Here is a 50,487-nt window from a genome sequence, read left to right as displayed (position 1 = left end):
TGACCAACAGCTAAATCATTAACTGTATCATCTGTAGCAACTGGTACATAATCAATTGTTACCGTAGCTTCATTAGAAATATTACCGTCATTATCAGCAACAGTGTATTTTATTGGTGTAGGATCTTTGTGGAATGATGGCAATGGTGTGAACGTAATCGCCCCCGTAGTTCCATCAACAGACCAAGTCCCTTCTCCTGGAACTGTGACTCTTGTTATATCTCCTTTACCGTCAGTATTATCATTTGTAGCTCCTGCTGGAACTACTAAGCTTACTCTTGTAGCATCTATCGTTCCATCTGCATCTGCATCAAGTCCTGATCCATTTTCAACTAGTGGATTTACTGTCACTACTGAATTTGCTGGATTCCCTGAACTTAAGTCGTTCTCCGCAGTTGGTGGTACTTTTTCATACGTAATAGTTACAGTTGCTTGATTTGAAATATCTCCCTTACTATCTTTTACTGTGTATTTTATAGGTGTTGGGTTAGCTGTAAATATTGCTGCGCAATTAGGTCCCACTGCAGAGCAAGGAGTAACAGTTAATACTCCAGTCGCATCTAGTGACCATACACCTTCATTAGGGACTGTGAAACCAACAACATTACCTCCTACTGTAACAGGTAAAACTGCATTAGCTGGTGTAATCAAGTTAATAGTTGACGGGTTTATTGGTCCATCTTCTGGATCTCCATCTGTTCCATATCCATTATCTGCTAATATAGAAACAGTAACTGGACCAGCTTGTTGATCTAATTTATCATCATTAGCAACTACTGGGAAATTATTTACCGTTACTGACTCATTTAAATCATCTCCTACTGTTGAAGTATCAGGTTGATCTCCTTTAGCAGCTGTAGTAATATTATTTATAGTAGTACCTGCTGTTCCTGCGTTAACTTCTGCAGTAATTTCTAAAGAAACTACAGCATCTTTTAACATAGTTCCAATAGTCCAAATACCTGTACCACTATTATAAGTGCTACCTCCATTGTCTGACATATAAGTCAATCCAGTAGGCATTTTATCAATCAAGCTTACGGTTGTAGCTTTGTCTGGTCCGTTGTTAGTTACACTAAGTGTAAACTTAATTATTGCTCCTTCTACTGGCTCCTTGATATCTACGATTTTTGTAGTAACAAGGTCAGCATTACATGCAATAACCGTGTAAGGCACTTCTAATACCGGAGATACACATCCTGTAACAGTATTTTCAATTCTTACGTAAAGAATACCTGGACCTGCAGCAAATAATTCTGTAGACTTCCACAACCCATTTGTATTAGGTTTATTTGCTGGAGTTGTTAAAGCAGCATTTTTATATAATTTAAATATTTCGTTTGTTGCTAAAGCGTTACTAAAGTCAATAGTCAAATATTCATTTGTACAAACATTTAATGAACTAGCACTAATTACTGGTACATCTGCTGATGGAAGCACAGTTACGTCAACTATATCCGTTGAACTACATCCTCCTTCTCTTGTGATTGTTACTGTATAACTAATCACTGTAGGTACTGTAATATTAGCGCCTGCATAGGTAAAGTTTGGATTAGCAACCGTTAGGTTATCTAGGTAAGCTGTAGTAGCAGGAGTTGCTCCAGTCCACGAGTATGTATAAGCTGCATTTGGCGTTCCACCAATTTTTGCTGTAGTGTAAAGTTCACAAACTGGAACATCACCACCACCAATACCTGCAAGTACAGATGGAGATCCCATTGCTACACTCGCTGGTAAACAAATACATGGATTTTCATCAACATTAAGAACCAATAAAATATTACATACTTGACTAGGTGTTGCATTAAATGAGAACTCTTCAACAATACTTGAATTTGCTGGAATAGGAGTATTAAATGACTGACTTCCTAATAGAAGATCTACCCCTGCATCAAAGACACTATTTGTATTAGTATCGTAATATGCGCTCACTGTTGATGGTGGCGTAATTTCAATTGCTGATGTATTTGTCAATGTGAAATTAGCAGTTACCGTTTCGCCTGAAACGACAACACTAGATATAGCTGAGTTCATTGAAATCTCAACTGCTGCTTTTTTAATATCTAAGCTCTCTCTTGAACTTCCAGTCGATATTAAAGTTGGTCCACAAGGTTCAGTACCACAAATAACTCCTGCATTATTCTCAACATATGTTAAGTAACTTACCTCTGCATCATCTGCACAGTATCCTCCTTGAGGAATAATATCAAATATAAATTCTGTTTCATCTTCATCCTTCAATCCTGCAGGATATTTAATAACAACTTCGTTTGAAGTAGCACTTACAAATGTCACTGCATTTACACCAGTGCTCAAGAAAGTACCATCAACATAGGTTACCCCTACAGGAAGTTCTACTCTACCGTAATCATTGTTTCCTGTTTCTGCTAGTGGACTAGTTGGAAATGCAGAAATAGTAGTATTTATCTTTATCGACTCTTGCGCTGAGCAACCATCAATGTGCGCTCCATTAGGATTTGCAAAATCAGGTAATGAGATAATCGATAAGGCATCATAAGTAGGTTCTAAACCGGTAACTTTAATACCATTTGAAATTGCTCTACTTCCGTTTCCTATACTTGGCTCACCACAACTTTTATCCCCAAGAACAGTAAAACTTATTGGAGAATTAGAAACATAAGTACATGTAGTTGAAAGATTGTATCTAACAATAACTTTACGATCGTTTATAGATGGCCCTACAGCTCCTGTACCAGGAATACCTCCATAAATAGGAGTTAACGCACTATGTGTAATTGGTATTACATAAGTATCTGAACCCGATGTTGAAAGAGTAGCTGTAATATCTTCCCATAAACCTGTTGTTGCTGGATATTGTGTTTCAATTTTATTTACAATAACAGCTCCTGTTCCGTTAAATAATTTAAATAATGCTTGTGGATTTACAATTGTACCTACTTGGGCACTACTGTATTCTACTTCTACATCAAAACTAGCACATAGCGCTACAGGCACTATTGGTTGCTCTGTTATAGATTGTTGAACTTGTCCTTCGGCTGGTTGTATAGTTATTGAGGCACTATCATCATAACATATATCTGTAACAGCAGCATAGTCTGTAGGATAGGCATCACAATTCCAACCTAAACTAAAGGTAACTGGAATATCAGTACAACTATCGTACGTAGCTTTTACTCTAATATTTTTAGTAGCTGCAGCGTTGATTGATCCTATCTCAATGTAACTATCATCTCCTACTTTAACAATATTTAAAGGAGTGTTAGGATCTGTAATATCTACTGCACTAGTAATATATGCGTTTGCCGTTGCTGGCATTTTAATCCAGTTGAAACCAACATTTCCACCCGCGGCACTATTGTTTACCACTCTAAGGTCTAATTCCGCCTCTGGACCGTAACCAATAACGATCGCACTAATAGGTTGAAAAATATAAGACGGCTTAGTATATGTCAATCTAGCTGAAGGTGTTCTTGTAAGCAATTGATCCGCTAGAGGAACCTCTGTATAAGCTAAATGCTGCACAATAGATGTTGACGTTATCGTAGGTAAAGGTGCTCCCTCAACCTGATCTTTTAACTCACAACTACCTTTTACTAGAACTTGCATTCTATAAGACGCATTTGATGTTTGATCATGATCTCTATAGCCACCCGCTCTATTAGGAGTAATGGTATATTTATTATCTGTAGCTGTACCCAGTGCTGGAGAAATATTTAACGCTCCACCACTTAAGGTATAATAGGCTATACCACCATTAACTCCAGAGTTATTGTATTGTCTAATATCTAAAACAGAAACACCATCAGGTATAATAATTTCTGTAGATTGTATCTGTGTAACTGGTCTGTACTCACCAGTATGCATGTGAGTAGAATTAGATAAAACGTAATCATTTACTAAATTTGTCCAAATCGTTTCACAATACTTAAATGTGCTGTTAGCAACACCATAAGAAAGATTAAATGGACGCAAATAGGCTACTTGATCACCCCAGTCAAAACAACTAATTCTTTCATTAGCTATTCCATCATTATCGTTATCATTGTCAATAGCACCTGCATTAGCACCTGCCGGCAAAGTTTCTCTAACATAATACCTACCTCTAAAACCAGACAGAATATGATAATCATAATTAGTATAAGTGTCTGTAGTAAATTGATATTTAAATTTAACTAAGAACGTATCCTCATCTTCTATTAAACCACCCACTAAAGCATCTGAAAGAGCAGATGACATATCATAATCTAAACTATGATTATTACCGCTTGAAGTAACTGACGGTGCAGAAAGTGGTAACTCTAAAGTTACTGATCCATTCTTTTTAGTAATTACAATCGTACCTGACACAAATTTAATATCATTTGCACCAGCAGTCGTACCATCAGTAATATAATCTTGAATAAAGTGTAAGTTATTTGACGACAAGTTATTCATTTCTCCTGTTGTCTCAACTACCATTTCATCACCAGCTAAATATTTATCTAATTCATATTTAGGTGTACCCGGATTACCAACTAATTCAGTAAGATCAACTTTATCTGTCATATTATTGTTAGTCCAACCCGCAGTAACTCTGTAGGCGTCTAAACTTTTAATATTTGGTCCTGCACATGGTGTATTACATGAGTGCTCAATAATAGGCTCAAAGTCACCACAATGAATATCCCTACTTAAAGCTACTCCACCCGTGGCATTAAACAATGTCAAATTTGATTGGTACGAAATATTGATTGTGTTATTCACACCACCAAGTTCTAATTCAGCACAGTTCATAACTAAAGGGAATCTCGCAAAATAATCAGCGAAATCTCTAATTAAATAACCATTTGCAAGATTAGTCGTAGTATACGTGATCACATTTGTACCAGTACCAGCAGCACCTACAGTATAAGATCCATCTACTTGAGAAAAACCATCAGTTGGAATTAAATCAACTCCCCTTGGCACTGTGATAGAAACCGTGAACTGGCTATCTGCATTGTTGTTTAACATTGCATGATCATTGTGCTGAAAAATTGAGTACACATAAGGTCGTATAGCAACTTCAAAAGGAACTAGCTCTTCTATATCTGTATCTTGTTCTGTAATAGTAGGAACTGTATAATCTCTAATAAAGTTCAAGTACCCTAGATCTGTACCTACAGTAGGTCGCGCTACTGCACATTGATCTTTTGTAAGTACATCTACATATAAATGCTCCCACTGTGAATAATCAAATCTACCAATACCACAATCTGTTCTCGGATCGTTTTCATAGTCAAATTCTATTACAACCGAAGCACCTGCAGGAAGGTCATCAAAAAAGCCATCAAAATCTGAATCGGTTAGACCACCTGCTCCATCAATATCTGAAGTATATTTATCAGGCGACAAAACAAAGGTATTAGTCCCTTGAAATGTATTACGGTCTGATTCCCATTCATCAGGTGTGAATGCCACTTGCGTGGTACCATCTCCTAATGTAAAATTACTGTATGACCTTACATTATATTTAGTAGGACCCCAGTGTGGATTGTTTCCATAAGTTGTAGTACCAACAAGACCATTAACCCCTAATCCTACATTAATTAAAATATCTTTCCCAAAAGCTGCTGGACCTGTTCCAGTATTTGTAATCCTAATTTTTTTATGGTTTAATCCTGTAATGTTATTTTGATTTTGCTCAACAGCAAGAACTAGTTGTGGCGCATTTGCACCAAACAGCACACCACCCTGAGCAATCTTAGATGATTGACAAGTCCACTCTACTTTATGAGTAATTGCAACATCATCACAATCTGTAACAGAAAAATCTTCGGTAAACACCAAAGACTCACCTGGTCCAAAAACACCATCACCATTTTCTCCTGCCCCACCAGTTCCACCAGCACCACCAGTAAATAAAGGACCTGATAAATTAATAACATATATTTTAGTAATTACCCCATTAGCATCAGTACTACTACTGTTTTCTACTAAGGTGTTAGTACCTGCACTATTTGTATATTTAAGAGTATGATTTGTAATACTAGATCCCACAACAACTGTATGAGTTACTTGAGCTACTCCTGCATTACCACCATTTACATCTGTTACTGTTCTAGTATGACTACCACCTACAATACCATTAACTGAAGTAATAGATTGTATAGATAGTGAAGCTGCTAATAACTGATAGTTTCCTATTAGAGGATTTATATCTGCAGCAGTTTGTCTACCAGGGAACAACGACTTAACATATGTTATCGTAGCATTATCCTTAAAGCTATTTTTATTTTCTTTAAAAGTTACCGCATCACAATCTGCAGTTCTTTGATAAGAGAAAGTAACAAAATCACCACCTGCCCACAAGTCGATTTCATTACCATTATTATATATGGAGAAAACAGGAGCATTTAAATCACTTATATCTGCTTCTGCAAGCTGATAAGTTCCTGTCGCTAAACCTAGATTATTATTATTTACAGTTATACCTGCCGTTCCAGCTGTATATAAAATACCAGGAGGCAACTGCATTTTGACTCTCATCGAATGCAATTGTTGAGGAGATGCTTTAATAGATGTAATAGTAACAGTATTAGTAGTTCCTAATGCACTAAGTGCTAAAACATCATTTTGTTGACCTGCTACATAATTTAATCTTAGATCTCCATTATCAGCATTTGCACCACCAGCTCCAAATTGCGCATTTGCCATTGTTGAAAACAACAATAGAAAAATGGTCAATAACACGAAGGTGAAATGAGATAATTTTAGATTTAAAAAAGTAACGTTTGTGTAGTTTTTTTTCATATTTACTAGCTTTAATATTTGGGGCAGTTTATATCACTCGTAAAATTAAGCTTTTTTTAAGAACTTATTAACAATAAATAAAAAATTATCAATAAATAACCCAAAACACCTATTAATTTCACATATACAAGCTTAATACCGACTATTACGCACTAAAATTAACTTAATCACATTAAAAGATAACAAATTAATAATGTTAGATTTGACATTTCAAGCTAAATTTGGCATATTAAGACGGGTTAACCTACTAAAAATGTTAATATTTATTAAAAATGTTAATAAAATTAAAACATGGTTTAGCCCTAAAATCAATCACAAAACACCTTCAAATCGACCTTATATTTTAATAACTTTGCCCCCATATAAAAAACAAATAAAATGCATTTTATCTCTCCTGAATTAGAAGACTATATCGAGCAGCACTCTGAAAAAGAACCTGCTTTGTTGGCCGCTTTAAACAAAGAAACTTATCAGAAAATTTTATTACCACGTATGTTGAGTGGTCACTTTCAAGGGAGAGTATTAAGCATGCTAGCTAAGTTGATACGCCCGGTGAATATTCTAGAGATAGGAACTTACACCGGATACTCTGCGCTATGTTTATGTGAAGGAATGCAAGACAGTGGGACATTACACACTATTGATATTAAGGAAGAGTTGATTGATTTTCAGCGCAAACACTTTGACAAGTCGCAATGGGGAGCACAAATCGTTCAGCACCTAGGTGAGGCGACAGCAATAATCCCAACATTAGATGTGAAATTTGATTTGGTTTTTATAGATGCTGACAAAGAAAACTACATTAACTACTTTGAACTTATTGTTCCTAGAATGAACAAAGGTGGTATCATACTTTCTGATAATGTGTTGTGGAGTGGTAAAGTTCTTGAGCCCTTGAACCCTAAGGATGTTAGTACCAGAATACTTCTTGAATACAACGCACTCTTAAAAAATGATCCTCGCGTAGAAACTGTTTTGCTACCCATAAGAGATGGGTTAACTGTAAGCAGAGTTCTTTAAAAAATTACTCTGTTATGAACTTGGCATTTTAGCCCTGATCGAAATGAAAATCCTTGTGCTTGAAAATGGACTTTTTTCTAAACAAAAAAGAGCGACCAGCGGAAGCTCCTTTATTGTTATTGAAAAAACTATTTTCAAGTATAAGATTGTAATGTAGTGCAGGAATAGCTCCTAAGCCTCCCCTTCAATTGGATCCACGGCAATAATAGGGAAATATTTATGCTGGTACACTCGGAATATTCTATAGGCGGCATATCCTGAAATCGCTCCAAAGGTATAGCCCGTCAAGATATCAATAGGATAATGCAATCCTAAATAGATACGACTGTAAGCAAATATCAATGGCCACAAAAACAATAAGTACACGTTTTTAAAATAGCGCTTTACATTGTGATAAATAAACATGGTTGATGCCATACTCGTTGCTGCATGCCCTGAGAAAAAACTATACGAACTCCTGATTTGAACTAATCGAATGATGTCCTTAATCTCAGGATTATTGCATGGTCTAAGACGCTGAAAATTATTTTTAAATAAATTAGTCACTTGGTCTGAAAACGCAATTAACAATCCCAAACCCAATAAGAAAAACAACGTTTGTCGCGTTCCTATTTTTTTCATGATTACATACAGTAGCAGTAAAAATAATGGCGTCCAGTTCAATTGATTGGTAATTAACAACCACATCCCGTCATAGGTTTTAGAACCTAGTCCGTTTAAATAAACCAGTAGCTCAGTATCTAAAGTCAGTAATTTATCTAACATTACATACTGCGTTTTATAGGACCGGTCGCTTCTTCAATATCTTCTTTGACTTTGTTTGCTTGCACAATAGAATCTCCTAAAAGATCTTGCTTCACCTTAGTGATTTCGTTATTAAAACTCCCAGTCATGTCTGAAAGGGATTTAGCATCTAAACCGTTTGCCTCCACTCCTTTTTGAATTTCGCTTTTAATATCATTTGTAGCATGCTTTAACTGTGCCATAGCTTTACCCATAGTACGTGCCATTTCTGGAACTTTATCAGCTCCAAAAAGCATTAAAACAATAAACATAATAAAAACTAGCTCTCCACCTCCTATGCCAAACATATTTTTTGATTTTTTATTACTGCAAAGATATTAAATTTACATTCCTTGCTCTTTAAATTATTCATAAAAAAAAGACTCTTTGCAGAGTCTTTCCTTTTATATAACTATTCTTTAATCAAACTTAGATTTAGTTTCCTCTTTAGGCCAAGTGTTATTAGTCACATCAATATCAGCTGTTTCTAATTTTGGATCTATTTGGATTTTCTTAATTGCTTTTTCAGTAGCATATACTTTCTTAGCAGTTTCATTAGCTTTTCGCCAAATTTGTGCAGGATACTTAAAGTTCTCTGTTGTACCATCTTCATAAGTAAGCTCAACTAATATAGGCATAATCATTCCACCTGGTTTATTGAACTCTACCTCGTAGAAATACTTAGGTGATTTCAAACTCCCTTTTTCTTCAGCGGTAAGTGTACTTACATAATCAGAAAGTAATTTTACTTCTTCGATTTTTAATGCTTTTTTATCTTTCGAATTCAACTCTGCATTGTCCCCTTCTACCAAGTATACAAATGGGCCTGACTCTACGCCAAAACGACCTCTTCTTACCTTAGCATTTTTTAAGGCTGCAGTAGGAGTTTCGGTAACATAATATTGTTTTACATTACTAATCCCGATATCTACAAAATCAGTTGAATAGAACCAACCTCTAAAGAACCAATCTAAATCTACTCCAGAAGCATCTTCCATTGTTCTAAAGAAATCTTCAGGCGTAGGGTGTTTGAATTTCCAACGGTTTGCATATGTTTTAAATGCATAGTCAAACAATTCTCTTCCCATGATAGTCTCTCTTAAAATATTAAGACCTGTTGCCGGTTTTCCGTAAGCATTGTTTCCAAACTGGATAATCCCTTCAGAGTTTGACATGATAGGTTCTAAGTATTTTTGATCACCACTCATATAAGGTACAATGTTTTTTGCTGGTCCTCTACGAGAAGGGAAGTTTGTTCCCAATTCATCTTCAGCCATGAATTCCATAAACGAATTCAAACCTTCATCCATCCAAGTCCATTGACGTTCATCAGAGTTTACAATCATAGGGAAAAAGTTGTGCCCTACTTCATGAATCACCACACCAATCATTCCGTTTTTAATTTGCTCGCTAGTTACTCCGTTTTCGTCAGGACGACCAAAGTTCCAACAAATCATTGGGTACTCCATTCCTTGATCAGCTGCAGATACTGAAACTGCTTTTGGATAAGGATAATCAAATGTGTGTGATGAATAACTTTTTAATGTATGTGCCACCATCATCGTAGATGTTTCTCCCCATAAAGGATTTGCCTCTTTAGGATATACCGAAGCTGCCATAACAACTTTGTCATTCAATTTTACAGCCATCGCATCATAGATGAATTTTCTAGAAGTTGCGATACCAAAATCTCTAACATTTTTTGCACTAAATTTCCAAGTTTTCTTCTTAGTAGCGAATCCTTTTTCTGCTGCTTCAGCTTCTTCTTGAGTTACAATAACTACTGGTTTATCAAAAGATTTTTGAGCTTGCTCGTATCTTTTAACTTGTGCCGCCGTAAAAACTTCTGCTCTATTTGTAAGTTCTCCAGTTGCCTCCATAACGTGGTCAGCCGGAACAGTAATATTTACATCAAAATTTCCAAAAGGTAAAGCAAATTCTCCACCTCCCCAAAATTGCATATTTTGCCATCCTTCTACATCATTGTACACTGCCATACGAGGGTAGAATTGTGCAATAACATATAATTTATTTCCTTCCTTTTCAAATAACTCATAACCTGAACGACCACCTTCTAACTGATAGTTGTTAATATTGTACCACCATTTAATAGAGAACGTCATGCTTGTTCCCGGCTTCATCGGTGTAACTAGATTGATACGCATCATAGTATGATTGATCGTATAAGATAAAGGAGCTCCCTTTGCATCTTTTACATATTCAATATTGAATCCGCGTTCTAAATCTTGTTTTAAAAATTTGTTTGTAAAATTGTTTGCAGGAAAAGTTTGTTCAAGTCTGTCACTTTCTGCTAATGGTGTTTCAGAATCTTTTGCTGCTTGGTTTTGATCTAACTGTACCCATAAATACTCTAAAACATCAGGAGAATTATTAGTATAAGTAATGGTCTCAGCTCCCATTAATTTTGAATTCTTATCATCAAGCTCAACATCCATTTTATAATCGGCTTGTTGTTGATAGTAAGCTGGTCCTGGCGCACCAGATGCAGTACGAAACATATTAGGAGTTGCTAATAAGTCATACATTTGACTGAACTTATTAGTGTCGTACCTTCCTACTTGTTTAGTGGTTACTGTTGTTGCTTTCTCCTGTGCAAATACAAGTACAGGAAAAAGAACTAAGAGTGTAATTTTTCTCATGGTTAGAATTGAAGTTATTTAAGATTGTGAAAATAACATATTTTAACAAATCTTAAACAACCATTTAAAACTTTAACACATGATTTGTTGCAGATTCTGTAAATAAGAAGCTCTCTTTATCACCAAAGCCCGTAAAATGTGTAATGTTTTGCTGCTCTTGGTCCCAATCAATCAAAACCGCATTGTAGGTGTCTAATGTTTTTACTTTTGAAATGCCACGTACATTTAGATAACATATAATTACATCGCTCTCCATTTCCTTACTCAAATAGTTCATGGTAACAGCTGTTCCATTTACTTTAATTTTAAATTTCTCTGCTAGATATTTTTGCATTAGAACAACATCTTCAGCAGTTTCCTTTGCCGTACCTAAATGGGTTGCTTTTTTATATTTTTTCTCTAAAGCTTTATTCAAATCATCGACAAATATTCTAGTCGTTATTTGGAGCATTTTTTTCTCTGGTGCATAATTGATTTGGTAAATTCCCATGTAAAATTTATGCGCACTAAATGAGGTCAATGCAAACAAAAAGAAAGTCGTTAAGATGCAAATGGTTATTTTTTTCATTTTCCAAAAGTAGTTATTCTTTTGAATTCTGAGTTTTTAGACACTAGAAAATCGAGCAATAAAAATTTATCCGCTGGTTTAAGATACTCTCTTGAAGTAGCATCATCGCTTACAAAAAGCAAAAACAAATCAATTTCATCGGCTTTAAGATCTAGGTCTCTTTCGAAAAAAATAGGATCAAAATTAGCTTTTACATAAGCAGAAAAAGCAACATCATTCATGACCTTATCATCTACATTTGACTGCTTCTTGAATATCTTTTTTACTTCTTTAAAAACGCGTACAAAATCAAACCCATCAGTGATGCGGCCATCTCTTGTCATGACCTGATTTTTAGGAGCTGACTGCGCGTCGTCAAAATATTTTTTATCTACATAGCCTTGCGTATTCTGATTTACAGATTGCACTTTTAATCCATTTGAAACCACAACCTCACTTAACTCATTATTAAATACCTCTAACTTTATTTGAAACAACCGCTCTTGCAAATTAGCATTAGTAAGAACAACTTTCTTAGGTTGAAAACTCATACTTGAAACAATAAGCACATCATCTAGCTGCGCCATAATATCAAAGAAACCTTTAGAATCAATTAACGATCTTGTAGCAGCAGTCACATTAATAACATACCCCCCATCTAAGTTTACAATATCATTTTTAACCTGGCCGTGCAACTCCATACGCCCGTTCACTTGCGCAAAACCAAGTTGGCAACTGAACACTAAAATCATAACTTTAATTAACGTTCTCATCTGTATTTATTTTTTTATATTTTTCTGCTAGAATAACTATTAGAAATTTGATTAATGTCTTGTTTTTTGAATCAATGGCTGCAACAAACTCATCGTCTTCTACACAATAGTATTGAAAACCGCTGATATAGTCGGTTGCTATTTTTAGTTTATCCGTGTAAAAATCGTCTTCAAAAATATAGATTAAACGATCGTAGGCTGCCTGCTTTTTCTCGATAACCACCACTTTTTTAAGCATGGTTTTTCGACCAGACATAGCGTTCAGCAAACCATCGATTCCTCCTCCAGAAGTGGCGGTATACAATTTTCTCTCAGCTTGTGTGTACTTTTTTTGACCCACCGGAATAATACCCAAACTCTCTGCGGTAATGCTTGATTCTTTAATAACCACTTCGTCTAATGCAATACTATTGTACTTTGCTTCAACAAGTATTGAACCTGATAAAAAATCCTCTTTACTGATGTATTTACGTAAAGTTACGAGATTTACCGCAGTAAACACTAGCAAATCGCCTTCTTTTACCGCAATATTAAATTGCCCCACCTCATTTGAAGTGGTGCTTAAATTCAATGTTTGATTAACTATATTGACTTGTCCTATATAGTCACTATCAACCATGATACGTCCTCTCAATGTTCTAGAACCGTCTCCTTGACTATACATTGATTGACAGAGCAATAATATAAAAAGTAATAACGTATTATTTATCCTCACAAGAAATATTTTGTTTGTATTTGTTTGCCAAGTCTATGATCATAAATCGCAGCATTGCCGTCTCTCCTTTTTCTAATTCTTTAGCAAATGTATTGTTTTCAATAACATAAACCTTGAATCCCGAAACATACTCTGCGCAAATCCCCAATTGAGCAGTAAAGAAACTGTCATTATAATAACTACTTAACTTCTCAATATTACTACCTTTTTTCTCCGCTACTATTTGCTTTTTCACGCGCTTAGTGCGGCCGTTTATTTTATTTATCAAAGGGTCTAAAGGCATTGATCCACCTATTAAACCAAGTAACACAATAGGTTTGAAATCTCCTGTAGTTTGCAACCGTCTTTCTGCTTGGGTATATTTTATTTGATCTTTTGAAACAATTCCAAGTGACACCTCATCTATCACATTATGATTTGTAACCACAACCCTCATTTAACACAGTAGCTTTTGAAGTCATTTTTATCGAAATAAAATCAGAAGCGTCAAATTTATCTGGCACTTTGTAATCATAATCTTGAATATTACCACCACTGAAAACAACCAAATCTCCTGATTGAGCAGCTATAGCAAAAACTCCTTGGTTATCACAATACGTATTTTACCTTTGTGTGACATTAACGATTCTTACTGCTTGTTTATAACCATTATCTACCACAACAACACCTTTAAGCATCGTTCTCTGCTTTACTTGACTCAAGGTGATGTGCGAAATAAGCAAAACTAAAATGGTTATATTATTTGGTTTGACCCGCAATAATTACTTTATATTTAGTTGCTAATTCACTTAATAAAAACTCGATTGTTACACGATTTTTTCCTTCTAATATCTTTGTAAATCTATCATTATCAACGGCATAATATTCAAATCCTTTAACGTAATCAGCAGGGATTTGAAGCTTATTTTTTATATAACTCTCACTAAACATTCTTTCAAGCTGCCTTCTAAAAACTTCTTTTTTCTCGTTAACCAGCTCTTTCTTCAACATCGCTGTTCGACCAGAAAACATATTAAATATAGGATCTGCAGATACAGAACCTCCCGCCATTCCACTTCCGTCTGCACTAGCACTCGGGTTCAAAGCAGAAGCACCCTCTAGCCTACGCTCTGCTACAGAATACTTTCTTTGTCCAGCAGAAACAAGACCTAAATCTACCGCATTAATATGGTCGTATCTTTTAATCACCACTTCGTTAAGTTCATTCATAATAGGATACAGGCGTTGTTCTAATTGTCCGTTTCTAAAAAGTGTATCTGTAAGTAATACTCGAATAGACTTATACTGCATACCTGCAAATAGAATCGTTTCACCCATCTTTGCCGCAACTGTAAAACTACCATCGTTTGCCGTTATTGCAGCCGCTTCTGTCTGCACATTTATAACATATATCCCCGCGACTCCTGAGTAACCATCAATCACAGTACCTTTTATAACACCATTATCTACACTCTGCCCAAAGGAAGTTATCGTTAATAAAAGAAAAAACACAACACTTAACTTAACCATACTTCTTATTGAAATTATTTAACATTTGCAGTAAAAGTATCCTATTGTATTCTAAATTAATTACTAAAGGCTTGGTAAAATAATGTTAATAAAAAAATATTCGCTTTTCAATTTAAGGTTTGATTACCTACCTTTAGACATATTAAATTACAAATGAAATGAAAAACATAATTATTGCGAGTACCTCAACCATTCATGGCGGTAGCTACTTAGAATATCTATTAGATGAATTAAAAGTGCATTTTAGAAACTGTGAGACTATTCTATTCATTCCTTACGCTAGACCTAGTGGCATCACGCACGATGAATACACTGCCAAAGCAGCTCAGGCTTTTGCCAAGATAAATATTGCAGTAAAAGGAATACATGAATTTGAAGATGCCGAAGCAGCTATAAAAGATGCCGAAGCAATCTTCACAGGAGGAGGAAACACGTTTTTATTAGTGACACAATTGTACCAGAATAAAATAATGAGTACACTAGCAAATGCTATAAAAAATGGAACACCTTATTTAGGAACAAGTGCAGGAAGTGTAATATGTGGATTAAGCATGCAAAATACAAATGACATGCCTATTATTTACCCTCCAAGCTTTCAAACATTAGCGGTAATTCCTTTTAATATTAACGCCCATTATCTTGATCCTGACACGAACTCTAAACACATGGGAGAGACGCGTGAAACGAGATTAAAAGAGTTTCATTCGTTTAATAATATTCCGGTATTGGGACTTAGAGAAGGTAGCTGGCTTGAAGTAAGAGACAACACGATTACTATAAAAGGAGGATTGCAAGCGAGGCTGTTTATTGCAAACGAAGCGCCTCTCGAAATCGAAGACAATACAGACATTAGTGACTTAAAATAAAAAAAGCCGAAACAAATAAATGTTTCGGCTTTTTTTTAAAGAGCGAAAGACGAGGCTCGAACTCGCGACAACCAGCTTGGAAGGCTGGAGCTCTACCAACTGAGCTACTTTCGCATTAACTGGGTGCAAATATAAAAAATAATTTTATTTTAAAGCAAATATTTTTGACAAAAAATAAAGTAAAAATTACACAACACCTTCTATAAATAAGGAATCCGAAACATTTCTGTTTCGGATTCTAGAGCGAAAGACGAGGCTCGAACTCGCGACAACCAGCTTGGAAGGCTGGAGCTCTACCAACTGAGCTACTTTCGCATTACTGTGGTGCAAATATAGAGAATAAAAACAGTTCAAAACAAGTTTTATTTGAAAAAAAATGACTTAAAATCCACATTAATTTCTAACCATTTTAAAACTAATTCATTACGGAGATTCTTTTTTTTATATTTTCTAATCAATCTACAGCAACAACTACCATTTAACCGCCATTAGCAAGTATACGCTAGTTAATAATAAATGAAGATGCGGTCCATGCGCCTTTTCGACAGTATCTAAATATTATAAACATAAAAAAGCCAGTCATTATTTAACAATGACTGGCTTTTACTATTCTTGAACAATAAGATGTATTAAGAGACTAATTTAGAGCTTACCCTATATCCATTAGAAGGATAATATATAAACAAGCATGACTTGTCTTTTATTGTTTGAATGATATCGTTTGTTAGTGCGACTGGTATTGCTGGACATCCTAAACTTCTACCTAATCGACTATTGTTTTTAATAAAATTTTGAGAAACGTAATCAGCACCGTGAATAACTACCGCACGCTCTCTTGCATTGCTATTAATTCCTTTTTCTAAACCGTCTAATCGCAATGATTTCCCATGTTTACCCACATATATTTCACCGGTAGCATAGAAACCTAAACTGCTTTTAAAAGAGGAAGACACATTTGAAAAACTATTAGCAAACTCATCGCCTGTATTCTTACCGTGTGCAACTAGCGTATTAAATAAAACACTGTTTGTGTTTAAATCAATAACCCACAGGCGGTTTAAATTAGACGACATACTGAAATCAATAACGGTAAGGATGTTTTTACTTATTAATCCTTTTTCCTTTAAATGTTGAAATCCTTTTAATGCTTCTGTAAAGACCTCTACTTGTGGTAAAGAAAAATTATTAGCGTCTAATTTTTCGTAGACCGCTTCTTCACTAGTGATGACTTTTTTTTCTATTACGGCAGCAATAACTTTAGGTTTAGAAACCACAGTAGTATTTGTATCAAAAGAACTAAAACTGAAAGCTACTATAGCCGCCAAAATCACAGGGGTAAAAAACTTATAATTCATTGATGTTAATGTGTTTAAATATTAGATTGGGGATTGCAAAACTATAACATATCTGCATAATAGTATAACATTATATGTTAAAAAAAATTGTGTTACTACCTTAAACATACTAAAATTAACATTTTGGAGCTCAGATTTCTCTTGCACATGAAGTTAATTAAGCTATTTTTGTTCAACCCAAATCAAAATTTCATGTATAAATATTACCGAATTCTTATTTTTGTTGCATTATTTACCACAATTAACAGTTTTTCACAAAAAAAGACCTTAAAAGCAAACTTTAACGCAAAAGGAATTGTAATCGACGGAAAACCAGACGATTTAAGCTGGACTGAGAACAAAAATATCGCTTCAAACTTCATTATGTTTGACCCAGATAACGGTAAACCCATTAGCGAAGACAGGAAAACAGAAGTAAAAGTATCTTATGATAATGATGCAATTTATATTCTAGCCACACTTTATGATAACGAACCTACTAAGATTCAAAGAGAAATTACCAACCGTGATGTCTTTGGGGTTTCTGATCATTTTTCGGTAAATATTAATGGATATAATGACGGTCAGCAGGATTTTCGCTTTTACGTGAGTGCTGCTGGAGTACAAATGGACTGTATCGCCACCGAGGCTGAAGAAGATTACTCTTGGGACGCTATCTGGGATAGCAAAGTAGCCATTACCGATTATGGTTGGGTTGTCGAAATGAAAATTCCGTATGCAGCTTTGCGCTTTTCAAAAGCCGATAAACAAGTATGGGGTATCAACTTTAAAAGAGAAATTAAACGAGACATACAAACCTACACTTGGAACCACGTAGATACAAAAATAGGCGCTGTCTTAACACAGGCTGGAATTTTAGAAGGGATCGAAAACATCAAACCTCCTACCCGACTATTCTTTATACCATACACTTCTACTTACTATCAGCAGGACGATATAACCTCTGATCGAACTTTTAAAGCGGGTCTTGACATTAAATACGGGATCAACGATTCTTTCACTTTAGACGCCATATTAATTCCTGATTTTGGACAAACTAAATTTGATAACGCAATTTTATATCTAGATCCTTTCGAACAAAAATTAGAGGAGAACCGCCCGTTTTTTACGGAAGGAACAAACTTATTCAACATAGGTAATTTATTCTATTCTAGACGTATTGGTGGTTTTCCTACTAGGGAACCTGTCGTTGCAGAAAACGAACAAATTACAGAGTATCCAAGTACTGTAAATCTATTAAATGCGGTAAAAGTATCAGGGCGAACAGAGAAAGGGCTTGGAATAGGCTTTTTAAATGCCGTTACAAAAAAGACTTATGCTACCATCGAAGGCACAACAGTAGATGCGTCAGATATTGCACAAACTAGTAGCCGAAAAGAAGTTATAGAGCCACTAGCTAATTACAATTTAATCGTTCTTGACCAGCGTTTTAATGGCAACTCATCTGTTTCATTTGTTAATGCAAATACCACTCGTAATGGAGACTTTAGAGATGCAAATGCTTCTGCCTTAGTTTTTGATTTAAGTACAAAAGCCAATACGTACAATTTATATGGTGACTTTAAATACAGTACTGTAAACGATGTTGAAGACTATGATGGTTTTAAAACAGCATTAAACTTTGCAAAAACAAGCGGACAGTATCGCTACACGGTGTCTGGAAAATACATTTCGAGCAATTACGATATAAACGATTTAGGTTTAGTTTTTTACACTAATTACCACAACGCATTAGTAAACGGTAGCTACCGCATTTTGAACCCTACAAAATATTTCAATACCTTTAAAATAGAACAAGAACTCAACCTAGAATTGCAAAATACAACGGGAAAAATGCAAGAAGGATGGTACAAAACTTTAATTAAAGCACGTACTAAAAAAAATCACTACATGGAATTTGCACTTGTGCTTAACCCATTTGAAACCTACGATTTCTATGAGCCACGTGTAGTTGGAAGGTATTTACAAATCCCAAAACGTCTTTCTTCCTATTTTGGTATGGAGTTCAACCGTAACAACGCCTTTACATTTGACTTTACTCCTAGCATTGCAGTTTACGATCAAGATGACCGCATTACTTACGGCCTTGCTTTAGGTCCCAAGTACCGTTTTAACGATAAATTTTCTCTCTATTTTGTTATGGATTACTCCAAAAGAAAAAATGATCGTGGATGGGTAGGTTTTGATGATACTGGAATTGTAATTGGTCAAAGAGACCGAGAGATATTGCAAAATGACCTTACCGGAAAATACGCTATCAACAAGAAAATGACCATTAATTTAACCGCACGCTATTACTGGTCTTACTCAGATAACAAACGCTTCTGGAGCTTACAAGACGACGGAACTGTTATTGCAGACCCTACATTTAACTTGAATAAAAATAGAAATTTTAATTCATTCAATGCTGATTTATCTTATTCATGGTGGTTTGCTCCCGGTAGTGAATTATCAATTTTATACCGTAATTATTCACAGGAAAGCGCTAATGTAGTTGAGAGAAATATAAGCCAAAATCTTAAAAATCTCTTCGGCACAAATCAAACGAATATCTTATCAATAAGTGTACGTTATTTTATAGATTATAATCGATTGAAAAATTAATTCTAATTTCATGGCATTAACTGTAACAAAATAACTAAAACCGAGTCTACTATTATAGAATTAACAAAAAAACGCATATTGATTTATGTGTTTTTTTTTAGCCATTTAACCACGCAATAACCGCACTCATGAAGAAGCTACTCTTAGTATCAATCGTACTTATTTTTAATTTTGGCTACAGCCAAAAAAAAGTATTACATACGACCAAGCTTAATGGTGAAGCGATCACTATTGACGGTAAATTTGATGAGATTGCATGGCAAAACGCCGAAGAGGCAAAAGATTTTATCATGTTTAGACCTGACAACGGTAAGAAAATCCCAGAAAATCAGCGAACAATTGTAAAGGTGCTTTATGACAATGACGCAATCTATGTTTCGGCGGTTATGTACGATAATCAACCCGATAAAATATTAAGAGAGATTTCGCAACGAGACGATTTTGGTACTTCTGATGTTTTTGCAGCCTACATTAATGGTTATAATGATGGCCAACAAGAGTTTCAATTTTATGTAAATGCTGCTGATGGCCAAGCAGATTGTATCAATACTGATGCCAGTGGAGAAGATTATTCTTGGGATGCCATCTGGAGAAGCAAAGCACTAATTACCAGTTTTGGGTGGACAGTAGAAATGCGCATTCCTTATGCAGCCCTTCGCTTTTCAAGTGAAGAAAAGCAAACATGGGGAATTAATTTTTTTAGAGAAATACGCAGAGACCGTCAAAAATACACTTGGAATTTTATCGATTCTAACTTAGGTACATTCACGCAACAAGCCGGTATTATGGAAGGAATCGAAAACATCAAACCTCCTACTCGACTATTTTTAATGCCATATTCTTCATTTTACCTTAATGCTAGTGCCGATCAAAAAACTGTAGGAACAGTAAAAGGCGGACTCGACATTAAGTACGGGATCAATGATGCTTTTACACTTGATGCTATTTTAATTCCTGATTTTGGACAAACAAAATACGACGACCAGATCCTAAATCTAGGTCCGTTTGAACAACAATTCAACGAGAACAGGTCATTTTTTACAGAAGGAACCGATTTATTTGCAAAGGGAGACCTTCTTTATTCAAGAAGAATAGGAGGCAAACCAGATCGCCGTGCCAGAATATCTGATGAAGAAGTTTTTTTAGAAAATCCCGCTACTGTAAAGCTGGTTAATGCCTTAAAAATTTCTGGCCGAACTAAATTAGGTTTGGGTGTTGGTTTCTTAAATGCCATCACCGAAAAAACAAATGCAGTCATTTTAAACAACAACACTCAGGAGACACGACAGGAGGAAATCGCCCCACTTACAAACTATAATGTTATTGTCCTTGACCAGCGTTTTAGAAAAAATTCATCGGTATCTTTTACTAATACTAATGTTACTAGAAATGGTTCTTATCGAGACGCAAATGTATCTGCAGTTGCCTGGGATTTAAACACTAAAAAGAATACCTACAATCTAAGCGGAAATTTTAAATACAGTTTTATCAATAGTTTAGAAGATAAAAAAGGAAGTTACAGCACGTTGAATTTTGCCGAAACAAGCGGAAATTACCGCTACAGCATTGGAGGCGAGTTAGTGACTAAAGATTTTGATAATAACGACTTAGGAATCAATTTCGAAACTAATTATTATAGCATTTACGGGAACACAAACTACCGCATTTTAAACCCCACAGATCTTTTTAACAGCTTTAAAATAAGTTTGAATGCCTACACACAGCTGCATAAAGAAACCAGTGAGATTCAAGGAAACGAATTTAGAGCTCAGGTGAATTTTGATACTAGAAACAATCATTATTTTAGCTTTACTGTCAAAGCAAGTCCGTTTAAATCCTATGATTATTATGAAGCCCGAGCCGAAAACACCTTTGTAATACTGCCCGAAAGTTATGAAACTTCAATGTACATTTCTACAAATTACAACAATCGTTTTGCATTTGACTTTAATCCTTCGTACACACTTTTTAACGAACATAAAAGGGAGAGTTATCAATTTTCTTTAGGTCCTCGTTACCGTTTTAATGATCGGTTTTCTCTAAATTATAGTTTTGCATTTACCAGAAGAAATAACAATAGAGGCTATGTGGCTACTTTTGACAATGACTCTAATCCAGCCACAGAAGAGCAAATTATATTTGCAAATCGCAATGTAGTGACATACTCTAATTCTCTTTCAGCAAAGTATTCAATTAGTAGTCGCATGAATTTTAATATGGCCGTACGTCAATACTGGTCGTATGCTGAAAACAAGAATTTTTTAAGCTTACAAAACACTGGTACTTTAAGTACTGACACCCTATACAATCAAAACAAAGACTCTAGTTTTTACTCTTGGAACATGGATCTATCTTATTCTTGGTGGTTTGCACCCGGTAGCGAATTATCGATATTGTATCGTAATAATGCTGCAGATTTTGACAGTGTAATCAATAAAAACTTTAACAGCAATGTTACTTCATTACTCAATAATGAATCACTAAATCATAGCTTTTCTATTAGCATTAAATATTTCATCGACTACAATAGATTAAAAAGTAAATCATAAGGTGCATTAATTTTAAAATAACAAAGCTTCTATAAGTAATTTGGTAGAAAATTAATCTGATTCTTTAGTAATGTGCAATACTTATTTTGATCCTTCGATAGCATTTTTAAAACCATTATCTTTGTTTAAAATCACAGCAATATGAACAAGAAAGTAATACTAATGATTCTAGATGGATGGGGAAAATCTCCTGATCCTAAAGTTTCTGCCATAGACAATGCAAACGTTCCTTTTATAAATAGTCTTTACAAAAATTACCCTAGTGCACAATTAAGGACAGATGGTCTACATGTAGGACTTCCTGAAGGCCAAATGGGAAATAGCGAAGTAGGTCATATGAATTTAGGCGCAGGCCGAATTGTTTACCAAGATCTAGCAAAAATTAATTTGGCTGTAGCCAATAAGACACTAGCAGAAGAACAGGTTTTAATCGATGCCTTCAAGTACGCAAAAAACAACAATAAAAAAGTCCATTTCTTAGGCTTAGTCTCTGATGGTGGCGTACACTCACACACTTCGCATTTACGAGGGTTAATAGATGCTACGCAGGACCACGGCTTGCAAAACGTTTTTATACATGCCTTTACTGATGGTCGTGATGTAGACCCTAAATCAGGTAAAAAATACATTCAAGATTTAGAAAATTATATTGCTCCTACTACTGTTAAATTAGCCTCGATAATAGGGCGCTATTATGCAATGGACAGAGACAAACGATGGGAACGCATCAAATTAGCGTATGATTTAGTTGTTAACGGACATGGAGAAGCTTCTAAAAATGCCATTGTAAGTATCGAAAAAAGCTACCAAGAGGAAATTACCGATGAATTCATCAATCCTATTGTCATGGTCGATGCCAATGATAAAGCAATTGCAACAATCGAGGAAGACGACGTGGTTATTTTCTTTAATTTTAGAACTGATAGAGGTCGTGAATTGACGGAAGCATTATCACAACAAGACTTTCATGAGCAAAACATGCACAAGATGAACTTGTACTATGTGACTTTAACCAATTATGACGAAACTTACAAAGAGGTAAAAGTTGTTTACAATAAAGACAACATCACCGAAACGCTGGGGGAAGTATTAGAACGAAATAATAAAACACAAATTAGAATTGCCGAAACAGAAAAGTACCCGCATGTAACTTTCTTTTTCTCAGGTGGAAGAGAAATTCCGTTTAGAGGTGAAAAAAGAATCTTGCGCAATTCTCCAAAGGTAGCAACATACGATTTACAGCCAGAAATGAGCGCATTTGAATTAACAGATGCTTTAGTTCCTGAATTAGAAAAAGGAGATGTTGATTTTGTGTGTTTAAACTTTGCTAATGGTGACATGGTAGGACATACTGGAATGATGGATGCTGCAATTTTAGCCTGTGAAGCTGTAGATAAATGTGTCGAAAGAGTCATTACTACCGCCATAGCACACGATTACACAGTTTTAGTTATCGCTGATCATGGAAATTGTGAAACGATGATTAATCCAGATGGAAGCCCTAACACAGCGCACACTACAAATCCGGTTCCATTTATACTAGTAGATAAAGACATTAAAAAAGTTAATGATGGCGTTTTAGGTGATATTACACCTACGATTCTTGCACTTATGGGAGTTGAAAAACCAGCTGTCATGACGCAACATTCACTTTTATAGACAGTAAAATTTATACTATATCATAAGGCTATTCTAATCGAATAGCCTTTTTTAATATAAAAATTATCTTAAAATTATTGTTTTTGATAGTATTACTATTATATTTGCACAATAAATGATTAGTAATGAAAGATATTATCGCTTCTATAAAAATTCAGGTAAACGAAAAAATATACGTTAAAGATCCTGAAACCAGCAAATTAGGAAAGAAAATTATACAAGAAAGCATTATCTTGATAGATGAGATAGGCTTTGATAACTTCACTTTCAAAAAGCTGGGCGAAAAAATTGGCTCAAATGAGAGTTCGATATACCGCTATTTCGAGAACAAACACAAATTGCTAGTATATCTTTCTTCATGGTATTGGAGCTGGATGGAATACAAATTGTTTTTTGCCACTACAAATATTTCAGATTCATTTGAAAGGTTAAAAAAAGCAATACTAGTAGTCACCGAAAAAGTGGAAGATGATGAAACAACAGCTCACATTAACGAATCTATCTTAAATAAAATCATCATCTCTGAGTTTACTAAAACATTGCATACAAAAGAGGTAGATGAAGAAAATAAGGAAGGTTTTTTCTTAATTTACAAAAGAGTAATCAATAGAATTGTACTTTTAATAAACGAAGTAGATCCTGAATACCCATTTGCTAAAAGTCTGGCTTCAAATATTATCGAAGGCGCATTGCATCAACAGTTTTTAAGAGAACATCTCACCACAATTACTAACTGCAATACTGAGATAAGCCCAGCTGATTTTTACATTCATTTGATTACAACAGTTTTAAAAAAACAGATTTAATATGACACCATTAAAAAGATTTTACAACCTACTTGCATTAGACAAAAAAGACATTACTCAACTTTTTTTATATGCAATTTTTGCTGGTTTAATTAGTTTATCACTTCCGTTAGGAATTCAAGCAATTATTAATTTTATACAATCAGGGCGCGTAAGTGTATCCTGGATTGTACTGATATTTTTAGTAGTGATGGGAGTAGCATTAGTTGGTTTCCTTTCCCTAATGCAATTAAGAATTACAGAGAACTTACAACAAAAAATCTTTGTGCGCTCCTCATTTGAATTTGCGGTGCGCTTGCCTAAAATAAAATTTGACCAACTGTACAATACGTATCCGCCGGAGTTGGCTAATCGCTTTTTTGATACGATGACAATTCAAAAAGGAACATCAAAGTTATTAATTGATTTTTCAGCTGCCTTACTGCAAATTGTTTTCGGAATCATCTTATTGTCGTTGTACCACCCGTACTTCATTTTGTTTGGGATCACGCTACTTATTTTACTTTATTTTATTTTCAAATTGTCTTATATTCCGGGGCTAGAAACTAGTTTAAAAGAGTCTAAAAACAAATATAAAGTAGCCCACTGGTTGCAAGAAATGGCGCGTAATAATTATAGTTTTAGAAACCAATTAAACTTTGATTATGGTTTGCAAAAAAACGATGCCTTAGTGAGCGAATACCTCAACTATCGTGAGAAGCATTTTAATATTATTAAAAGACAATTCACACAACTAATTGTTTTTAAAATCATTATTACAGCAAGTTTGCTGTCAATAGGTGGCTTTCTAGTAGTTTCACAACAAATGAATATTGGGCAGTTTGTCGCCGCAGAAATTATCATTTTACTGGTTATTAATTCTGTAGAGAAAATCATCATTGGTTTAGATACTTTTTATGATGTCCTAACCTCTGTAGAAAAAATAGGCCAAGTAACCGATTTAAAGCTGGAGGAAGAGTTTGAGAATGACACCACTGACTATTGCTACTCTGATATTTCGTTAGAAACAGAAAACCTACAGTTTAAATTTCCTGATGCTAAAAACGCTACTTTAAAAGCCATCTCTCTAAAAATAGATCAAGGGGAACGCATTATTATAAACGGAGACAATGGATCAGGTAAAACCACTCTAATGCGTGTATTGTCAGGCTTGCTAAAGCCTACAACAGGTAGCTTGTTTATCAATGATGCCACATTTAAAAAAATTGACTTAAGACAGTACCGTTCGCAAATAGGAAGTGTAATTCATGGTGAATCTCCATTTGAAGGAAGTTATTTAGAAAACATCAGCTTTAATGACCCCGCAATCACGCAAGAGGATTTAAAGTGGGCGATAGATGGCGTGCAACTTAGTAGTTACATCAAGTCTCTACCGGATAGTTTAGAAACCCCTATTTTTCCTGAGGGTCGCCAATTATCTTCATCTAATGCACAAAAAATACTACTAGCTAGGAGCATCATTCACAAGCCGAAAATTCTATTTTATGAAGATCCTACAGACACAATGGATACAATTGTGGCAAATGCAATAATAGATTTCATCACAGATGAAGCACACCAATGGACCATTATTGTATCATCAAAAAACCCTTACTGGAAAACCAAGTGCAATAGAGAAATCACCATGGAAAAAGGCCGAATTGTACTAGACCAACAAAAATAATAAACGATGCTAAATATATCTGACAACAATAAAATGGGGGTTTCAAATTGGGATAAATTCCAAACCATTAGAAACCTCAACTTAAAATCTAATTCACGAACTTTAAACAAGATTATCATTTTCTTTTTTATTCTGGGAGTACTCATTTTATTCCTGCCTTGGACCCAGAATATATCTGGCTCTGGGGCTGTAACCACTTTAAAACCCAATCAAAGACCACAATCAATTCAAAGTGTTATTTCTGGTCGAATAGAGAACTGGTATGTGCAAGAAGGTGATTTTGTAAATAAGGGCGATACCATCTTATTTATCTCTGAGATCAAAGAAGATTACATGGATCCCAACTTAGTTGCAAACACTCAAAAACAGGTAAATGCTAAGAAAATGTCTTTAGAATCATACGGTTCAAAAGTGTCTACTTTATCAACCCAGATTAGGTCTATTGAATCAGAAAGAGGATTGAAATTCGAGCAGGCTCAAAACAAAATCAAACAGTCGCTGCTTAAAATTAAGAGCGACAGTATGGACCTTGTTGCGGTAAAAACCCAACTTAAAATTGCCAACACGCAGTTTGATCGTGCGATGCAATTAAATAAAGAAGGCCTAAAACCACTGACAGATGTCGAAGAAAAAAGATTGAAATTACAAGAGGTTGAAGCTAAAATTATAACGCAAGAAAATAAATTCTTATCGAGTAAAAATGAGTACATCAATGCTAAAGTAGAAACCAATAGAATTAATGCTGAATATGCTGAGAAAATGTCTAAAGCTCAAAGCGATCAATACACTGCTTTAAGCAACCAGTTTGACACCGAAGCTCAGGTAAATAAGCTAGAAAATCAATATGCTAATTACAGCATAAGAAACGGTATGTATTATATTAAAGCACCGCAAAGCGGTTATGTAAATAGGGTTTTACAGGCGGGAATAGGTCAAACTGTAAAAGAAGGTACGCCTATTGTAAGTATCATGCCAGCGGTTTTTGATATCGCAGTAGAAACCTATATTGACCCAATCGATTTACCGCTAGTACACCGCGGAGAAAAAATAAGAGTGTGGTTTGACGGTTGGCCTACAATTGTATTTTCTGGATGGCCTGATGTGTCTTATGGAACCTTTGGTGGGAAAATCGTTGCTATAGAGAACTTCATTAGCGACAATGGAAAATACCGTATGTTGATAGCTCCAGATAAAGAAGCAGAACCATGGCCTAAAGAGATTAGTATCGGTTCTGGTGCTGAGACAATTGCACTACTAGACACTGTGCCAATTTGGTTTGAAATTTGGCGTATCCTAAACGGCTTCCCTCCTAACTACTACAAATCAGATGTTAAAACAACTAAAGAGAAAAAATAATGAAACAGCTATTGCTCCTTTTTATCCTTGTTGGAAACATCATGTACAGTCAAGAGCTCCCTACAAACGAATTTAGTTATAATGAGTTTTTAGGCTACGTAAAGAAATACCATCCACTGGTGAAAAGCGCTAACTTAGAAATCGATAAGGCACAAGCAAACTTAATGCAAGCAAGAGGTGGTTTTGATCCAAAAATCGAGGTGGATTTTAAAGAAAAACAATTCAAAGACAAAGAATACTATTCGATACTAAACAGCAGCTTTAAAATACCTACATGGTACGGAATCGAAATCAAAGCGGGTTTTGAGAACAACGACGGAATTTATTTGAATCCAGAAAATACTGTACCTAACAAAGGACTAGCCGCTCTAGGAATCACCGTTCCATTAGCTCAAGGCTTATTGATTAATCAACGTATGGCCGATGTACGTAAGGCAAAAATCCAACTACAGTTGTCACAAGCAGAGCAAAAACTGCAGGCAATTGAAGTACTCTATGATGCCTCTGTGGCTTATTTCTCTTGGAGAAAAACATTCAACGAGGTAAAGCTTTATGAGACATATAATAAAAATGCAATCATTCGTTTTGAAGGCATTAAGTCTTTGATTAAACAAGGGGACAAACGTGCAATTGACAGTATAGAAGCAGGAATAAGTTTAAAAAGCAGGGAATTGAGTCTTGAAAATGCCCGACTAAAACTGCGAAAAGCGCAATTGTCGCTCGCTACTTTCTTATGGCTAGACAACAGCATTCCGTTTGAACTTGTTGATACCATGGTTCCTGAGAAAAATCTAGAGCTTACTATTCAAGAAACTTTGCGCACTAACGACCTAACTCAAGGAGATTTTTCACTGGATGCACATCCTAAAATTAATGCGCTCAAGAACAAAATCGACATGTTGACAGTAGACAAAAAACTAAAAGCTAATATGTTGCTACCAAAGATTGATGTGGGATATTCCTATATTTCAGAGCCTAGTTATATTGATGATTACGAATTTGAGAACTACAAACTCAGCGTGAATTTTTACTTCCCATTGTTTCTTAGAAAAGAACGCGGAAGTTTAAAACTAGCACAATATAAAATACAGGAAAGTGAGTTTGCTTTGAATTTAGAGCAGCTCCAACTTTCGAATAAAATCAATGCTCAAAAATTTGAAATTGAGAGTTTATCTAAACAAAATAAAATCGTTAAAACCTTAGCTAGCGACTATAAAATTATGCTACAGTCTGAGGAGCGTTTGTTTTCTTTTGGCGAAAGCTCGCTGTTTTTAATCAATAGCAGAGAGAATAGTTTGATTAGTGCTCAGCTCGCCGCAATTGATTTAGAAAACAATTATTTCATTTCGAATGCAAGTCTTTTTAAAATCTTAGCCAATCCTAATTAGATAATTTTAAAATCGTACTTTTGCAAACTGAAAATTAGAAAATATGATTATAGTAAAATCCCGTGAAGAAATAGAATTAATGCGTGAAAGTGCTTTGATTGTATCCAAAACATTAGGAATGATTGCTTCTGAAATAAAAGAAGGAGTAACTACATTACATTTAGATAAATTAGCAGAGGAATTCATTCGCGATCATGGCGCGGTACCTAGCTTTTTAGGATTATATGGTTTCCCAAACTCATTATGTATGAGTCCGAACTCACAAGTAGTGCACGGAATTCCTAACAATACTCCTTTACAAAGCGGTGATGTGATTTCTGTAGATTGCGGTGCGTTTAAAAACGGATATCACGGTGATCACGCTTACTCATTTGAGATAGGAGAAGTAGCGCCAGAAACTAAAAAATTATTACAAGTTACTAAGGAATCTTTGTATGTAGGTATTCGTGAATTCAAAGCAGGAAACCGCGTAGAAGATGTGGGTAACGCTATTCAAAAATATACTGAGGCACAAGGTTATGGTGTTGTACGTGAATTAGTAGGACATGGTTTAGGGCAAAAAATGCACGAAGATCCTGAAATGCCAAATTACGGAAAACGCGGTCGCGGAAAATTATTTGTAGAAGGAATGGTTGTTGCAATCGAGCCAATGATTAATCAAGGAACTCGCAACATAAAACAGCACAAAGACGGCTGGACTATTACTACTGCAGATAATAAACCAAGCGCGCATTTTGAGCACGATGTAGCTTTAATCGATGGAAAACCAGAACTGCTATCAACATTTGCTTATGTGTATCAAGCACTAGGAATTGTCAGCAATGAGGAAGATGAATTTAGAAAAATTCCACTAGTTCTTTAGAATTGCGCAGTGCAATTTTCTATTAAACGAATGCTATCATAAACTCAAATTAGTGAAATTCATACTGTGCATATAATTTGTGCTTATTCGTGAAATTCGTATCAAAATACAATCCAATGAAATCCGTGTTTAAACTAGTACTTAATACCATTCCTCGCCCCCTACTTATTCGTTTGAGTTATGTGGCGCGTCCTATTATTGCTTTCACTTTAAAAGGCGATAAATTTACTGATCCTATTGATGGTAAAAGTTTCAAGTCGATGTTGCCGTACGGGTACGAAACGCAGCGCAATAACGTATTATCACCTAGTACGCTTTCACTTGAAAGACACCGCTTACTATGGTTGTATTTAAACGATAAAACCGATTTTTTTACAGCACCAAAAAAAGTATTGCATTTTGCTCCTGAGCAGGCATTTTATAAGTTGTTTCGAAATCAAAAAAATCTCGATTATACTACTACCGATTTATTTTCGCCACTTGCTGACGTAAAAGCAGATATTTGTGATTTGCCCTTTGAAGACAATCAATACGATGTAATCTTGTGTAATCACGTGTTAGAACATATTCCAGACGACACTAAGGCAATGCAGGAATTGTACCGAGTATTGAAACCCGGCGGTATGGCAATTTTACAAATTCCGCAAGATTTAAATCGTGCTGTTACCTACGCCGATGATACCATAACAGACCAGAAAAAACGTGCTGAAATATTTGGACAATACGATCACGTGCGTATTTATGGTCGTGATTATTTTGACAAGTTAAGAAGCATAGGTTTTACAGTTATTGAAGAGGACTATACTAGTAAAATAGCACCCGAACTAGTTGAAAAATATTGCTTAGCTAAAGGGGAAATTATCCCTGTTTGTTTCAAATAAGCACATTAAATTACAATATAAAAAGCCTCTAGAAGTTTACAACTTATAGAGGCTTCTTTATTTATTACTACTGCTATCTTTTGACAATATGAAAATAATGGCTCAAGATTTGCTATAAATAGTATAGAAGAGGTTTATTCGAATAAAAATAGTGTAAATTAGTATCTTTAGCCCTTTAAAAGCCATCGCATCACATGAAAAAAAGCATCCCTTTTATATTGATTTGTTTCGTTCAATTTTGCTTTGCGCAAGTGCAAGAAACTTCGACCACTCCAGTAAATATCAAAACGGTATCTTTTACACAAAATAATGTAAATGCGGTACCTATTTTTGTATTAGGCAGCAACTTTCAACTGCAATTTGACGACCTTTTTGGCAACGAGGCCGACTATTATTATGAGATTACACATTGCGACTACAACTGGCAACCCACACAAATACCTAAAGCCGAATACCTAGAAGGTTTTGACAACCAACGCATACAAACATACAGCAATTCATTCAACACATTGCAGCTGTATTCCCATTACACCTTATCACTACCTAATCAAAATACACTGGGCTTAAAATTGAGCGGCAATTACATTATCACCGTGCTGAATGATGCTAAAGAGCCTGTTTTTTCTCGAAAATTTATTCTCTATGAAGAAGAAGTAAAAATCCCAATGCAGATAAAAAGAGCGAGAACAACTGCTAACCTACCCTATAAACACAATTTAGATTTTTCTATAAATTCCACTGCGTTAACTTTTCAGAATCCTTTAAAAAACGTAAAAGTAATGTTGCTTCAAAACGGGAAGTTTGATACCGCAATAAAAAACATTGCTCCCCAATATACTTTGGGTAACGAACTGGTTTACAAATACGATTCAGAAACGCAGTTTTGGGCGGGTAATGAATTTTTATTTTTCGAAAATAAAGACATTAGAGCCTCTGGAAACAATGTCGCTATAATTGATGCCAATACTGCTATATATGGAAGCCATCTTTTTACACATAACGCTAGAGCTTCGTTCCCCTACTCCTTCACGCAAGATGTGAATGGGAATTTTCTCGTAAACAATATCAATGGCAGCGACAATACTGTTGAAGCAGATTACGCCTGGGTATACTTTACCCTTTCAGCGCCTTCTTTTAGATTAGATAAAGACATTTACATCACTGGAATGTTCAACAATTATGCTTTATCTGAAGAGAACAAGATGGAATACAACGAGAAAAAAGGAATATATGAAAAAGCCCTTTTAATCAAGCAAGGATTTACCAATTATGAATACACTGTAGCCGATATAAAAGGAAAGATAGATTACGAAAATGCAATCGACGGGAATTTTTATCAAACAGAAAATAATTATACTGTACTTGTTTACTACAAAGAAAACACCGGCAGATACGATCGAGTTGTAGGCAAGGCCGACTTAAACTCGATAAATGTTGTCAATTAAAATATTAGTTAAAATCAATTAAGCAGTAGCAAAATTTCGTATTTTTGTTATTCTAACGCACACAAATAGCTCAAATTACATGGTTTCTCAAATAACAAGAGGCATAAAGATATCGGTACTTACTAGTTTTGAGGGAACGTACCTCAAGGACTATAAGATTCACTTTGCTTTTAGTTATGAGATAACAATTGAAAATACGAGTAAAGATTCGGTGCAGTTGACATCGCGTCACTGGGAAATTCACGATGCATTAAATGATATTGAAATAGTCGATGGCGAAGGAGTCATTGGAAAAAAACCTGTTTTAAAACCAGGGGAATTACACACGTATAGTTCTGGCTGTTTACTTGCCTCTCCTTATGGGGCGATGAAAGGTTATTTTAATATGATCAACTTCACCACTGCAAAGACCTTTAAAGTTTTAATACCAAGCTTTAGATTATCAGCTCCTTTTGCTTTGAATTAAAACTTTTTGATTCAACATTTTTTACTTTCTTAGGGCGTATTTATCTCTTTTTTGAATTATCCTTCGTACTTTTGTTATGCAATAATTTTTTCGCAAATTTCTGCTTAAATTATTACTAATAGGAATGTCTAACCTTGTCTGCTTTTTTTTTGCAGATGAACAAATCAAAATATCATGCTAAAAGGATTTTTTAACGTACCAAAAGCGGTAAATGAACCAGTAAAAGGGTACGCGCCAAATTCACCTGAAAGAGCAGCTGTACAAGCAGCTTACACTAAAATGTGGAATTCTACAATTGACGTTCCGTTATACATCGGAAGTGAAGAAATTAGAACTGGAAACACAAAAAACATGACGGCTCCTCACGACCACAAGCATGTTGTAGGAACGTACCACCTTTCTGAGAAATCGCATGTTGAAAAAGCTATTGCAAACGCATTAGAATCTAGAACAGCATGGGCAAACATGGCATGGGAACAAAGAGCAGCTATCTTCTTGAAAGCAGCTGAACTAATCGCAGGACCATACAGAGCAAGAATCAATGCAGCGACAATGATCGCGCAATCAAAAAATATCCACCAAGCAGAAATTGATGCTTCTTGTGAGTTAATTGACTTTTTACGTTTTAACGTAGAGTTCATGACGCAAATATATGGAGACCAACCTTCTTCTACATCTGATATGTGGAACCGTCTAGAATACCGTCCTCTTGAAGGATTTGTATATGCGATTACACCTTTTAACTTTACAGCAATTGCTGCTAATCTTCCAGCGAGTGCTGCAATGATGGGTAACGTTGTGGTATGGAAACCAAGTGATAGCCAAGTATTTTCGGCTCAAATTATTATCGAAGTTTTCAAAGAAGCTGGAGTTCCTGATGGCGTTATCAACGTAGTTTTTGGAGATGCTTTAATGGTGACTGACACCGTTCTTGCAAGCCGTGACTTTGCAGGACTACACTTTACAGGTTCGACTCACGTATTTAAAGATATCTGGGCAAAAATAGGAACAAACATTCACCACTATAAAACATACCCAAGAATTGTAGGAGAAACTGGAGGAAAAGATTTTATCATCGCTCACTCTAGCGCTAACCCTAAACAAGTTTCTACAGGAATTGTACGTGGTGCATTTGAATTTCAAGGTCAAAAATGTTCAGCAGCTTCAAGAGCTTACGTACCACAAAGTATGTGGCCAGCTGTAAAAGAGCAAATCATCACAGATGTTAAATCAATGAAAATGGGTTCTCCAGAAGACTTTAGTAATTTTGTTACTGCAGTTATTCATGAAGGTTCATTTGACAAACTAGCTAGTTTTATTGACCAAGCTAAAAAAGATACTGACGCTGAAATCATCGTTGGAGGAAACTACGACAAATCAGTTGGGTACTTTATTGAGCCTACAGTTATCGTAACTACAAACCCTCACTATTCAACAATGGAAACCGAATTATTCGGACCTGTGATGACTATTTTCGTATATGAAGATGCAAAATGGGAAGAAACTTTAGAATTAGTAGATTCAACTTCTGAGTACGCATTAACAGGAGCTGTTTTCAGCACAGATCGTTATGCAATTGAAGTAGCGACTGTAAAATTACAAAACGCTGCAGGTAACTTCTACATCAACGATAAACCAACAGGTGCAGTTGTAGGACAACAACCATTTGGTGGAGCAAGAGCTTCAGGAACAAACGACAAAGCAGGTTCTCCATTGAACTTATTGCGTTGGGCTTCTCCTAGAACTATCAAAGAAACATTTGTAACTCCAGTAGATTACAGATACCCATTTTTGGGAGAATAATATTCTAAGTTGCAAAGTCTCTGAGTGACTAAGCTACTAAGCTTTACCACTTAAGAAAACATAAAAAAGCCGAATCTATAATTTTAGATTCGGCTTTTTGCTTTATATCATTACGTAACGTCAGTCTTACGACTGTACGAACATTATACTACAAACTTCAGTGGTAAATGCACTACTTTTTTAGTTTCAAAGAATTCATCCTCAAAAAAGTCAGCTAGATTGTATTCTGTTGCTTTAGGGAATGCAGCTAACTCTTCGGTTAAATCACCACCTTTTAAATATAAAATTCCGTTTTTTAACGCGTGTTTGTGTTGCTTTTTTATTTTTGTTTTAACCCAAGAAACAAAATCTGGCATGTTTGTAACGGCACGGCTAACGATAAAGTCAAAATCACCTTTTACATTTTCGGCACGCAACTGCTCTGCTTTTACATTTTTTAATTCTAAAGCATCAACAACACCTTGTACCACTTTAATTTTTTTGGCAATAACATCAATCAAATAAAAACGTGTTTCAGGGAAAAGAATCGCTAAAGGAATTCCAGGAAAACCACCTCCAGTTCCTACGTCTAATACGTAAGCTCCAGGTTCGAACTTCATCACTTTGGCTATTCCTAATGAATGCAAAATGTGCTTGGTGTACAAAGCATCGATATCTTTTCTCGAAATCACATTGATTTTTTCGTTCCAATCGTGGTATAAAAAGTCCAATTTTTCGAATTGCTCTTTTTGTAGCTCGGTTAAATTGGGAAAATACTTAATAATCTCGTCCATCGTTCAATTTTTTTAACAAAAGTACTGATTTTAACTCTTAAATATTTAACTCAATTTTGCAGAGTTGAAAATTTTAATAATTATCTTTGGGACTTATTACAATTTATATATGATTACATCGGCACCTACATTTGCTAAGCAAGACAAAATGAAGTTTTTTAGAACTCTTAACTCTCGGGTTAACAACTACTTCAAAGAAAATAATATTAAAAAAACAGGTAACTGGAGATTGTACTTAAAAACAATTATCCTCTTTGCTGTATTTTTAGCACCCTACTTTTTAATACTCACACTTGACATGCCTTTCTGGGCGCATCTATTACTAACGATCGTCATGGGAATAGGAATGGCTGGAGTGGGAATGAACGTGATGCATGATGGTAATCATGGGTCTTATTCGAATAAAAGTTGGGTTAACAAATTCATGGGTGGAACCATTTATGTTCTTGCTGGAAACGTATACAACTGGCAAGTACAACATAATGTATTGCACCACACCTACACTAATATTCCTGGTCATGATGAAGATCTAGATGCGGGTAGAATTATCCGTTTTACAAAAGAAGCAAAATGGCATAGCTTTCACCGTTTCCAACAATATTACTCGGTTTTTTTATATGGGTTATTGACTTTCAACTGGGCGATTACTACTGATTTTAAACAGATGAGAAGTTACCTAAAAAGAAAATTATCTTATGGAGAAGCTAAGAGCCCAAAGATTCTTTGGACAACTTTGATCATTACAAAAATTATATACGTCTCTATCTGGATTGTATTACCAATCGTGATTGGGATTACTTGGTGGAAAGTACTTATTGGTTTTTTCATCATGCATTATACAGCTGGATTAATTTTGAGCGTCGTTTTTCAATTAGCACATGTTGTTGAAGAAACTACAAATCCCTCACCAAATGAATTAGGAGAAATGGACAATACTTGGGCAATTCACCAATTGTTCACAACAACTAATTTCGCCCCTAGAAACGCCATTGTAAACTGGTATACAGGTGGATTAAATCACCAAATAGAGCACCATATTTTTCCTAATATCAGTCATGTTCATTATGGTAAAATAGCAAAAATTGTAAAGGAGACAGCACAAGAATGCAACCTTCCTTATTATGAATATAAGACCATGCGTTCTGCAGTGGTTGCTCATTTCAAGCATCTAAAAGAGCTGGGAATGAAGCCAGAAATGATTTAATTACAGATCTGCTGTACTTTTACACGAGTTCCATTTTAAAGATAAAACTAAAAACTAATCTATAACTACTGCCCTAAAAACTATTATTTAAGGCATCAATTCAACTAATAATGAACCCACTTTCAGACAGAATCAACAACTTAGCGACTTCACAAACATTAGCAATGGCAGCCTTGGCAAGAGAATTAAAAGCACAAGGGAAAGATATAATCAGCTTAAGTTTAGGAGAACCAGATTTCAACACCCCTGACTTCATTAAAGAAGCAGCAAAACAAGCTATTGACGATAATTACAGTACGTACTCTCCTGTGGATGGATATGGAGAACTGAAAGATGCTATTTGTAGAAAATTCAAGAGAGATAATAATTTAGAGTACAAACCGGCAAATATCGTTGTGTCAACCGGAGCAAAACAATCATTATATAACATCGCTCAAGTAATGCTGAACGATGGTGATGAAGTAATTTTGCCAGCACCATACTGGGTTTCTTATTTTGAAATTGTAAAATTATCTGGAGGTGTACCGGTAGAAGTACCCACATCAATAGATACTGATTTTAAAATCACGCCTGCACAACTAGAAGCTGCAATCACACCAAAAACAAAAATGATGTGGTTCTCTACACCTTGTAATCCTTCAGGATCTGTTTACAGTCGTGAGGAATTAACGGCACTTGCAGCGGTATTAGAAAAACATCCTAACGTATATGTTGTTGCTGATGAAATCTATGAGCACATCAATTTCTCTGGGACTTTTTGCAGCATCGGATCTATACCTGGTATGTTTGATAAAACAATAACAGTTAACGGAGTTGCAAAAGCATTTGCAATGACAGGATACCGTATTGGTTACATAGGAGCACCTGAATTTATTGCAAAAGCATGTACAAAAATTCAAGGGCAAGTGACTTCAGGGGCAAACTCTCCAGCACAGCGCGCTACAATCACAGCAGTAGATGCTGATCCATCTGTATTAAAGCACATGGTTGATGCTTTCCATTCTCGTAGAGATTTAGTAGTAGGTTTATTAAAAGAAATTCCAGGAGTGAAAATAAACGTTCCAGAAGGAGCCTTTTATGTATTCCCTGATGTATCCTCTTTCTTTGGAAAAACATTGAAAGGAACAGAAATCAAAAACGCCATGGATTTATCAATGTACCTTCTAGCAGAAGCGAATGTAGCAACAGTTACAGGTGACGCTTTTGGTAACCCTGATTGTATTCGTTTTTCATACGCAACAAGTGATGACATATTAAAAGAAGCTTTAAAAAGAATTAAAGACGCTTTAGCACTGTAATAATCGCTTTTGTCAATTAGACTTAAATAGTCCTACAAAATGCCTCACAATCATATTCTTGAGGCATTTTTTTTTCGAATAAAAAACAGCTGCTGCGTAATCTTGTAATAATCCACTGAAATTTTGTAAGATAAAACTCTTTCTATTGCCCCATCTTTGTATCAAACAAATAATTAAAAAACAAACGTTATGACAAATTCAGATGACAAAAGAGAAAAAGTAGTAAGCACATTAGACGGATTAATTGCAATACTAGAGGACGGAAAATTAGGATATAAAAATGCAGCTGAACATGCAGAAAATAGCATGATCAAATCAGAATTTGTAGAATTTGCTCGTGAGCGCTCGCTATTCATTGTAGAGCTACAAGACGAAATCAATAAATTAGGAAAATCGACAGACACATCAGGCGGAGGAGCATTAGGAGCAATTCACCGTGCATGGATTGACATTAAATCAACTTTTACAAGTGGAGATACTGAGTCAATTATTAACGCATGTATTACTGGTGAAGAATCAGCTGTTGAACAATATGAAGACGCTTTAAAAGTAGTCGAAATGGAGCCGAACCAAATTGCAATCGTTTCAAAACAATTGAATAGTATTAAAGCTATCTTGATGAAACTTAAAGCAAAAACAGTAAACTAAAATGCCAACATTAAAATTTTAAAAACTACCAAGTGATACTGACCTTGGTAGTTTTTTTTATGGAAATTTGTAACTGATATTAGTAATAGTGGAATGGGGACGCTACTCTAACTTACAAATGAATTGTAAAAAGAAAATCGAAATTTTTATGGCTTTTTATTTTATAACTTAAGAATTGATTCCGGTTAAAACCCATCCAGGAAATTAATTAAATAGGTTCTCAAAATAGTTGACTGCATTTAAGTTTCACTACTACAGCTACTGTTAAACCGTACTCTTTTTCGAAAGAGCAAATTGCAAACCCAATTTGGTAAACCAATTATTTTGCCTATTTTTAGAGAAAAATAATATCCAAATGGCGCAATTGAAATCCATGGTTATCTCCGGTCTATTGATGGCCTCTCTATCCCTTTTTGCACAAGATTTACCAAGTAATTCAGTTATAAAAACCACTGACCTTTACAGTCATCTAAAAGCTGAAATCAAGAATCAAATACCCAATAGTGAAGCTGCTCTTGCAGCTTATTATAGAAAAGCATTTGCAGAACGTTTTTATTACGACTGGCATACCGTTCCCGAACGATTTGAACTGTATGCAAACTCATTTCCTGAGGCAGAAGCAAATCATCTAGAGCGAGCAAATGACCACATGACAAAGTTTAAGTCCTCAAGTGCTTGGTTGTTACCGTTTAACTATCAAAATGGAGGAAAAGTAGATGCTTATGCTTTACGCCATCTTGCGAGACAGCACAAAATGGTGGATATCGCTTTTACTTATTTCTACAATAACAAGGATCCTAAATACATTAGATACTTTACAGATCAAATGCAGTCTTTAAATGCGGCACTAGACAACAATGCGTATGAAACAATTAAGAATGGGAACGGTGTCTATGAGGCATTTCGATCTGGCTACCGTATCTTAAATTGGTTAGAAATACACAACCTATTTCTAGGAGAAAAAGCATATACTGACAAAGACCAACTGAATACTATTGCTACGCTATTACAACATGCTGAAAATTTGTATGAGACTAACGCCACATTTACAGATGGAAATCATCAAACAAGAGGAATGTCGGCACTGGCGATGTTAGCCATTTTGTTGCGAGATTTTGAAGGAACAGATAAATGGTACGAGAGAGCGATGACTAGATTAAACGAACATCTATCTAAGGAAATTAACCCTGATGGATTTCAGTTTGAACGCTCAGTACATTATCACATGAGTGATATCGAAACCTATTATTTTGTATATCAACTTGCAAAAATCAGCAACATTACGATCGATAAATCTGTTGAAGATAAACTAAAATCTCTTTTCACAAGTTTAGCAAAAATTTCATATCCAGATAAATCAGCTCCTGTTTTACAAGACGACACAAACGAACCTTGGGCCGAAAAGAATACCATTTCAGGAACAATGAGCTTGGGCTACGTATTATATGAAGATCCTACCGTAGGTTACTTTGCTCAAGACTTGATTGACTCAAATATGTATTGGTTTTTAAACAAGCAACAACTAGAGTCTTTAAAACAAATCGAGAAAAAAAAGCCAGCTTTCGAGTCTGTCACATTACCCGAAACAGCTTATTACATCATGCGTGAAGGATGGAATAAAAATGACAAAATGATGATTATTAGCAATGGTGTAGACGATTTGAAGCCTGATCATCAACATGGCGATATTCTAGGAATTCAAGCTGTAGCAAATGGCCAAGTTATTTTACCTAATTATCAAGTGCGTTATTCATTAACCGACTTTGATTTTTTCAAAAACTCAATGGTTAAAAATGTAGCTTTAGTTGACAATGAATTACAAGGAAAAGAATGGACGTCTAATGAAGGTGGTAGTGGGTTTGGAAAATTTAAAAAGTTGCCACTACCAACTACTATCAGTTGGGAAAGCAATCCGCAATTTGATTTATTTGTGGGCAGTCATGACGGTTTTGAGAATGTAGGAGTCAAATACAGCCGTCAAGTAATTTATTTAAAAGATGATTTATGGATTGTGAAAGATAATTTCTATTCGAAAGAAAAACATACTTACAAGCAAGTTTGGCAGGGTCATTACACCGAAGATTTAAAACCAAATCTTATTAGATCTAATTTTTCAGATGCAACAGGGTTGGATATATACCAACTAACAACAGTAGATAAAAATGAGAAATCAGGTACACGAGGAAAAGAATGGACTGTGGTAAGTAAAGAAAACATGTCTGAATTTAGTTTTATAACTATTTTGCACCCCTATTCAAATTTTGACAAACGAATAAATGAAGAAACAAAAACACCAGAAATAGCAGGTTGGAAACAAAATATCTTACCCTTTCAAGCCACAGGAGATCAACTTAAAAGTTTATCAAAGGGAGGTAAGTCCTTTTTATTTAATGTAAAGACATTAACTATTGCCGCTAATAACATCCAGTTTAATGAACCTACTGACGTTGCTATTGACATCAATGGGTCCCAAATTACACTCTTTAATTTGTCTGAAAAAGCAGCATCAACTATAGTTGTTAGTAAAGCGACAGTTATGCAAGATGGTAAAAGAGTACGCACAAATACCATTTTAAAACCAGGAAATAAACTTGTAATTACGTCTAAATAACTCCACATATAAAACCAGATGCTACAACTGTATCGGGTTTTTTATCCATACTATTTACTAACTATTAGCTGCCGTGAGCTATATTGCAACATACTCAGGTTTTTGACACTCTAAATTCTACTGCTGTCATCGATGTGTGTTTTTTAAACAACCTAACAAAATAAGAATAGTCATCATAGCCTAATCTGCTGGCAACTTCGCTAATAGATAAATTCTTATTCATCAGCATTCGTTTTGCCTCTAGAATAATGCGCTCTGTAATTACTTGAGTCGTAGTCTTCTTCAAGCTTTCGTTGCAAATTCGGTTAAGATGTTTCAAACTTACATTTAACGCATCGGCATAGAAAGAGGCTGCCTTTTCTTGTATAAAATGTACTTCTATCAATTGAGACAGTAGCTTAATTTTATTTGAATAAGGCACTAATTCACTAGTACTATCGTTGCTGTACTTTCGAGCAAATTCAATATGAATACTATCTAAAAGATTCATTATTTTATCATGACTCCACTGCTTTTTTTCGACACTTTCCCGCAACATCATATCAAAATAAGGCTGGATCGCTACCATTTCTTCTGGCGTCATTATAATTTCTGATTTTGCATGGACAGAAAAATAAAATGGAAAGCTATCAATGTTTTTTTGTCCAAAATAAAGATTATACATTTCCTTTGAGTAAAAAATTACATAACCGGCGATATCTTGAGACAAATTCCAATGATGCATTTGGCCGGGTTGTAAAACAAATGCACTCCCCGCTTGCACTTGGTATCGATCAAAATCAATCTCATGAGTACCTGTACCCCCGGTGAAAAGTACTAAAACGTAAAAATCATGCCGGTGTGGCTCTTCAACAAAACTGTGTGTAGTGAGGTGATTTTCGAAAGTGTTAATGTAAAAATCACTAGCTACCGCATTGCAATTAAAGCTTTGAATGGTATAAATAGGATATTTTTTCATTTTATAAATGTCTTTTTTGTGCTATAAGTAGCGAAGATATAAAATAGCTACAAGAGAATAGTAAATTACCTTTGTTAAAAAAACAACCATGGCAAATGCACTCACACATATTTTGAATAATGAATGTCCTCATTGTCAAAAAGGGAAAGTTTTTAATGAAAAGAACATCTTCTTAAATATTGGTTTTCCCAAGATGAATAAAACCTGTTCGTATTGCAAAACACAGTTTGAAAAAGAGCCAGGATACTTTTTTGGTGCGATGTATGTAAATTATGGATTAACCGTTGCTGAAGGAATAGCCACTTATGTAGTTGCTCAGTCATTTTTCACGACCGCTTTTGACTTGAGAATTATCCCCATTATTGCGTTTGTAATTATCGCTTTAGCTTCTATCAATATTAGAATGTCCCGTTTACTGTGGTTGTACATGTTCAAAGATTATTCGATGTAAAATTAGTATCGAATACAATCTTGAGGTAAAGCTGTCATAATTCTAAATTAATGACCTAGCATGTAACAATAAATACTTATTTTTACTGCTACTAATACTTTACAAAATGAGAAACATCTTTTTAAGCAGCTTATTATTTGCAACGGTAACGCTATCTGCACAAAAAAAAGCAGACACGAAGAAAGCACAGATTGTTGAAGCCTCTTGCGGTCAATGCCAATTTGGACTGAAAGGTAAAGGATGTGATCTAGCTGTAAAGATTGGAGACAAAGCGTATTACGTGGCAGGTACATCTATTGATGATCACGGCGATGCACATGCTTCAGATGGTTTTTGTGAAGCAGTTAGAAAAGCCTTAGTAACTGGAAAAGTAGTCGACGATCGTTTTGTCGCTACCTCTTTCAAATTGCTACCAGAAGCGACTAAATAATACCTAACGCTTACTATAAAATTTAAGTTTTAGATACAAATAGAAAAACTCTGTATGATAACATACAGAGTTTTTTATTGCTTTAAATGTAAATTTAATTAGTAACCCGGATTCTGAGTGATTGGGTTTGTAGTATTTGTTACGATTTCTACATTAGGAATAGGTAATAAATCAAATTTTGGATCATTAACTTTAGCTTGCAACTGTGCGGTTGTGTAAGCTCCATCATATTGAGAATAGAAAGGTTGCATTGCAGCAAAGTGATTACTCATTATGGTTTTAGCGTTAACCGTTGTTAGTGTTTTCTTGAAACGTAGTAAGTCAAACCAACGTTGGTTTTCAAGTGCAAATTCCCATCTTCTTTCATTTGCAACAGCACTTTCATAATTTGCTTGCGTACTCAAACTTGAAGCAGTTAAAGCCGCTAATCCAGCTCTCATATGCACTTGGTTTAAATAAGCTAATGTTGTTGCGTTATTCACCCCTACAGCTTCACAGTACATTAATAAAACATCACTATAACGCAATACCGGCCAGTCTAATTCAGAGTCGTTTTGAACCGTAGTTGAAATATTATGCTTTGCAGCCCAATAAGTCCATGTCGCAGGTAAAGAAGATGTAGTTGGTTTGTATACTTTGATGTTGTAATCTCTTCTAATATCATTTGTTCCAAATGAATTGTAAAACTCTTCAGTAGGATTATTATAACTTCCTCTAGTTCCAGCTGGTTGTGCTAGTTTTGTTTGACTTGCAATACTAGATGTATTTGTTGCAAATAAGTTAGACAAAGAACTACCATAACCTAAACCACCTGCTTTAAAACGCACAGCAAAAATCATTTCGGCATTCATTTCATTTGTGCTTGCAAAAACATCTGAATAAGCCGCTGTTCCTGTTAAAAGAGAGTATCCACTATTAGCAATAACATCTGTTAAAAGTGGCACAGCACTCGACTTTTGACCTAGGGTAAGATATACTTTAGCCAAAAGCGATTTAGCAGCCCAAGTAGTAACTTTTCCACGATCAGTAGCAGCTGTTCCGCTATAAGTAGACGAAATACAATTTGCTATAGCATTGTTCAAGTCGGCAACAATAAACTTGTAAATATCCTCTTCACTAGCTCTATTTACTTTAAGTGCCTCATCTGATGTTAATACTTTGTCTACTAAAAATACGCCTCCGTATAATCTAACTAGATTAAAGTAGTGGTATGCTCTCATGAAAGACGCTTCTCCAGCAATTCTTTTTTTAGCAGCATCTGCAATCGTGTAGTCTAGCATACCGTAATCGATTGAACCTGCAGCAGCATTATAGGTAACATTCATACCAGTCATTAAACCATTGATGCTTCTAATACTTTGATATGTGCTTCCCCAGTAGTTCTCGATAAATGAATCGTAAGAAGGAGCTTCAAAAATATCGTTGCTGTAAATTTGCAAGTTCTGAGCTTGAGTAGTACCCACTAAGTTCATAAAGGTATTATCACTACGAATCTCTGATAACATCCACTCATAAGCAATAGGATTTCTCAGCGTGCTGTAAGCACCGGTTAATCCCAAATTTAAAGAGGCTTCATCTCTATAAAATCCATCTTGAGGGATTTGATTTTGATTTTCAAGTTCGATGTAATCACTACAACTTGCTAAAGTCAAAAATGAGAATATAATAAGTAACTTATTTTTATATATTTTATTTTTCATGCTTTCAATTTTTTATGATTTTGTAAAGTTTACAAAGCTTCTAATGACTCGAAGAAGCTTTGTAAAACTGTTATATTAAAGACCCACTTCTAAGCTAAACAAGATTGTTTTTTGAACTGGAAAAGCTCCTCTTTGATAACCATCTATTAAAGGACTTGTTTGAGAAGTTCTTGCTTCTATATTAATTCCTCTGTAGTCTTTATTATTGATGAAAAGTAAATTTTGCCCTGACACTGAAAGTCTCAAATCAGTTAAACCAATTTTTTTAACTATATCTTTTCCTAAACTGTACCCAAGCGTTATCTCTCTCAAAGACATGTATGACGCATCTTCGATAGCATTATCAGTAAACACCCAGTTGTACCCATTTGTAGTATATGGCGTTTTACCATCTCCAGGATTGCTTGGACTCACCCATCTATCTGCCATATAGTTTAAGTTTCTTTCCTTAACCTCGTTGTAATTAATATCTCCATTAATTAATTCTCCACCTTGAACACCTTGTAATGTGAAACTTAAATCAAGATTTTTAAACGTAAACTTATTTGTGATTCCCCAAGTATAATCAGGGTATGGATTTCCTAAATTAGTTCTATCATCGTTATCAATATTACCGTCTCCGTTAATATCTAAGATTTTTAAACCACCTTCTTTCAATCCATTTGTCAAAGATGTTGTTAAACCTGAATCAGCAATATCTGTTTTACTGTTCCATACACCATCTGTTTTAAAACCAAAATAGGTAATTAATGGCTCCCCTACGATAGCGTAGTTATTCAAACCGTTTCTTCCATCAATTGTAGGTGAAATAATTGTTGTTTTATCTCCTAGATTTGTCAACTCGTTTTTAACATGTGAAATATTGAAATCTGTACTCCAAGAGAAATTCTTAGTTTTCACATTCACGGTAGACAATTCTAATTCGATACCTCTATTTCTTAAACTTCCTACGTTTGCAATACCTGCCGTAGAACCAGAAATTAATAAGTTAGATTGCTCTAACAATAACTTGTCTGTGTTCGATTGATATGCATCAATACTTAAGTTAAATCTATTTTTGAACATGGCTAAATCCAAACCAAAATTAGAAGAAAACGTTCTTTCCCAAGTAATGTCAGGGTTATTATTTAAGTTACTTGTATTTGATAATCCATTAGAAACACTTCCTGTTCCAATTCCGCTTAAGTAATTAGCTGAATTCAAATAGTTTTGATATTGAAACTCTCCAATACCGTTGTTCCCTGTTGCACCGTAACTTGCTCTTAAAGCCAACCTATTAATAGCTGAAACTTCAGACATGAAATTTTCTTTTGAAATAACCCATCCTAATGATACTGCTGGAAAACCTCCCCATTTATTACCATCTGCAAACCTACTACTACCATCTGTTCTATAACTTGCCATTAACAAGTATTTGTCTTTATACGAATAATTAAATCTCCCTAAAAACGATACTAATCCTACACTTTCATCAGACTGTTGTGGTTGAAGTACAACTGACGCAAAGTTTAAGTTTTTAATAAAATCTGTTGGAAATGTAGTTCCAGCAGTTACTAATGATTTTGTTCTAGTCGATTGAAAAGTAAATCCTCCTAAAGCACCAAAATCGTGGTTACCAATACTTTTTTTATAGTTTAAAGTATTCTCTGTCAAGAAGTCAAAATAGTTTGTATTTGTGTACGTAGCATAATTAGGATTTCCAAAACGCGCTGCATTTGAAGCACCTGTTTGCACTCTTTTAGAATCTCTATAGTAAATATTTTGAGCAGTACGAAAATCAAGTCCGTCAGCAATATTATAATCTAAAGCAACACTACCTTGAAAGCGAAATTGGTTTGTATTATCATCTTGCTCTAGCAAGGCACGTATAGGATTTGTATTTGAAGTTGTAAATGGAACCGCATTTGCTGCTGTAGTGTACGCAACGCCATTAGGATCTAATCCACTGTATATTAAATTTGCAAAATCGTCATCTTCTGCATACGCTCCTACTTGCACATTTCTACCCGGTTGTTGACCATTGATAAAATCAGCTGTAGCAGCAGTATGATAAACAGGTAAAAAACTAGGAAATCTTGTAAAATCAATATAACCTACAGCTGGTTTTGATGTCTTCGTATTAGAAGGGTTTAAATTGATATTTAACTTTAATTTGTCAGTCAATTTCAAATCAAACTTAGCTCTAAAGTTTAATTTTTCAAATTCGCTTTTTAGCATTAATCCCTCATCACTTTGATATCCTGTAGAGATATAAAATTTATTCTTTTCACCACCACCAGAAACATTAAATTGCATGTCTTGATAGTAAGCAGTACGTAAAGCTTCGTCTTGATAATCTGTAGCTTTACCTCCTAATAAATCATTTTCTATATTGTACTGTGCGCGCCATTTGTCTGCTGAAGGCAAACTACTCCCATAATCAGAAGTCCACAATGGATCTGCATCTCTTAATTTTTGTTCAGCGTACAATCTTTCAACATACTCTTTTGATGTCATCACATCATAAGTTTCATAAGCTTGTTTTACCCCAGAAGTGTTTTTAAAATAATATTTTGTCTTACCTGTTTTACCACTTTTTGTAGTCACTAAAATAACTCCGTTTGCCCCTCTTGAACCATATATTGCAGCAGATGCGGCATCCTTTAATACCTCAACAGATTCTACATCGGCACTATTTAATGCAGAAAATCCATCAGGCATAGGCTGTCCATCAACAACTAATAAAGGTCCAGATCCTGCACTTACAGAACTGATTCCTCTAATATTAATTTGTGTATCGGCACCTGCTTCTGATGAAACACTTTGAACACGTACACCAGCAATTTTTCCTTGTAAGGCATTATCTAATCGAGATACTGGTGCATTTTCAAACTTATCGCTTTTCAATTTTGCTACAGATCCCGTTACGCTAGAACGCTTTTGTGTTCCATAACCTATCACTACCACATCCTCTAGCATGTTTGTCTCCTCTTGCAAGGTCACTGTCATCGTAGTATTTTTACCTACAGTTACCAACTTAGTTGTAAACCCTAAGTAAGAGAATGAAACTATCGATTTAGTTCCAGCTACCATAAGTGTATACCCTCCGTTAAAATCAGTTATGGTGCTTTTAGCGTCAGAGGTAACTGTTACTCCCGGAATAGGCTGTCCCGCATTGTCGACCACTGTCCCAGAAAATTTTATTCCCGCAGTTTGGCCATGTACAATACACGAGAAAACTAAGAGAAACATTAAAATAGTTTTTTTCATAATTGGTTCGTTTTATATTAGTTGTTTTTAGTATTCAGTCCCCCAAGCAATCTACTACAACGATTAAGTAACTTTTAAAAGTGATTATTAAAAAATACTTAAAATTGGTGTGACAAATTGGTTTACCAGTTTAGATTCCAAACATACTTAATTTATTGACATGAAAATATTGTAGTGATAAATTTACATTAAATGCATTTTTTTAGATAAATTAGCAGCACTTACGACAAAAAAAGATTCAATATATCGAAATTTATTAAAGACATTTATGTATTTTTAACAATTTCCATTTCTTAATAAAGTGTAAAATATCCTTCTTATTATCTTACAAATGACCAACAATACTACAAATGGAATATTTGGTTAATCAAATTGGTAAACCAATTTGTATTTTACATTAAAATAACATTTTATTTAGCGACTATATTTTAGCCTACTACATTTTGAAAGCTTCTTATAAATAGTCGAGAACGAGCACTTATTTACTTTTATCTTAAGCATTACTACCTATAAAATGCCATGCCCTCACAATTAAACAACAGCTTACTACGTACTATTTAATCACAATTTTGTAATTTTAATATTTTACAAATTATACCGCCTAAAAAAGTTTATTGTAATTGCTATGAATACAAATCTCTTACTTAAAAATATTGCTAAACACATTACGCTAAACAAGGAAGAGGAGAAGCTCTTTATAAGTATGATAACAGTTCAAAATTGTAAATCGAAAACAATTTTATTGCATGCGGCAGAGACTTGTAAACATTCTTACTTTGTAAATAGTGGCATCTTACGCAGTTTTACAATCAACGATAATATCGTAGAACATGTTTTAAATTTTGCTTGCGAAGGCTACTGGATTGGAGACATGTATAGCTTGCTTTCTCAAAAACCCGGTAATCTATTTATCGAAGTAATTGAAGATGCTGAGTTGCTATTATTATCGAAAGAAAATCAGGAACAACTATATGAGAAGGTTCCAAAATTTGAGCGCTTTTTCAGGATCTTAACCGAAAACTCGCTGGTCGCTAACCAACAGCGCTTAATGGATAATTTAAGCCTATCTGCTGAGGAACGCTTTGAAAAATTTTGTTCGAAATTTCCGCAGCTAATCAATAAAATTCCGCAAAAACAAATCGCGTCTTACATAGGAGTAACTCCTGAGTTTTTTAGCAAAATGAAGAGTAAAATGTTACACCGCTAGTAGTATGATAATGCAACCGTATAACTATAATCATGGTTTTGCGTGAGGGATAGTCGTGGAGCTCTTTTATATATGGCTTTTTTGCCAGATATAAAAAGCGGGAACAAATAGCCCGACCCGTAGGGACACGCCCAAATAATTGCTATTATCAAATATTCTATCGTGATTTTAATATTTCTTAATCTAGGTTAAGTGTCTCTTGATTGCTTAGTGCGTAAATTTGTAGAACATAAATCACTAAATTTATAAACATGGAAAATACTGTATTACACAAAGCAACTACTAGAGGACACGCAGATCATGGATGGTTAAATGCTTACCACAGCTTTAGTTTTGGTAGTTGGTACAATCCAGAAAGAGTACAATTTGGTGCACTTCGCGTTTTGAATGACGATACTATTGCGGCAGGAATGGGTTTTGGTACGCATCCGCACGATAATATGGAGATCCTAACGATTCCACTTGAAGGTGATTTAGCACACAAAGATAGTATGGGGAATACGGAGACAATTAAAAATGGCGATGTACAGGTGATGAGCGCGGGAACTGGAGTCAAACACAGTGAATTTAACCCTAATGATGATCAAAGAACAAAATTATTGCAGATTTGGGTTTTCCCCAACAAGAAAAATGTAACGCCTCGCTACCAACAAATAACTTTGAATAAGGCGGATCGACACAATAAATTACAACAAATTCTATCTCCTAATCCAGAGGACGAAGGCGTATGGATTCATCAAGATGCTTGGTTTCATTTGGGAAAATTAGAGAAAGACACTAGTATTGACTACCACATTAAGAAAGAAGGTAACGGCGTATATGCTTTTGTGCTTTCGGGACAATTGACTATTAACGGTCAAGAATTAGATACTCGAGATGGTTTTGGAATTTGGAATACAGCAACATTAGAATTAAAAATGAATTCAGATGTTGAACTATTGCTAATGGAAGTTCCCATGCAATACTAACTAAAAACAAAAAGACGATGAGTAAAAAAGTGCAATTAGAAAATAACGAAAAAGAAGGTGTTTTTTATATCGAAAACAATGGTGAACTAGTAGGTAAAATGATCTTTAGACATACTGGCTCTAAGCAAATAACCATTGACCACACAGAGGTTACAGATGATGAAACTGGAAAAGGATTAGGAAAAGAAATGGTTACAGAAGCTGTTTCTTATGCTCGAAAAGAAGGCCTCACTATTGTTCCATCTTGTCCTTTTGTAGCACATGTTTTTGATAAAAATGCTAATTTTAAGGATGTATTGTAATTCCCTTGATATAGATAAGTTACCCATTAAAGTAAAAGCGCTGTAGAAGCAAACGCTATACTGCTAAAATTAATAAAAAAGGCTGACTCCTAATATACATTAGTGTCAGCCTTTATATTGTTAAGCAAATTCTATTTTTATTTATCTTTTAAGTCTAAATTTTGAAACGATGAAACATCAATAACGGCTTCCATATCTACATCAAAAGATAGTGTTACACGATCTC

39 protein-coding genes and 2 tRNA genes (1 of these 41 running past the window's edge) are annotated in these 50,487 nt (G+C 34.9%); 23 read left to right on the top strand and 18 right to left on the bottom strand.

Translation table 11 applies throughout. The annotated features are described in order from the left end of the window. Window positions 1-6,752 (bottom strand): DUF11 domain-containing protein (locus HNQ00_RS07185; RefSeq protein WP_173837638.1); only part of this gene is annotated, 6,752 nt, incomplete at its 3' end. Window positions 6,753-7,130: 378 nt separating this feature from the next. Between HNQ00_RS07185 and HNQ00_RS07180 the strand changes: the two genes are divergently transcribed. Continuing rightward, entirely contained in the window at window positions 7,131-7,772 is a 642-nt protein-coding gene (locus tag HNQ00_RS07180) for an O-methyltransferase (protein ID WP_173837637.1), read from the top strand. Between the two features lie 171 nt (window positions 7,773-7,943). On the opposite strand, the gene HNQ00_RS07175 is transcribed toward HNQ00_RS07180, so the two are convergent. The 9 genes from HNQ00_RS07175 to HNQ00_RS07135 all read right to left on the bottom strand — a co-directional run bounded on the left by HNQ00_RS07175 (window position 7,944) and on the right by HNQ00_RS07135 (window position 14,759). Further along, window positions 7,944-8,537 carry a phosphatase PAP2 family protein gene (locus HNQ00_RS07175; protein ID WP_173837636.1) on the bottom strand — a complete coding sequence of 198 codons (594 nt, stop codon included), beginning with the start codon at window positions 8,535-8,537 and terminating at the stop codon, window positions 7,944-7,946. Then, window positions 8,537-8,863, bottom strand: a complete 327-nt coding sequence (locus HNQ00_RS07170; protein ID WP_173837635.1) for a Sec-independent protein translocase subunit TatA/TatB — start codon at window positions 8,861-8,863, stop codon at window positions 8,537-8,539. Before HNQ00_RS07170 ends, HNQ00_RS07175 begins: the two co-directional genes overlap by 1 nt. Before the next feature lie 111 nt (window positions 8,864-8,974). Further along, the gene (locus HNQ00_RS07165) at window positions 8,975-11,215 is read right to left on the bottom strand and encodes a M1 family metallopeptidase (protein WP_173837634.1); all 2,241 of its coding nucleotides are present in this window, start codon (window positions 11,213-11,215) and stop codon (window positions 8,975-8,977) included. 64 nt (window positions 11,216-11,279) lie between these two features. Beyond that, on the bottom strand, window positions 11,280-11,783 hold the full coding sequence (locus HNQ00_RS07160; protein WP_173837633.1) for a DUF6702 family protein: 504 nt from the start codon (window positions 11,781-11,783) through the stop codon (window positions 11,280-11,282). Further along, window positions 11,780-12,535: a hypothetical protein gene (locus HNQ00_RS07155; RefSeq protein WP_173837632.1), complete on the bottom strand. Its 756-nt coding sequence runs from the start codon at window positions 12,533-12,535 to the stop codon at window positions 11,780-11,782. The genes HNQ00_RS07160 and HNQ00_RS07155 overlap by 4 nt, the downstream gene beginning before the upstream one ends. Next, entirely contained in the window at window positions 12,519-13,199 is a 681-nt protein-coding gene (locus HNQ00_RS07150; protein ID WP_217425256.1) for a hypothetical protein, read from the bottom strand. Before HNQ00_RS07150 ends, HNQ00_RS07155 begins: the two co-directional genes overlap by 17 nt. Window positions 13,200-13,236: 37 nt before the next feature. Beyond that, entirely contained in the window at window positions 13,237-13,677 is a 441-nt protein-coding gene (locus HNQ00_RS07145; protein ID WP_173837630.1) for a hypothetical protein, read from the bottom strand. Beyond that, on the bottom strand, window positions 13,661-13,798 hold the full coding sequence (locus HNQ00_RS07140) for a hypothetical protein (RefSeq protein ID WP_173837629.1): 138 nt from the start codon (window positions 13,796-13,798) through the stop codon (window positions 13,661-13,663). Before HNQ00_RS07140 ends, HNQ00_RS07145 begins: the two co-directional genes overlap by 17 nt. 190 nt (window positions 13,799-13,988) lie before the next feature. Beyond that, complete coding sequence (locus HNQ00_RS07135; protein WP_173837628.1) at window positions 13,989-14,759, bottom strand: hypothetical protein; 771 nt, start codon at window positions 14,757-14,759, stop codon at window positions 13,989-13,991. A gap of 158 nt (window positions 14,760-14,917) precedes the next feature. On the opposite strand from HNQ00_RS07135, the gene pepE reads away from it, so the two are divergent. Further along, window positions 14,918-15,625 carry a dipeptidase PepE gene (pepE, locus tag HNQ00_RS07130; RefSeq protein WP_173837627.1) on the top strand — a complete coding sequence of 236 codons (708 nt, stop codon included), beginning with the start codon at window positions 14,918-14,920 and terminating at the stop codon, window positions 15,623-15,625. 41 nt (window positions 15,626-15,666) lie between these two features. Here the strand turns inward: pepE and HNQ00_RS07125 are convergent. The 3 genes from HNQ00_RS07125 to HNQ00_RS07115 all read right to left on the bottom strand — a co-directional run bounded on the left by HNQ00_RS07125 (window position 15,667) and on the right by HNQ00_RS07115 (window position 16,980). Then, window positions 15,667-15,739: transfer RNA gene (locus tag HNQ00_RS07125), tRNA-Gly, on the bottom strand. Between the two features lie 128 nt (window positions 15,740-15,867). Beyond that, a tRNA-Gly gene (locus HNQ00_RS07120) sits at window positions 15,868-15,940 on the bottom strand. 314 nt (window positions 15,941-16,254) lie between these two features. Then, on the bottom strand, window positions 16,255-16,980 hold the full coding sequence (locus HNQ00_RS07115; RefSeq protein ID WP_173837626.1) for a murein L,D-transpeptidase catalytic domain family protein: 726 nt from the start codon (window positions 16,978-16,980) through the stop codon (window positions 16,255-16,257). Window positions 16,981-17,172: 192 nt separating this feature from the next. Between HNQ00_RS07115 and HNQ00_RS07110 the strand changes: the two genes are divergently transcribed. The 12 genes from HNQ00_RS07110 (at window position 17,173) to pruA (ending at window position 34,462) form a co-directional block, all read left to right on the top strand. Then, window positions 17,173-19,584, top strand: a complete 2,412-nt coding sequence (locus HNQ00_RS07110; protein ID WP_173837625.1) for a DUF5916 domain-containing protein — start codon at window positions 17,173-17,175, stop codon at window positions 19,582-19,584. 128 nt (window positions 19,585-19,712) lie between these two features. Then, entirely contained in the window at window positions 19,713-22,133 is a 2,421-nt protein-coding gene (locus HNQ00_RS07105; RefSeq protein WP_173837624.1) for a DUF5916 domain-containing protein, read from the top strand. Between the two features lie 141 nt (window positions 22,134-22,274). Further along, complete coding sequence (gene gpmI / locus HNQ00_RS07100) at window positions 22,275-23,792, top strand: 2,3-bisphosphoglycerate-independent phosphoglycerate mutase (protein WP_173837623.1); 1,518 nt, start codon at window positions 22,275-22,277, stop codon at window positions 23,790-23,792. A 125-nt stretch (window positions 23,793-23,917) separates the two neighbouring features. Then, window positions 23,918-24,598: a TetR/AcrR family transcriptional regulator gene (locus HNQ00_RS07095; RefSeq protein WP_173837622.1), complete on the top strand. Its 681-nt coding sequence runs from the start codon at window positions 23,918-23,920 to the stop codon at window positions 24,596-24,598. Between the two features lies 1 nt (window position 24,599). Beyond that, on the top strand, window positions 24,600-26,261 hold the full coding sequence (locus tag HNQ00_RS07090) for a peptidase domain-containing ABC transporter (RefSeq protein WP_173837621.1): 1,662 nt from the start codon (window positions 24,600-24,602) through the stop codon (window positions 26,259-26,261). Window positions 26,262-26,267: 6 nt separating this feature from the next. Further along, the gene (locus HNQ00_RS07085) at window positions 26,268-27,617 is read left to right on the top strand and encodes an HlyD family secretion protein (RefSeq protein WP_173837620.1); all 1,350 of its coding nucleotides are present in this window, start codon (window positions 26,268-26,270) and stop codon (window positions 27,615-27,617) included. Then, window positions 27,617-29,005, top strand: a complete 1,389-nt coding sequence (locus tag HNQ00_RS07080; protein WP_173837619.1) for a TolC family protein — start codon at window positions 27,617-27,619, stop codon at window positions 29,003-29,005. The genes HNQ00_RS07085 and HNQ00_RS07080 overlap by 1 nt, the downstream gene beginning before the upstream one ends. Before the next feature lie 43 nt (window positions 29,006-29,048). Then, window positions 29,049-29,867 (top strand): type I methionyl aminopeptidase, encoded by an 819-nt coding sequence (gene map, locus HNQ00_RS07075; protein ID WP_173837618.1) that lies wholly within the window; start codon window positions 29,049-29,051, stop codon window positions 29,865-29,867. 116 nt (window positions 29,868-29,983) lie between these two features. Beyond that, entirely contained in the window at window positions 29,984-30,748 is a 765-nt protein-coding gene (locus HNQ00_RS07070; RefSeq protein WP_173837617.1) for a class I SAM-dependent methyltransferase, read from the top strand. Between the two features lie 194 nt (window positions 30,749-30,942). After that, complete coding sequence (locus tag HNQ00_RS07065) at window positions 30,943-32,193, top strand: type IX secretion system plug protein (protein WP_173837616.1); 1,251 nt, start codon at window positions 30,943-30,945, stop codon at window positions 32,191-32,193. Between the two features lie 79 nt (window positions 32,194-32,272). Beyond that, window positions 32,273-32,659: a Co2+/Mg2+ efflux protein ApaG gene (apaG, locus tag HNQ00_RS07060; RefSeq protein WP_173837615.1), complete on the top strand. Its 387-nt coding sequence runs from the start codon at window positions 32,273-32,275 to the stop codon at window positions 32,657-32,659. A gap of 174 nt (window positions 32,660-32,833) precedes the next feature. Further along, window positions 32,834-34,462 carry an L-glutamate gamma-semialdehyde dehydrogenase gene (pruA, locus tag HNQ00_RS07055; RefSeq protein ID WP_173837614.1) on the top strand — a complete coding sequence of 543 codons (1,629 nt, stop codon included), beginning with the start codon at window positions 32,834-32,836 and terminating at the stop codon, window positions 34,460-34,462. A gap of 143 nt (window positions 34,463-34,605) precedes the next feature. Here the strand turns inward: pruA and rsmG are convergent, their stop codons facing one another. After that, window positions 34,606-35,235 carry a 16S rRNA (guanine(527)-N(7))-methyltransferase RsmG gene (gene rsmG, locus HNQ00_RS07050; RefSeq protein ID WP_173837613.1) on the bottom strand — a complete coding sequence of 210 codons (630 nt, stop codon included), beginning with the start codon at window positions 35,233-35,235 and terminating at the stop codon, window positions 34,606-34,608. A 109-nt stretch (window positions 35,236-35,344) separates the two neighbouring features. Here rsmG and HNQ00_RS07045 point away from each other — a divergent pair, with 109 nt between their 5' ends. The 4 genes from HNQ00_RS07045 to HNQ00_RS07030 all read left to right on the top strand — a co-directional run bounded on the left by HNQ00_RS07045 (window position 35,345) and on the right by HNQ00_RS07030 (window position 40,996). Continuing rightward, complete coding sequence (locus HNQ00_RS07045) at window positions 35,345-36,439, top strand: fatty acid desaturase family protein (protein WP_173837649.1); 1,095 nt, start codon at window positions 35,345-35,347, stop codon at window positions 36,437-36,439. Window positions 36,440-36,549: 110 nt separating this feature from the next. Then, on the top strand, window positions 36,550-37,737 hold the full coding sequence (locus tag HNQ00_RS07040) for a pyridoxal phosphate-dependent aminotransferase (RefSeq protein ID WP_173837612.1): 1,188 nt from the start codon (window positions 36,550-36,552) through the stop codon (window positions 37,735-37,737). Window positions 37,738-37,926: 189 nt separating this feature from the next. Further along, window positions 37,927-38,385, top strand: a complete 459-nt coding sequence (locus HNQ00_RS07035; RefSeq protein ID WP_173837611.1) for a ferritin-like domain-containing protein — start codon at window positions 37,927-37,929, stop codon at window positions 38,383-38,385. A gap of 355 nt (window positions 38,386-38,740) precedes the next feature. Further along, a complete protein-coding gene (locus tag HNQ00_RS07030; RefSeq protein WP_173837610.1) occupies window positions 38,741-40,996 on the top strand; it encodes a heparinase II/III family protein in 2,256 nt (751 codons plus the stop codon). A gap of 94 nt (window positions 40,997-41,090) precedes the next feature. Here HNQ00_RS07030 and HNQ00_RS07025 read toward each other — a convergent pair whose 3' ends face one another. Further along, on the bottom strand, window positions 41,091-41,954 hold the full coding sequence (locus HNQ00_RS07025) for an AraC family transcriptional regulator (RefSeq protein WP_173837609.1): 864 nt from the start codon (window positions 41,952-41,954) through the stop codon (window positions 41,091-41,093). A gap of 88 nt (window positions 41,955-42,042) precedes the next feature. On the opposite strand from HNQ00_RS07025, the gene HNQ00_RS07020 reads away from it, so the two are divergent. Then, entirely contained in the window at window positions 42,043-42,405 is a 363-nt protein-coding gene (locus HNQ00_RS07020) for a DUF983 domain-containing protein (protein ID WP_173837608.1), read from the top strand. 106 nt (window positions 42,406-42,511) lie between these two features. Continuing rightward, on the top strand, window positions 42,512-42,835 hold the full coding sequence (locus tag HNQ00_RS07015) for a DUF6370 family protein (protein WP_173837607.1): 324 nt from the start codon (window positions 42,512-42,514) through the stop codon (window positions 42,833-42,835). Between the two features lie 98 nt (window positions 42,836-42,933). Here HNQ00_RS07015 and HNQ00_RS07010 read toward each other — a convergent pair whose 3' ends face one another. Both HNQ00_RS07010 and HNQ00_RS07005 read right to left on the bottom strand, forming a co-directional pair. Further along, on the bottom strand, window positions 42,934-44,535 hold the full coding sequence (locus HNQ00_RS07010) for a RagB/SusD family nutrient uptake outer membrane protein (protein ID WP_173837606.1): 1,602 nt from the start codon (window positions 44,533-44,535) through the stop codon (window positions 42,934-42,936). A gap of 75 nt (window positions 44,536-44,610) precedes the next feature. After that, window positions 44,611-47,784 carry a SusC/RagA family TonB-linked outer membrane protein gene (locus HNQ00_RS07005; RefSeq protein WP_173837605.1) on the bottom strand — a complete coding sequence of 1,058 codons (3,174 nt, stop codon included), beginning with the start codon at window positions 47,782-47,784 and terminating at the stop codon, window positions 44,611-44,613. A gap of 625 nt (window positions 47,785-48,409) precedes the next feature. Here HNQ00_RS07005 and HNQ00_RS07000 point away from each other — a divergent pair. The 3 genes from HNQ00_RS07000 (at window position 48,410) to HNQ00_RS06990 (ending at window position 50,261) form a co-directional block, all read left to right on the top strand. Next, the gene (locus tag HNQ00_RS07000; protein ID WP_173837604.1) at window positions 48,410-48,991 is read left to right on the top strand and encodes a Crp/Fnr family transcriptional regulator; all 582 of its coding nucleotides are present in this window, start codon (window positions 48,410-48,412) and stop codon (window positions 48,989-48,991) included. A 251-nt stretch (window positions 48,992-49,242) separates the two neighbouring features. After that, window positions 49,243-49,959: a pirin family protein gene (locus tag HNQ00_RS06995; protein ID WP_173837603.1), complete on the top strand. Its 717-nt coding sequence runs from the start codon at window positions 49,243-49,245 to the stop codon at window positions 49,957-49,959. A 17-nt stretch (window positions 49,960-49,976) separates the two neighbouring features. Then, window positions 49,977-50,261: a GNAT family N-acetyltransferase gene (locus HNQ00_RS06990; protein WP_173837602.1), complete on the top strand. Its 285-nt coding sequence runs from the start codon at window positions 49,977-49,979 to the stop codon at window positions 50,259-50,261. A 137-nt stretch (window positions 50,262-50,398) separates the two neighbouring features. Here the strand turns inward: HNQ00_RS06990 and HNQ00_RS06985 are convergent, their stop codons facing one another. Continuing rightward, on the bottom strand, window positions 50,399-50,487 hold the end of the coding sequence (locus tag HNQ00_RS06985) for a hypothetical protein (RefSeq protein ID WP_173837601.1). Its footprint extends 1,543 nt past the window's final position; 89 of the gene's 1,632 nt are visible here — the last part of the coding sequence; the start codon falls outside the window, past its right edge; it ends in the stop codon at window positions 50,399-50,401.

It is taken from the genome of Flavobacterium aeripolare (genome assembly GCF_013294025.1).
Lineage (GTDB): Bacteria > Bacteroidota > Bacteroidia > Flavobacteriales > Flavobacteriaceae > Flavobacterium.
The sequence above is the reverse complement of the archived record's forward strand: the minus strand, read 5'-3'. Positions and strand labels throughout refer to the sequence as shown.

Excerpts from the sequence above, each read along its gene's own strand:
- HNQ00_RS07180 (WP_173837637.1), top strand. The coding sequence starts at position 7,131 with ATGCATTTTATCTCTCCTGAATTAGAAGACTATATCGAGCAGCACTCT.
- HNQ00_RS07175 (WP_173837636.1), bottom strand. The coding sequence starts at position 8,537 with ATGTTAGATAAATTACTGACTTTAGATACTGAGCTACTGGTTTATTTA.
- HNQ00_RS07170 (WP_173837635.1), bottom strand. The coding sequence starts at position 8,863 with ATGTTTGGCATAGGAGGTGGAGAGCTAGTTTTTATTATGTTTATTGTT.
- HNQ00_RS07165 (WP_173837634.1), bottom strand. The coding sequence starts at position 11,215 with ATGAGAAAAATTACACTCTTAGTTCTTTTTCCTGTACTTGTATTTGCA.
- HNQ00_RS07160 (WP_173837633.1), bottom strand. The coding sequence starts at position 11,783 with ATGAAAAAAATAACCATTTGCATCTTAACGACTTTCTTTTTGTTTGCA.
- HNQ00_RS07155 (WP_173837632.1), bottom strand. The coding sequence starts at position 12,535 with ATGAGAACGTTAATTAAAGTTATGATTTTAGTGTTCAGTTGCCAACTT.
- HNQ00_RS07150 (WP_217425256.1), bottom strand. The coding sequence starts at position 13,199 with ATGTATAGTCAAGGAGACGGTTCTAGAACATTGAGAGGACGTATCATG.
- HNQ00_RS07135 (WP_173837628.1), bottom strand. The coding sequence starts at position 14,759 with ATGGTTAAGTTAAGTGTTGTGTTTTTTCTTTTATTAACGATAACTTCC.
- pepE (WP_173837627.1), top strand. The coding sequence starts at position 14,918 with ATGAAAAACATAATTATTGCGAGTACCTCAACCATTCATGGCGGTAGC.
- HNQ00_RS07115 (WP_173837626.1), bottom strand. The coding sequence starts at position 16,980 with ATGAATTATAAGTTTTTTACCCCTGTGATTTTGGCGGCTATAGTAGCT.
- HNQ00_RS07110 (WP_173837625.1), top strand. The coding sequence starts at position 17,173 with ATGTATAAATATTACCGAATTCTTATTTTTGTTGCATTATTTACCACA.
- HNQ00_RS07105 (WP_173837624.1), top strand. The coding sequence starts at position 19,713 with ATGAAGAAGCTACTCTTAGTATCAATCGTACTTATTTTTAATTTTGGC.
- gpmI (WP_173837623.1), top strand. The coding sequence starts at position 22,275 with ATGAACAAGAAAGTAATACTAATGATTCTAGATGGATGGGGAAAATCT.
- HNQ00_RS07095 (WP_173837622.1), top strand. The coding sequence starts at position 23,918 with ATGAAAGATATTATCGCTTCTATAAAAATTCAGGTAAACGAAAAAATA.
- HNQ00_RS07090 (WP_173837621.1), top strand. The coding sequence starts at position 24,600 with ATGACACCATTAAAAAGATTTTACAACCTACTTGCATTAGACAAAAAA.
- HNQ00_RS07085 (WP_173837620.1), top strand. The coding sequence starts at position 26,268 with ATGCTAAATATATCTGACAACAATAAAATGGGGGTTTCAAATTGGGAT.
- HNQ00_RS07080 (WP_173837619.1), top strand. The coding sequence starts at position 27,617 with ATGAAACAGCTATTGCTCCTTTTTATCCTTGTTGGAAACATCATGTAC.
- map (WP_173837618.1), top strand. The coding sequence starts at position 29,049 with ATGATTATAGTAAAATCCCGTGAAGAAATAGAATTAATGCGTGAAAGT.
- HNQ00_RS07070 (WP_173837617.1), top strand. The coding sequence starts at position 29,984 with ATGAAATCCGTGTTTAAACTAGTACTTAATACCATTCCTCGCCCCCTA.
- HNQ00_RS07065 (WP_173837616.1), top strand. The coding sequence starts at position 30,943 with ATGAAAAAAAGCATCCCTTTTATATTGATTTGTTTCGTTCAATTTTGC.
- apaG (WP_173837615.1), top strand. The coding sequence starts at position 32,273 with ATGGTTTCTCAAATAACAAGAGGCATAAAGATATCGGTACTTACTAGT.
- pruA (WP_173837614.1), top strand. The coding sequence starts at position 32,834 with ATGCTAAAAGGATTTTTTAACGTACCAAAAGCGGTAAATGAACCAGTA.
- rsmG (WP_173837613.1), bottom strand. The coding sequence starts at position 35,235 with ATGGACGAGATTATTAAGTATTTTCCCAATTTAACCGAGCTACAAAAA.
- HNQ00_RS07045 (WP_173837649.1), top strand. The coding sequence starts at position 35,345 with ATGATTACATCGGCACCTACATTTGCTAAGCAAGACAAAATGAAGTTT.
- HNQ00_RS07040 (WP_173837612.1), top strand. The coding sequence starts at position 36,550 with ATGAACCCACTTTCAGACAGAATCAACAACTTAGCGACTTCACAAACA.
- HNQ00_RS07035 (WP_173837611.1), top strand. The coding sequence starts at position 37,927 with ATGACAAATTCAGATGACAAAAGAGAAAAAGTAGTAAGCACATTAGAC.
- HNQ00_RS07030 (WP_173837610.1), top strand. The coding sequence starts at position 38,741 with ATGGCGCAATTGAAATCCATGGTTATCTCCGGTCTATTGATGGCCTCT.
- HNQ00_RS07025 (WP_173837609.1), bottom strand. The coding sequence starts at position 41,954 with ATGAAAAAATATCCTATTTATACCATTCAAAGCTTTAATTGCAATGCG.
- HNQ00_RS07020 (WP_173837608.1), top strand. The coding sequence starts at position 42,043 with ATGGCAAATGCACTCACACATATTTTGAATAATGAATGTCCTCATTGT.
- HNQ00_RS07015 (WP_173837607.1), top strand. The coding sequence starts at position 42,512 with ATGAGAAACATCTTTTTAAGCAGCTTATTATTTGCAACGGTAACGCTA.
- HNQ00_RS07010 (WP_173837606.1), bottom strand. The coding sequence starts at position 44,535 with ATGAAAAATAAAATATATAAAAATAAGTTACTTATTATATTCTCATTT.
- HNQ00_RS07005 (WP_173837605.1), bottom strand. The coding sequence starts at position 47,784 with ATGAAAAAAACTATTTTAATGTTTCTCTTAGTTTTCTCGTGTATTGTA.
- HNQ00_RS07000 (WP_173837604.1), top strand. The coding sequence starts at position 48,410 with ATGAATACAAATCTCTTACTTAAAAATATTGCTAAACACATTACGCTA.
- HNQ00_RS06995 (WP_173837603.1), top strand. The coding sequence starts at position 49,243 with ATGGAAAATACTGTATTACACAAAGCAACTACTAGAGGACACGCAGAT.
- HNQ00_RS06990 (WP_173837602.1), top strand. The coding sequence starts at position 49,977 with ATGAGTAAAAAAGTGCAATTAGAAAATAACGAAAAAGAAGGTGTTTTT.